The sequence below is a fragment of the Pseudocitrobacter sp. CD920760 genome (assembly GCF_057782505.1).
Map to the genome: position 1 here is coordinate 2,459,894 of NZ_CM173490.1, position 57,671 is coordinate 2,517,564.

Genomic DNA, 57,671 nt, shown 5'->3' on the forward strand with positions numbered 1-57,671 from the left:
TTCAACAAATTCGCCGCACTCGTCAAAGAAGAAACAGCGATCAAAATCGCCGTCCCAGGCGACGCCAAAATCGGCGTGATGTGCAATGACCGCCTGACGGGTGGCCTGACGATTCTCTGCCAGCATCGGGTTAGGAATACCCGCCGGGAAGGTGCCATCGGGTTGATGGTGAATGCGGATAAACTCGACGTTGATGCCGCGCGATTTCAACCCGGCGTCCAGCGCATCGAGCGCCGGACCAGCAGTACCGTGCCCGGCATTCACCACAATGCGTAACGGACGAACCGGCGCATGGTGCATAAATCGCAGCAGGCAGGCGACCCACGCCGGACGATTATCATAATGAATCACCTGGCCGCGATGGACGGTGGGGGGAAATTGGTTCCGTTCGGCCAGCGCTTTCACTTCCAGCAATCCATTATCATTGCTGACCGGGCGAGCCTCTTCGCGCACCAGCTTCATGCCGTTGTAGTTGGCCGGGTTATGGCTGGCAGTGACCTGAATACCGCCATCAGCACGCAGTTCGCGGGTGGCGAAGTAAATCTCTTCGGTGCCGCTCAGGCCAATATCAATCACATCGACGCCGCTGGCGATGAGCCCGTCGATCAGCGCGCTTTTCAGCGTTTCAGAACTCAGGCGGATATCGGCACCGACAACCACCCGGCGCGGATGCAACCACGCCGCCCAGGCGCGGCCGATGCGAAAGGCGATCTCCGGGGTAAGGTTGACGCCCACTTCGCCACGAATGTCATAGGCTTTATAACAAGTTAGTTCGTCCATAATCTACTCTTCGGTTTATCTAAAATCTCAGGCCGATTCCCGGATAACGAGCTGCCTTGGCAGTTCATGGTGGGTGACGGGCCCGGTGCTCAAAAGCAGTTCTACGGCGATTTCGCCTTTGCGTTCCGCGTTCTGCGCGATGGTGGTTAGCCCTACGCCATTCACCTCAACCGCCAGGTTATCGAAGCCGGTGACGGCGACCTGTTCAGGCACCGCCAGACCGGCGCGTTGACAATAGCGAATCGCGCCGACGGCAAAGCGGTCAGAAAGGCATATCAGGACGGTGATGTCGGGATGGGCGGTGAGGAGCGCCTGTGCAGCGGTTTCACCGTGCTCTTCATCGTGGCGAGTTTCGTAGAGCCAGCAGCGCTCAACATTTACGTTATTAGCAAGAAAAGCGTCGCGACAGGCGTTGACGCGGGTCAGCATCAGGATGTTATCGCCAGTGATTGGCTCGCGAAGCGAGCGCATTCCGAGGACATTGGCCTGTGACGCGAAGGCGATAATGCCAAAGCGACGATGACCTTTGCCCAACAGATAGTGGGCGATGTCGTGCATCGCTCCCGCGTTGTCGATGGAAACGCTGCTGTAGCCCGGAAACTGGAAATCCAGCGTGACCACGCGCTGGCCGCGAGCCAGGATCTGCTGGATCACATCCGCGCTGTTATGTGTGGCATTGAGTATGTAGCCATCGACCAACGCGGTGAGCGGGGCGGTTCCGGTCTGCTGCGGTTTACGCAGGGGAATTAGCGCCAGGTTGACGTCCTGCGCTTCACAGCGCGAGGCTATCCCGCGCATCAGCGCAATATCATGGGGATCGATAAACACATAGCTCATTGAGTCATTAAAAATGACGCCAATGGTATTGGCATTCCCGGTACGCAGGGCGCGCGCCAGTTTGTCCGGCCCCTGAAAACCGATTTCACTGGCATAACGTAAAATATGTTCGCGTAATTCTGGCGACAATTTTTCCGGGTTATTCCAGGCATTAGACACGGTGGTGTGTGAGACGCCTAATGTTGCCGCCAGGGATTTAATCGTAATACGCGGCGTGGCTGTATTATTACTTGAATTTATTTTCATTTAATAATTCATATTTGTTATTTATGTATTCTTGGTGTCTATGTATTTGTCTTTTTTTTAAGATCTACAGGCGCAGAGTTTAACGTTAAACAAAAATCGTTTTGTGATTTGTTTAACGTTAAACAGAAAAACAGAGTGCTAATTTACACGCCATCAAATATCAGCTTTCAACAATTTAATTGCCCTTTCTATGGAAGAGGAGAGATAAAGTGAAGACCGCAATGATTGCTAAATTAACGGCGTCAGCGTTACTGATGCTTTCACTGTCTGGCTGCGGGCCAGATGAAAAACCAGCGGATGAAACGGCGAAAGCGCCAATTAAAATGTGGGTTGCGCCGAATGAGAATGAAGAAGCGTTCTGGAATGTGATGGTAAAAGAGTGGAATAAAGATCCCGCTCATACGCCCGTTGAATTTACAACTATTCCTGCGGCAAATAGTTCTGAAGAAGCCATAATGAATGCATTGGCTTCAGGAACGGAACCCGATTTATCCAGCAATATTTTTATCGGTTTCGCCAGCCAGCTCGATGAAATTGGCCAAACCGAAGATCTGTCAAAAATGCCGGGTTACGATGAGCTTATTAAAAATCGTCAAATGACGAATATTCTTCCGGCATGGAAACTGAACGGCAAACAGACAGTGTTGCCGATTTATGTTAACCCCATTGTCTGGTGGTGGCGCGGCGATTTGCTCAAGCAATACGGTTTTGATCATGTGCCTACGCGCTACGATGAACTCTATCAGCTGGCGGAAAAACGCGCGCAGGATAACAATGGCTACACCATCCAGCTCACCGCAGGGAAAAACTGGTGGGAGCGTTGGTTCGACCTTATCCCACTGTACTACGCGCAGAGCGGTGGCCAATCTTATATCGTTGATAATAAAACCCAGTTTAACGATCCGTCAGGGCTGGCTGTACTGACATTTATGGGGAAAGTCTTCAACAGCAAATGGAGCAGTTACGACTTCACTTCAGCGGACGATCCGCTGGCAAGTGGGCAGGTACTGGCTTCCGCACGTGGCCCGTGGGATCTCGCGCGTTACCGTAAGCAGTACCCGGAAGTGCTGAAATCTATTCAGATTGGCCCGATGCTGACGGAAAACGGTACCGCTCATCCGCACACTTTTGGTGACAGTAAAGGGATGGTTATCTTCAATTCCAGTAAGCACAAAGCCGAAGCCTGGGCATTTATGCAATGGGTGTTCAGCAATGCCGAACACGACCGTACCTGGCTTGAGCTGACCGGGATGCCGCCAGCGCGCGCTGACCTGCTCAGCAACCCAACCTTTGTCAGCTACTTTGATAAAAACCCGCTGGAAAAGGAAATTGCCTCCTGGGTTGATGTTGCGCTGCCGCCGGTTGCTACCACGCAAACTACCGAAATTCAGCGCAGCATGACGCAAATGCTGGAAGAGGTGATTTTCAATAACACCGATCCTGTTAAAGCGCTGGAAAAATCAACCCAGGAAATTAACACCCTGCTGGCTAAATAAGGGGAAATAATGGCTGGATATGATTCCCGCACCGGAGGCCTTTTGGCCTCCACCTGGGTCGGTTATTCGCTTTTATTCTGGTTTTATCCACTGGCATGGCTGGCGGTGTTAAGCGTGACGCAGTGGCAATTTATCGGTACGCCGAAATTCACTGGCCTGCAAAATTTAATGGGCGTGATGCAGGATAAATTATTCTGGCAATCCATGTGGAACGTGTGCCGTTTTCTGATGTGGTATTTGCCGATAGTTTTTATTTCATCAATGCTATTTGCGGCAGGTCTGAAGAAAATTAAGTATGGTAAATCGTTTATTGCTCTCAGCTTTCTTTTGGCCAATATTTCATCGGGCGTGGCATACTCGATCGTATTTTCAAAACTGTTTAGCGAATACGGCCCGGTGAACCAATTCTTACGTGAATGGTTGGGCGTCTCTGTGCCGTGGTTTACTAACCCGGACTGCGCCATGTTATCGATTGCGCTGATTGTGACCTGGAAATTTGTCGGCTATTACGGGCTTATTCTTTATTCCGGCATGTTGGCTATCCCGAAGGATATTTACAGCGCAGCATTGCTGGATAAAACCGGAAAATTCAAACAGAGCTGGGCAATCACCTTACCGATGATGAACGCGCAAATCGTGATGGTGGTGGTGCTGGCGATGACCGTGGCTTTCGCCATCTTTACCGAACCGTACCTGATTACCGGCGGCGGCCCGCTTAACAGCACTACCAGCCCGATGGTGGTGATGTATGAAGTGGCGTTCCAGAAGATGAAGCCCACCTGGGCGGCGACCATGTCGATTATTGTGGCGGCGTGCAGCTTCCTGGCGATCTGGATCTTCCGCAAACTGTACGAAAAAAATATCGAGATTGTGTGAATGAAAAAGCTCACTCCCATGAGTCTTATAATCCACGCGCTGATGTTTCTGTTGGCGCTCACCTGGCTCTATCCGTTTATCTGGATGGTCATCTCGTCGCTGAAACCGACGGCGGAAATCTATACCACTGGTTTGTTCTCCGGTCATTTAACGCTGGAGAACTACACCTTTTTGTTTGATAACAGCAATCGCGCCGACAAACCGTTTTTACGTACGCTGTGCAACTCACTGTTTGTCTCGATCACCATTACCGCCTGCGTGACAATCACTTCCATGCTGGTGGGGTATGCGGTGGCGAAAACGGAGTTTCGTGGCAAAAATGCATTTCGTAACCTGTTGATTGTGCAAATGGTCTTCCCGGTATTCATGTTCATTATTCCGCAGTTTGTACTGATGCGGGAACTGGGGCTTATCAACAGCTACAGCGCGATGATTCTGCCGTATGCCATGAGCGCGTGGGGGATTTTCATGGTGTCGCAAAGCTTTAAGGGCACGCCAAACGATTATCTCTATGCGGCACGTCTCGATCACGCCAGCCTGTGGGGGATCCTGCGTCACGTCATGATGCCGCTGAATAAATCCATTCTGGCGATCGTCGCATTGTTCACCTTTTCCAGCTCGTGGGACAACTTCCTGTGGCCGCTTATCGTGATGCGCGAAGTGGACAAAATGCCGTTCTCCGTGCTGCTGGCGACCTTTAGTAAATCGTATGGCGTATACCTCGGCCCGGTACTTGCCGGTTCAGTGGTGCAAATGCTGCCGATCGTCATTCTGTTTATTGTGTTCCGCAAATACTTCCTTGAAGGGATGTCGTTATCACTCAAATAAGGCGCGCTATGGACAGTAAACCGTGGTGGCAGGCGACAACCTGCTATCAAATTTATCTGCCGTCGTTCTGCGATGGCAATAACGACGGGCTGGGCGATTTCCCCGGCCTTATCTCAAAACTTGATTACCTTCAGTCGCTTGGGATAGGTGCGGTATGGATTACGCCGTTTTATCCGTCACCGCTGGTGGATAACGGCTACGACATCAGCGACTACTGCGCGGTGGATGAACGTTTTGGCGATATGGATGGTTTTCGCCAGTTGGTGGCTGGCTGCCATGCGCGCGGTATTCGCGTCATTATCGATCTGGTGGTAAACCACGTTTCGTCTGAGCATCCCTGGTTTAAGGATGCATGGAATAACCCGGCCAGCCGCTATCGCGATTACTTTATTTTTCGCGACCAGCCCAATAACTGGCAGTCGTTTTTCTCGGGTAGCGCGTGGGCCGCAGAGCCCGATACCGGGCAGTACTATTACCATAAATTTGCCCCGCAGCAGGTTGACCTGAACTGGGCGAATCCGCAGGTGGAACGAGAAATTCATCGCGTCATTGATTTCTGGATTGCGCAGGGCGTCGATGGGTTTCGCTTCGATGTGATTAACTTCCTCACCACCGATGGCGTGCTGGCCGATAACCCGCAAGAAGAGGGCGAGCAGAAGCACGAACACGATATCAACCAACCGGGCATTATTGCGACTCTGGAACGGCTTTGCCGTTATGTTCGTCAGCGTGGGGATTTTTTCCTGATTGGCGAGATTGGCAGCGACGACCTGGCCGTACTGAAGCGTTATCAAAGCCCTACGCTTATGGATGTAGTGTTTAACTTCAACATTGGTAGCCAGAAAACCTTCAATGTCACCCAACTCTACCAGGCATTGAACGCCACGCTTGAACAGCAGACCGGCCTGCCCACGCTGTTTTTCTCCAGCCATGACATGTCACGCATGATCAGCCGCTTTGGCGAAAACGAACGGGATACCGCGCGGGCGCTGGCGGTGCTGGCCCTACAACTGACCGTCAGTGGCGTACCGTTTATTTTTCAGGGCGAAGAGCTGGGGCTGACGGACTATCGACCGCAAACCGCAGAACAACTGTTTGATATCCAGGGTATCACGCATTATCAAACTGCGCTGGCGGCAGGGAACTCGCCTGACGCTGCGCTGGCTCTGGCGATGGATCACTCGCGCGATGGCTCTCGAGCGCCTATCCCCTGGCGGGATGCGCCCAATGGGGGTTTCTCAACGGTCGCGCCATGGATGCCTGTCACCGCTGATTTCGGTGCGCTGAATGCGCAGGCGCAGCAAGCGGATGCGTCATCACTCTGGCATCAATACCAACAACTGATTGCACTTCGACGCTGTACCGAGGCGTTAAACCACGGCCAGCAAGGCCCGTTAACATTAAGCAACGCGTGCATCTCGTTTTCACGTCGCAGCGCCAGCGAACAGGTGTGGGTCGCGATTAATTTTGGCGATCCGCAGCCCAACCCGTGGCACACCCTCGCGGCCGACGTTCTCTATGGTGATGACGCCCCCGAGATTGCGAAGAATCGCTGTTTAATTAAAAGGAGAGTTTATGAACAGGCACAGTAATAACCCGCTGATCACCCCGGCAGACATCGTGCCTTCTCTGCCTGGCAGGAAGGTGGAATGCGTGTTCAATACCGGTGTGACCGAGTATGGCAATGAAATCATTCTGCTGCTGCGCGTAGCGGAAAGCGTGATTAGCCGCGATCCCAATCTGATCATCGTGCCGCTGCTGGAGAAAACGGACGCGGGCTGGGTGGAATCGACCACGTCGTTTGATAGACGCGATGATCGCTATGATTTCAGCGATCCGCGCACCATTGTTCTGAAGGACGACCCTGCACAGGTCTGGCTGACGTCGATGTCGCATCTACGTCTGGCACGAAGCACGGATGACGTGAACTTCACCATCGACGATCATCCTTTTATTATCCCCGACACCCAATATGAAGAATTCGGTTGCGAAGACGCGCGTATCACCAAAATCGACGACACCTGGTACATCAACTATTCCGCCGTTTCCTCGCTTGGGATCTCCACTGCGCTGGCGATAACGCGCGATTTTCTCTCTGTTGAGAAGAAAGGGCTGATCCTGTGCCCGGATAACCGCGACGTCTGTTTCTTCCCGGAAAAAGTGAATGGCCGCTATATGGCGTTGACGCGCCCGGCACCGTGTCACTTTGGCCACCCGGAAATCTGGATTTGCGAATCGCCGGATATGCTGCACTGGGGTAACCATCGTCACCTGCTTGGCCGTTCCGGCGATGAGTGGGATGCGCGCAAATCCGGCGGCGGTGCGCCGCTGATTAAAACCGAGCGCGGATGGCTGGAGATTTACCACGGCGTCGATGCCGATCAGCGTTACTGCCTCGGCGCGTTGCTGCTCGATCTGAACGATCCCACCATCATTCTGGCGAAATCACCTGTGCCATTGTTAGAGCCCGCCGCACCGTATGAACTGGAAGGTTTCTTTGGCAACGTCGTGTTCACCTGCGGGGCGCTGATTCGAAATGATGTACTGCACGTCTGGTACGGTGCAGCGGATGAGTACACCGCGCTGGCGACATGGCGGCTGGATACCCTGTGGCGTCACCTGAGGCTGGTGTGATGGTCGTCCGCGTCAGCGAACTCTATCAGCGCTATCTTGCGCAACGTATGCCGCGTAAGTGTGGAAAAATACGTTTTCACGGCGTGAAAGGCGTGGACGTTTATAATTCGTCCGCGCCATTTCGCGATGCGGATCGGAGGCTTATTGCCGCGCGTGTGGAAGCACGGGCGAGCGAAATGTCGCAGGTCTGTTTTTTTGAGTGGGATGGGCTTAACGATGCGTTGCTGGTGGAGGATGCGCCGCGTTTCGCGCTTCAGGACCCCTTCGTTTGCTGGATAGATAACCAGCGCGTTGTCGGTGGCGTAGAGGTCGAATTTGATGCGCATAACCAACCTGTACGCTGGCGCACCCAGTTTTGGGCGGGGCCATCGATTTTCCATATGCGTCTGATGACAAAGGGCCCGTGGGGAATGAAGGATATTCGGCTTGTCTCTTTGCCTGACGCACGTGTGCTGGTATTTACCCGGCCCCAGGGCGCGATTGGCGGGCGCGGGATGATTGGCTGGACGATCGTTGATACGCTTAAAGATCTCAATGCGTCATCGATAGACAAAGCCACTTTATTACATCACGTTGAAAGTATGGACTGGTGTGGCGTAAACGCAGCGCAGTTACTGCCTGACGGGCGTGTTGAGGTGCTGGCGCATGTAGCGCATTTTGATTCGGAGTTGAACCGCCACTACTATGCGGCGCGGTTTATCTTTGATTATCACAGTGGGCAAAGTTCGACAATCGAGATCGTTGCGTGTCGCGATGATTTTCTGCCGGGTGAGAGCAAGCGCGACGATTTGCGTGATGTGGTGTTCCCTGCGGGATGGTTACAGATGCCGGAGGGAAGGCTGCTTTTCTGCGGAACAAGCGACTGCGAAGTGCAGTGGCTGGCGTGCTGAACTGCCGTCTGCTCTCACGTAGGCCCGATAAGCGTAGCGCATCGGGCATTGTGCAAGACTGCCGGATGCGGCTATGCCTTATCCGGCCTACAAGCGTTATATTCGTTTGCCGGGCAAGCGCCACCCGGCAAACCTCGTGCACTTACGCCAGGGCGTTCGGGCAATCTGTGCCTTTGTCGATCTGACGCAGGTTTTCCAGCGTCGTTTCGGAAATGCTGGTCAGCGCTTCGGCGGTCAGGAAAGCCTGGTGCCCGGTAAACAGCACGTTATGACAGGCCGACAGGCGACGGAACACGTCATCCTGAATCACGTCGTTAGACTTATCTTCAAAGAACAGATCGCGTTCGTTCTCGTACACGTCCATCCCCAGCGAGCCAATCTTCTGATTTTTCAGCGCATCAATTGCGGCCTGAGAATCAATCAGCGCACCACGGCTGGTATTGACGATCATCACACCGTCTTTCATCTGGGCAAACGCCTCGGCGTTCAGCAGGTGATAGTTTTCCGGCGTCAGCGGGCAGTGCAGGGAGATAACGTCTGACTGAGAAAACAGCGTCTGCAGGTCGACATATTCAACGCCCAGTTCCAGCGCAGCAGCGCTTGGATACGGATCGAACGCCAGCAGACGCATACCGAAACCTTTCAGTATACGCAGCGCGGCAATGCCGATTTTCCCGGTACCAATCACCCCGGCGGTTTTACCGTACATGGTGAAACCGGTCAGACCTTCCAGCGAGAAGTTGGCATCACGGGTACGTTGATACGCGCGATGAATACGGCGGTTCAGCGTCATCATCATGCCAATGGCGTGTTCGGCGACGGCTTCCGGCGAATAGGCCGGAACACGCACTACGCGCAGGCCAAGCTCTTTAGCCGCATCGAGATCGACGTTGTTAAAGCCCGCACAGCGCAGGGCGATGTACTTGACGCCATTTTTCTTCAACTCTTCCAGCACCGGGCGGCTGCCGTCATCATTGACGAAAATACACACCGCTTCGCAGCCGTGAGCTGTTTTGGCGGTTTTTTCCGTTAACAGAAAGTCGAAAAATTCAAGCTCAAAGCCATAAGCCTCATTCACATTTTGCAGATACTTTTTGTCGTACTGCTTTGTGCTATAAACGGCGATTTTCATAAGACTTTTCTCCGGTGATTTTTGAGCCAGATTAGCATGGCTAAAATTATCTTACAATTTATAAAAAATAGTTGATAACCAGTCTGATAGAGACGATCCTGAAGGTCAGTATAAGACCTTTATTCTTTTCCGTATCAGATAATAATCTCCTGTTCGGGTTCGATTTACCTGTGATAGAAGCGCTATCCTCTATATGTGGCTAAAGGGGTAAGTTTCAACTTAAATGCTTCCGTTTCGCCAGCGCAGGCTACGCTATTAATGCACGTAAGCTTTATCTATCAGGTCTGGCATGACACAATATTGGCCATTCACGGCTTTTACGCTTGATAAATCTGGATATTAATTAACCCATGAAGGGTAAATACAAAGCCGCTTTAGCGCTACTTCTGCTTATTATTCTCCTGCCGTTGACGCTGGCGATGACGCTGGGTTACTGGGTGCCGACGCTCGTCGGGATCTGGCTGCCGGCCGGAACCCGCATCGCTTTTGAACAAAGCCCCAAAATTACGCGTAGCGGATTACAAATCCCTGACCTGAGATATTTCGCCGGTGAATGTGCCCTGGCGCGTCTGGAGAATGTTTCGCTGTCTCACCCCAGCCGCTGGCAACTGCATGCCGGTAGCGTCAATATTGATTCCGCCTGTTTCAGCAAACTTCCTCAATCGGATGCGGTACCGGGTGCGCCGCGCACGCTGGCAGAGTGGCAGTCGATGCTACCGAATACCTGGCTTACCATTGATAATCTGCGTTTTGCACCCTGGGAAAAGTGGCAGGGTAAGCTTGCGCTTTCACTGACGGCGAAGCGTCAGGAGATTCATTATGACGGGCCCGACGCGAAACTCAGCGCACGCCTTGAAGGGCAATCCCTGACGGTCAGCCAGTTTGAAGCGCTGGTGATGGATAATGAACCGCCGCTGAAGCTGGTGGGGAAATTTACCATGCCGCTGGTACCGGACGGTTTGCCGGTGCAGGGGCATGTTGAATCGACATTCCAGTTGCCGCAAATTTCCCCGCTGGTGGATGCGGAACTGGACTGGAACGGCAATCAGGGGCAACTGCTGGCGATGGCGCGGGGTGAGCCGGACCCCTTGCTCGATCTTCCCTGGACGCTCACCGAACAGCAGCTCACGCTTAGCGATGGTCGCTGGAGCTGGCCTTTCCAGGAAGGCATTCCGCTCAGCGGGCGCGTGGGTCTGAAAGTTGATGACTGGCAGAAAGGGCTGGAGCAAATGCAAATCGCCGGCCGCCTGAACGTGCTGACTTCAGGCGATGCGGGTAAAGGTAACGCCGTGCTGACGATTGGCCCCGGCAAACTCAGCATGGAAAACAGCGATATGCCGTTGCAGTTGACGGGTGAGGCCAAACAGGGAGATTTAATTCTCTATGCGGTGCTGCCTGCGCATCTGAAAGGTATGCTCACTGACCCCTCGCTGACTTTCCTGCCCGGCGCGCTGTTGCGTTCGCGGGGACGAATTATTGATTCTTTGAATATCGATGATATTCGCTGGCCGCTGGCAGGCGTTAAAGTCGCGCGTCAGGGGGTGGATGGTCGCCTGCAGGCGATTTTAAAAGCCCACGAAGATGCTGCAGGCGATTTTGTTCTGCACCTTGATGGGAAAGCCGATAACTTTTTGCCGGATAAAGGGACCTGGGAATGGCGCTACTGGGGCGATGGTCACTTTACGCCGATGCAGGCACGCTGGGACGTGAAGGGCACCGGCGCATGGCGCGACAGCGCGATCGTGCTCAACACGCTCTCTACCGGATTTGATAAATTGCAGTACGGCACCATGACGATGGCGAAACCTCGTCTGGTGCTGGAGGAACCCATCCACTGGGAGCGTGATGAACAGCATCCTTCCTTCAATGGTGCGCTCTCGCTCGATGCTGAAGAAACCACCTTTACCGGCGGCAGCGTTTTGCCACCTTCAACGTTCAAATTTAGCGTTGACGGGCGCGACCCGACTTTCTTCCTGTTCAAAGGTAACCTGCGCGCGCAGGCGATTGGCCCGATACAGCTCAGTGGCCGTTGGGATGGCGAGCGTCTGCGCGGCCAGGCGTGGTGGCCGAAACAGTCGCTAACCGTCTTCCAGCCACTCGTTCCGCCGGGCCTCAAAATGGCGCTGCGCGATGGCGAGCTTTATGCGCAGGTGGCGTTTTCCGCTGCCGCCGGGCAAGGTTTTGAAGCGGGCGGACACGGTGTGCTGAAGGGCGGTAGCGCCTGGATGCCAGATAACCAGGTCAACGGGGTCGATTTTGTGCTGCCGTTCCGCTTCAAAGAGGGCGTCTGGGATTTAGGCACGCGTCACCCCGTCTCACTGCGTATCGCCGAAATCGTCAACCAGGTCACGGCGAAAAACGTCACCGCCGATTTACAAGGCACCTGGCCGTACAGCGAAGCATCGCCGCTTCAGTTAAGCAACGTCAGCGTCGATATTCTGGGCGGCAAGCTCACCATGCAACAGCTTCGCATGCCGCAGCATGACCCGGCGCTGCTGCGCCTGCAAAATATCTCGACCAGCGAGTTGATTAGCGCGGTGAATACCAAACAGTTCGCCATGTCTGGTGCGATGAACGGCGCGCTGCCGCTGTGGCTGAATAACGACAAATGGATAATCAAAGACGGCTGGCTGAATAACCCCGGCCCGATGACGCTGCGCGTGGATAAAGACATGGCGGATGCGATTGTCGAGGATAATATCGCTGCCGGGGCCGCCATTAACTGGCTGCGCTATATGGAAATTTCCCGTTCGTGGACGAAAATCAATTTAGATAACCTCGGGATGCTGACCCTGGATGCGAGAATCAGCGGCACCAGTCGTGTCGATGGCAAAAGTAATACGGTGCATTTAAATTACACGCATCAGGAAAATGTTTTTGATTTGTGGCGAAGCCTGCGCTTTGGCGACAATCTTCAGTCATGGCTTGAGCAACACGCGACGCTTCCGGTGTCGCGGTGTGACGGCGGCAAGGAATGTAAGGAGCAATAATGAAAATCACCATCGCCATGCTGGGCTTGCTGGCAACCACGCTGCTGTCGGGCTGCACGCCACGCATTGAAGTGGCCGCGCCAAAAGAGCCTATCACCATCAATATGAACGTGAAAATTGAGCATGAGATCCACATTAAAGTCGATAAAGACGTGGAAAATCTGCTGAAATCACGCAGCGATTTGTTCTGAGGTCAGGATGATGAAAAAACGCATATGGGCGCTGCTGGCGCTGGGGCTTTTTAGCGTACAAGCGATGGCGCTGACGTTGAATGAAGCCCGTCAACAGGGGCGCGTGGGCGAGACGCAAAGCGGCTATATCGCGGCCTTAAAGCAGGATAAAGAGACGATGGCGCTGGTGCAGAACATCAACCAGGCGCGTAGCCAGAGCTATCAGCAACTGGCAGAAACGAACAATATTCCGGTCGATGACGTGGCGAAACTGGCGGGCAAAAAGCTTATCGCCAAAGCGCAGCCCGGTGAGTATGTTCAGGGGCTGAACGGCAAGTGGGTCCGCAAATAATCAGCGGCTCTTACGGCGGTACTCGCCTGGCGTCAGGCCAAAACGCTGTTTAAAGGCCGTTGAAAAATGGCTCTGGTCGGTGAATCCCCAGTTAAAACCAATCCCGGCCAGTTTCTCATCTTCCCCTGCGTGACGAATCGCCTCGGCACAAAAATCGAGGCGACGGTTGCGAATATACTGCGCGACGACCAGCCCCTTATCGGCAAACATGCGGTACAGGCTGCGCACCGACATTCCCGTCTCCCCGGCGAGCCACTCCGGGCGTAGCGTCTCTTCACGAATATTATCGTCAATCAACGTGACCACCTTTTGAAACTGACGCTCGCGGCGCGGCGGGGTGGATTCACGCTGATGCAGCACCGGGCGCAGCAGGCACACCATCGCCTGCAATGCGGCTTCGCTTTCACTCTCGGACATCGCAGTATTGTTCATGCTCTCCTGCAACAGGCTATGGCTCAGCTGCACCATTGGCAGGTTAGAGGGCAGGCGCTCCGCGCAGCCGATCTTCTGGTGCGGAAAATGCTGCTCCAGCAAGGTGCGCGGCAGCAGAAGCGAAATTTGTCGCGAATCCTGTTCCCAGTACAGTGAACACGGGCGAGAGGCATCAATCAGAGAGATATCACCCGCACCAATCACTACCTGACGCGCGTCCTGCTCCATCATCGCCTGGCCACTCAACTGAAACACCGTATAAAACCAGGCGTCATCACCCCCTTTGATTTCCTGCGAGGTGCGAAACAGCGTTGCGCCACGGGTGGTGACGGTACTGAGTTTTAACCCTTTGGCATAACTGGTTTCCAGCTCGCCGACAAAATCGTCCGCCAACGGATTCCCGGCAAAATTGCCGCATACCTGATTAATCTGGGTCAGCCACTGCTCAAAATCACGATTTACAACGGGGGTCATGGCTCTGTATCGCTCTGTTAAATGTTTTATCAGTGTTGCATTTATGTTGCACTAAACGAAGCTAATGACGCTGACTATAGGAAAGAAGTCTCACAAGTTATAGGGGGGAAGCCGACTATTGTCGCTATTTGCGGAGCCTGTCACAGCAGACAAAGCGAATGTCACGGGGAAAAAAGCGCCATTGTCACAGAGTGAGTAGACTGAAATCACGATGGGTAAGTAATAAGGAAAATCTATGTCAGAGGCAAACGTAGCGGTACTTAATAACGTACAACAATTTCTCGACCGCCAGCACGGTCTCTGGATCGATGGCCAACAGGTGCCGTCACAGAGCGATAAAAGGCTGACGATTTTTAACCCGGCGAGCGGGCAGGCAATCTCCTCGACCGCCGATGCCAGCGTGGCAGATGTTGACCTGGCGGTCATGTCGGCGTGGAAAGCGTTTGTGTCGCGCGTTTGGGCGGGGCGTTTGCCGGCAGAGCGTGAACGCATCCTGCTGCGTTTTGCCGATCTGGTCGAGCAGCATAGCGAAGAGCTGGCGCAACTGGAGACGCTGGAGCAGGGCAAATCCATCGCTATTTCCCGCGCTTTTGAAGTGGGTTGTACCCTGAACTGGATGCGCTATACCGCCGGGCTGACGACGAAGATCGCCGGTAAAACGCTGGATCTTTCCATTCCATTGCCGCAAGGTGCGCGCTATCAGGCGTGGACGCGTAAAGAGCCCGTGGGCGTGGTTGCGGGCGTGGTACCGTGGAACTTTCCGCTGATGATTGGTATGTGGAAAGTGATGCCCGCGCTGGCAGCAGGTTGCTCCATCGTCATTAAGCCGTCCGAAACCACGCCACTCACCATGTTGCGCGTAGCGGAACTGGCGGTAGAAGCAGGCGTCCCGGAAGGCGTATTTAACGTGGTGACCGGTTCCGGCGCGGTGTGCGGCGCGGCGCTGACGTCGCATCCCCACGTGGCGAAAGTGAGCTTCACTGGATCGACCGCGACGGGTAAGCAGATCGCGCGTACCGCCGCCGATCGTCTTACCCGCGTGACGCTGGAACTGGGCGGTAAAAACCCGGCGATTGTGCTGAAAGATGCGAACCCGGAGTGGGTGATTGAAGGCCTGATGACCGGGAGCTTCCTCAACCAGGGCCAGGTGTGCGCCGCCAGCTCGCGCATTTATATCGAAGCGCCGCTGTTCGACACGCTGGTTAGCGGTTTTGAGCAGGCGGTGAAGTCGTTGCAGGTGGGGCCGGGGATGTCGCCATCAGCGCACATCAACCCGCTGGTTTCGCGCCTGCATTGCGATAAAGTGCTCTCTTTCCTTGATGATGCTCAGGCGCATAATGCCGAACTGATTCGCGGCGCAAACGGCCCGGCGGGCGATGGTTACTATGTTGCGCCGACGTTGGTGGTTAACCCGGACGCGAAGCTACGTTTAACCCGTGAAGAAGTCTTTGGCCCGGTGGTAAACCTGGTACGCGTCGCCGATGGCGAAGAAGCGCTGCGCCTGGCGAATGACACCGAATATGGCCTGACCGCCAGCGTCTGGACGCAGACTCTGTCACAGGCACTGGAATACGGCGACCGCTTAGAAGCTGGCACAGTATGGGTCAACAGCCACACCTTAATCGATGCCAACCTGCCGTTTGGCGGGATGAAGCAGTCCGGCACCGGGCGCGACTTCGGGCCAGACTGGCTGGATGGCTGGTGTGAAACGAAATCGGTGTGTGTGCGGTATTAAGTTTATCCTTCATTAAAGGCGATAACAGTGTTTAGCCTTTCCACTTTCAACAGGAAAGAGGGCAGGCTAAGCATCCCCTCATTATAAATCTCCTCGCACATCCGACCTCTTCTCTTTTCGATATAATTTCATGCTGGTAATATAAATCGTGCAGTGCCTTAATAATTGATTCTTGTTATAAAGAAACATATTTAATTTGTCACGATTATAGTCGTGATTGGTGCCTTATATCTATACAGGGAATTATGTGATGAACATCTCAAAGGATGCAGGGAAAATAGTTGGTGTTTTCGGTTGGGCGAAATTTAGATTTATAGGATGTATAGTTTGTGCAGTAATATTCATTGGTGTTGCTATTCTTTGTTTTTCTTTAATGAACATCCCCACTTCAAGAGAAGCTGCGCACGGTGGGGCTTATTTTGATACGACGGGTTGGCCTGTATCACCCTTTATCTTATTTATGAGCGTCGGTGGTGGGTTGTTGATTCTGGCAGCGATTACTTTGCTTGTTGCCAGGTCGGTTAAAGCAAAATATACCTTCACCGTGTATGAAGGGGGCATAGCCAGTCGATGTGGCGGGAAAGAGACCTATATCCCCTTTAGAGATATTGAGGATGTCTATCTTTTCTCTGTTGGTCGTGGAAATTACTCGGGTGAATTAAATTCACTGGCTTACCGTAAGTCCAGACAAAATGACTGGATTATCATTTCGCTGTTAAATACCGATTCGGAAAAGCTGATTTCCTTGTTCCGGCAGCTTCATGCTGAGCAAAGAAGCAGAGCGTTGCAGGAAAAAATCGAGCGGGGACAAAAGGTGAGGTTTGACTATGTTAGCGCGAAGAATGTGTGGTTAAAGCGGGCATTCGCATTACGAATTGCAGATTATTTAAAAATAGATGCATCCTTAAAGCCTCTTTATCTGACGAAAGAGGGTATTGTTATTGATGAGAAAAACATCGTCATCAATAAGACGGATTGCATAACGAATGACAGCTGGGTAGAAAATCTGTATGTGCTTGATAGTCATGGTAGCAAGAAATTCTCAATGATGTTTCCAACGATAATTTCTGGTGATGCGTTTATTACGACTTTAAATAATATAATTGAATCGAAAGATTAATGCTCGATGTAGGCCGGATAGCGAGGGGGTTATCCGGCTGTATATGACAACCTGGCGTATCAATTGTAGGTTAATCGCGTTCCACCTTGTTGTATATTTTCGTTTCCTGTTCCGTGGACTTAACAAACATTGGCTCCGGGCAATCACGGCCAAAGTGTGCCGCCCAGTCAAAGGCCTTTCCGTTTTTCACATAGCGCCTGTAGATTTCACCGCCGGTTTCAGGATCAAGATAGCGAACCCAGCTCGCCGCGTTGCACAGCACGGCGGCCCATGCCTGTGTTTTAGGATGCAGTAAATCAGCGGCCTGACCTGCCATGTCTGCCGCCAGCCAGCGGTAATGGAGAAAGTTGTTATCTTTAGACGGAAGGGCATTTTCCCAGCGCTGGTATTCTTTATCACTTATCCAGTCGCCTTCTGTGAAATAGCGATAGGGTGAGGAATACTGACCACTGGTGATAGCATAGTCGGGATACATTTCATAGGCGACCAGTTCAATACCGTTATAACGCAAGAGCCTGGCGGCTTCATATTGCGCCTGGGCGCGCTCGCGGCTACTGATGTTTTTTTGCTTCGCTTTCACCATTAAATCAGCCAGTTTTTGCGCCGCTTCCCGATAGTTGGGGATATCAAAATAAGCCACCGCCTGCTGATACTTGCCGTTACGTATTAGCCTTCTCGCCAGCAGGGCACGAAGTTTTACGTCGCTCGGAATACGCGTTGGATAAACGTAATAACCTCCTTCTTCATGAAATGCAGCAAGATCAAAGGGTTTCAACGGCTGCTGTGGCGCAGGCACGTTTTTATCCACAAAGGCTTTCAGTTCAGGCAGGGTTAATACGCTTTCTGCCACATCGGCTAAATCAGCCCAGTAGGTATCTTTGCCTTTATAAAACAGCGCCATTGCCTGCAAATAATCATCACGTTTCAGCGCCAGAATGGCCTGTTCGCTGGCAATACGACACGACGGGACGATAATCTCATTCCCATGGTAGTAATCGCTTTCCGTCATCGGATTCCCCCAGGTTTCATCCTCAGGGAAGAATTTCGCCGCGAGAGAGTAATAGCGAGTGGCCCGTGGTATATCCCCGGCACGGAGCGCCATTTTGGCATTTAACCATTCGCGTAGACCGCTTTCCGGGGCGTCTTCTAATAGAGACTGCGTCAATGCATAATCGCCGTTGCGATAGGCCAGCGCCGCCAGACGATCGCTCCAGGCGAAACCTTTAACCCGGTGCTTAAGTAGCAGGTTAATGAGTTTATCTCGTTGCACGGCACAGCCACGATTACTGTCTTCGTCGGCGCACCCTTCCTGGTTATAAGCCCCGTCGTGGCGAACAAAAATCTCTGCAATAATCAATTTTTGCACCAGCGGATCGCCGATGATTTTTTCCAGCAGGGAAAAATTACTCTGTTTTGTCAGGTAGCGTGAAATGCTACGCAGCGAGTCTTTACCTGAATAAGAACCTTGCGCTGCCTGCTGAGCGTAGAATTTGATAGCGCTGGGTAAATCGGCTTTATTTAAGCTATAAAAGCCCAGTTGCCCCAGACTCGCAATTGAGAGTTCTTCGGGATCGGGCTCCCCATTACGCACTTCATCAATGACTTGCTGGTAAAGTTTAATACTTTTCCAGGATTCATCACTCATATAAACCATTGTATCGTATTGAAGTTCATAGTTAGCTCCCTCACCAGAGTCAAACACGTCACGCGCCATCGTATACAAGGCCTTCAACCGCCATTTGCCTTGCTCCGGCCTGGGAAGCGCCAGCAATTGATGAAACCAGGGGCTGTCATAGACGCCGTGATAAAAATCGCGTGCGCCCAGATAGTAGAGTCGTTCCGCGATGGGTAACGGGGTTTGAAGTTTGACTTCAATTTCCAGTTTGCGTTTTTTACGCGCGAAATCTTCATAACGTGCATCCTGATCCGTGTCGTAATAATCGCCATACTCATCCCAATTGACGGGGTCCATATCCACTTTTTGCGATAACGGCAATTTGGGATCGCGCTCAACCAGATGTCGAGCTTCAAAGATAAAACTGCCATTCGGCATTTCGAATAACGCATAGTTTCTGTAACCCAACAAATAATTTGGTGAAAAGGGGCCACACGCACGGCTTTGCATGCTGAGAACCAGCGTTCCTGCTAACAGCATTCCGAGCGTCATGCGGTTGTGTTTACTGTGTAACATCGAAATTTCCCTGTAATATTGTTGCGCAGAGCGCCCATCCCAGCGGGCTACTTTCTCCGGCGCGGAGCTGCTGCGAACTGATACGCGTAAACCGCAGTGCATCCTGAGTCAATTCTGAACGGTAGTGATTTGCGCCATCGGTAAATTCGCACTCCACATTTTGCAGGGCAACCTGTTGGGGCAGTGGTGCATCAATTTGACCGCTATTTTTAATCGCCAGATCGAAAAGTTTTGCATCCTGAGTCGGCGTGATGATTACCGACCAGCGAGGTGCCAGAGGTTGATGATGAATCACGGCTTCCAGCGTGGTCATCGACCAGGCGCGACGATCGCCTGCGAGGGGTAATCGGAACCAGACGATCCCCTGTAATCCCTTCGGCGGGTTGTCTTCCAGTTGCTGGATAAAATCGGCTAACGTTTGCGGTGCAACGCTCAGTTCCTGCATCTCTTCAGCATACGACAGGGGCACTTCACTCTCGACGCGGTTGTCTCGTGCTAACGCAGAACCGTAGGCCGGTAGGGCAACGAAAAACGGATGCCTTGTCTTACCTGCGTATTCGCGAAGCCAACGCTGCGCCAGCGGCGAGTCAAACAAGCCTTTGTAGGGCGATTGCACGTTGTGGACCTGCAGGACGGAGGTGTCCGCAGTATGCAACAGTGTTGGCAACAAGGGCGATTCCAGCCAGGTGGGGAGGGCTGTAATGCTAAGCGTTAACTTTTCTGGCAATGATTTACGCAGCGTATGTACAAATTGCTGATAGGCCGCCAGTTTTGCCGTTGGCGCATCGTAATCAATTTCAATGCCGGTTAACGGGATCCCGGCCTTTGTCCACGCATCAATCGTGCGCTGAACCTGCTTAATAATAAGCGGTTGGTTAAGGCGTGTGAGTTGACCATCCAGCCGCACAACCAGCCACACCGGCCGCCCATCTTGCTTTAACAGTGCGGTATTCACCGCGATAGAACGAATTCCTTCCTGCGGATGAATCTGTAAACCCAGTACGCGCAGGGCTGAAAACAGCGAGTGGCTCTGTTTCAGCGCTTTTTGGTGCTGGGGTGTCCAGATGCGTTGCCAGATATAGACTTGCTGATCGAGATGTATCAGTTTCGGCGAAGCGAGAAGGGCATGCAGACAGTAACCGGCTATAAGCATGACGGGCAGAGTAAGGGCGGCAATCCATTGGCGTAGTGACATGTTAGTGCAGTGTGTTGATAGAACTCGCTGGAAGGATACCTCTGGCAATGTGGGTGGCGAAATGGCTTTATGGAGGGAGACGGTAATTCGGAATTGTGCCTGCCAGTATTATTAATATTAGTGATAATTTGAGGTGTCATTATATTTTAAGGTTATTATGGTTATTAAATTGAAATAATTAAAGGATAGAGTGCGTCTGTGTGATGGTCTGCTTTTGATTATGGTTGTGATATGGTGCGAGTTGTGCAGATAGTTTATGTATCAGGGGGGTAGGTGTGGTGAATAAGTTATTGGAATAAAGCTTGTATAATTTCTTTGGAAACAATGGCGGAAATAGGCGCAGCAGTCTGAATTGATAGGGTGTGGTATGAAAATTTATTATACTAATTATTTTTTTGCTGGGGTTGTATTCATTTCTGAATCAAATTAGTTTGTCAATACACCGAGGTATCGATAACTGGAGTGAGTTAAAGATTTATGCGCGCGAAAAAGGCATGAGGAGTACAACAAACAAAATACTTGAATCAAATATGGCAATAAAATATCAAATACACAACTCACTGATAAAAAGAATTTATTCCTCAGTAATAAAGTCGAATTATGTCACTGATGTTGAATGGATTGTTTTAAACGAATTGCTTAATAATATAAATGCACTCCTGGATGCAGATTTTCCAGATAAAAATAAACAAATAGAGTTAAGGGTAAGTCTGTGTAATTTCATGTTCAAAATAAGATATAGGCTAAAGCTTAATAAGACGATATTATGTTTAGCTGACAGGGTTCAGCATTTTCACGAAAACGAGCGCTGTGTTCATTATACTATAAATCAGATAGTGGCGAATGTTAATTATTATATGAGTTGTAATGTTTCCGATTCAATATGGCAGTGTGTTGAGTAATAAATTTTATTAATAACAAATGAAATGGGCAAGAGTGCCATTGATACATTCTTGCATAGGAATTGTTGAGATTCCCGAAAGAAAATATCAAATAATTTGGTATAATAGATGAATACAGAACACTTAATTGACTTATTGGATGATGTATGTAGTTATCATTCTGCACATAATAACTATATTACATTTAAAAAAATTACTAATATTATGGATAAATTATTATCGCTACTTGAACCTTTTAGTCTTGATGAAGGCGAAGCTAGGGATGAAGGCAGTATCTGCCGGAAAGAGGGGAACGAGAAAAATTAACAGAAATACATAATAGGCTATCTAAAAAGTGGATTAAGTTATACGACCTTCAAGATCAAAAAAGTTTAAGAAGATTGGATGTACTATTGGTTTTCTTGAGTCCATATGACTATGGTGATGATGAAAATGAATGATGCTGGTATATCAGATGATAAGATTTATAGTTATATTTTAAGGGAAACTGATTTTATATTGAGTGACTTAATTAGTGAAATAGTAAGGCATGGTTATTCACTTGCCAGATTTGATATGGTTATTAACATTCTTAATAAAATGTTAAATCTACTAAAACCATTTAATGCCAATGAAATTAAAATAATAGACAAGGTAAGGAAAGCAAGAAGTAAAAAAAATGAGAAAGAAATAATAACAATACACAATGATTTAGTTCAAGAAATAAATACCTTACTAAAACCTGGGAATTATTCACAACTATTAAGACTAAAATTATTGTTGATTTTAGCGACTCCATATGAAATGTATGAAAATGATTGTGAAAAGATAATGCATAATTTTTTTAATTATATGATGGAGGCAGGGGTGCCATATGGGTTAGTTTATACCAATCTTCGTCAAGAATCTGTTCAAAATCAGATTTGGTGATCATAAACAAAAATGCCCCAGAGAGCCGTTTGGAAACCGACGACAAACACCAAAACACCAAAACACCAAAACACCAAAATGCCGGATGCGCTACGCTTATCCGGCCTACGGGATTTGTGCAATCGATTGAATTTGCGATATTTTGTAGGCCGGATAAGGCGTTTACGCCGCATCCGGCATCAACAAAGCGCACCGTGTCAGCAATCAGGAACGGCGCAAAGCGCCGTTCCTGCTACTCACCCCATCACTTCTCTTTCTTAGCCCCCAGCGTCGGGGTTTCATCAAAGAAGTTCCACGGTTTCAGCAGCGTATGCACCCACTCCGTTGGCATAATCGGCCACTCTTCGGCGCGGGCGACGTGCGTGGTGCCGGTCGTCATCCACACTACCGTATCGGTGTTGTCCAGCGACTCATTGTCTTTGGTGTACTGACCGAGCCCGGTATCGTGCGTTGAACGGTTCGGGTATTTTCCTTCCGGGAAGCGCTCGTCCGGATGATAACGCGTCACCCACAGCTGTTTATCCATAAAGCTCAGGCGGTGGTAAATCCACTCATCCGGGGCGAACTGCGCGCCTTTTGCGACCGGATGCGTGCCGCCCGCGTACGGGATAATCTGATAGGAAACCGGGTTACCCATGCGGTTTTCTTTGTTCGGGTTGCTCAGCAGACGAATGGTACCCGGGTCAAATTTCTGCGCCGCATCCTTCTCATTGCTGATGGCGTACTCGTTGATCTGCATAGTACTGGTACGCGGGCCGCCCGCGGTATTCGGTTTCACTACCGGGTCCATCGCCACCAGGCTATTGTTCTCACCATCAACGTCGAGGTCGAGGCGGAAGTTGTAGATATGTTGGTGGGTGGTGCCGACAATATTATGGTCGATCAGCGTACCGTAACGGGTATCGTCTTTCGCGCTTGGGTCGTGCATGGTTTTGGCTTTTACGCCTTTCACTGCTTCAATACCGGTTGCGCCCGCATCGATACCGATGGTGCCATTTTCGTGGAAGATCCAGTCGAAAATGTAGTCGTAGTTACCTACGGTGCTTATCCAGCGCACAACCAGCTCACGACGCTGGGTGCTGACGTTCGGCTGGCCCATCTCCTGGTGCTTATACTCCGGCCCGGCATAGCGTTCGAATACGGCAATCGCGCGCGGGATCTCGGTTGGCGTGCCAGTGTAGTCGGCGATGGTCTCGTTCAGCAGCACGGCGTTAGACGGCGCATCTTTACCGCGCGCGATAGGTGAGGTAAGAGTACCCATGCCGTAGTCACCGGAATCCAGGTACGCTTTGAAGTACCAGCCGATATCCGGGTCGCCGTAAGGCACGATCATCCCGCCCAGCGATCCTTCGTACATCACTTTACGTTTGGTGCCGTTGTCGTTAAAGGTCACCGTGGAAATCATCGGCCCGACGCGGGAGTTCATGCTCAGGTGGAAATCCCAGTTACGCCAGTGGATCATATCGCCGGTGATGGTGTAGTTTTTACCTTCCGGTTCAATGATATCCAGCGGTTTCACCGAAGGGGCGACGCGGTCACGGCCATCGTAGGCGCGCGCGGCCATCGGTACCGGGATCACCGGGCCTTCTTCCAGCTTCACAATTTTTTTCTGTTCCAGGTCAACAACCGCGACCAGGTTTTCAATCGGATGCGCCCAGTAGTTGCCATCGCCCACGTCCAGGTAACTGATGACTTTCAGCAGGCGCGCATCCTGTTTCAGGCCGTCTTTACCGTCAAAATAGCCCACGGTGAGCGGGGTGGTGATCACTTTTTTCGGGTCGTTGATGCCGCGTTTTTTCAGCGCTTCCGCGTATTCAGTGCTGGCGTTAATGATGTTCTGCACGCTGACGAAGTCGTCAATCAGCACCATACCGTGCGCATCTTTGATGGGTTGCCAGGAGAGGATCTTTTTGTTTTGCAGATCGACGACGCCTTCGATGATGTGCTTACCATCCAGCATGATGACATCCGCTTTACGCGGCTCGGTCACAGCTTTGCCATCCAGCGCAAATGCCCACACGGCGGCTTTCTCAGGCGAACGCAGCGAGATCTCGGTAAAGCGGGTATTCGGTTTGAAATCTGGTGAGGCTTTGACGACCTCTACGGCTTGCTTGATTTCGTCTGCACTCAGGGCGTTAAGCGGGTGCGGGGCTTTCTCAACCTGGAAGGTTTGATCAAGACCAGACTGGAAAACATCGTTGATGAACGTTTCAGAAACCCAGGCTTTGTTGTCTTTCATCACCACTGGCACTTGCAGATTCAGCGGCTGGCCGTTGACGATCGCGGTTTTAGCGCCCGGTTTTACTTTAACGTAAGCGCCATCTTTAATCAGCGTGAAAACTTGTGCGTAGTCATCCCATTGCACATCGGCCCCAAAATCAGCCAGTGTTTTATCCATCGGCACCATGTGGGCTTCACCGCCGTGGGCGAAAACCGGCGATTGCCAGGCGCAAAACAGGGCTACGGCCAGAGCCAGTGCCGTCTTGCGGGGAGAAAGAATAGAGGAGCTTCCCATTTTAAACCTCGTCTTGTTGTTGTGTTTCTCGCTCGCTACCGCTCTCTGCGGGCGGTTTTTAACGCTTTCACCCTATCAGCCCTGCGGTAAAGTCGTTTGCCTGCACCTGCCAGGTTGTTTGGCAGTTTTGCCAGATATAAAAAATGCCTCCGGGGAGGCATGAGTGCATGTGGTTCGCCGGATGCGCGATGCTTATCCGGCCTACGGACGGTTTAGGCTGGATAAGGCGAAGCCGCCATCCGGCGTGGCATCAGGCCGCAAAATCCCCGCTCTGCCGCGCTACCAGCGTGAGAATGGAATACAGCGCAACCGCCTGCTGATGCTGGTTGTAAATCTCAACCGACCACTCCACCACGCCGGTGGGGGTCTCTTCCGCCGTTTTCTGGCGTTTGATGGTTTTACGCTTACAGGTCAGACGAACCTGAATGGTGTCGCCCGGTTTGACCGGCTCGATGAAGCGCAGGTTTTCCATACCGTAGTTGGCGATAACTGGCCCGACGCCTGGGTCAACGAACAGGCCCGCAGCGGCGGAAATCAGGAAGTAACCGTGGGCCACGCGCTCGCCAAACAGCGATTCGGCGGCAGCGAGTTTGTCCATATGCGCGTAGAAGTGGTCACCGCTCAGACAGGCGAAATTCACGACATCCGCTTCGGTGACTGTGCGACGATGGGTCAGCAGGCTGTCGCCGGGCTGGATCTCTTCGAAGTATTTACGGAATGGATGGACGCGATCTTCCACCACTGCCGCGCCGCGTACCCACTGTTTTCCAATGGCGGCGAGCATGGTCGGGCTGCCCTGAATAGCGGTACGCTGCATGTAGTGTTTTACCGAGCGTAATCCGCCCAGCTCTTCACCACCGCCCGCACGGCCTGGGCCGCCGTGTACCAGCTGCGGCAGAGGGGAACCGTGTCCGGTCGATTCTTTCGAGGACTCTTCGTTCAGTACCTGAATACGCCCGTGCGCGCGTGCCGCGCCGAGAATAAACTCGCGCGCTAATGCGCCATCGGCGGTCACCAGCGTGCCTGCCAGACTACCTTCACCCGCTCGTGCCAGCGCCAGCGCGTGGTCGCGGTTCTGATACGGCATCAGGGTCGCAACCGGGCCAAAGGCTTCAATGGCATGCGCGGCTTTGATCTCATCCGGCTGCGGGCAAAGCAGTAACGTTGGCGGGAAAAATGCCCCGGCGGCTTTGTCGTCCGCTTTGCCACCCAGCAGAATCTGGCATCCCGCGGCAACCAGCAAATCTACTTTCTCCTGCACATCCTGACGCTGATCGATATTGACCAGCGCCCCCATCTTCACGCCTTCCTGCGCCGGGTCGCCAACAACGATTTTTCCCAGACGCGCAATCAGCGCTTCACTGACAGCATTGATTTGCTGCTGCGGTACGATGATACGGCGAATGGCGGTACATTTTTGCCCGGCTTTGGCCGTCATCTCGCGCACGATTTCGCGGATGAAGAGGGCGAATTCCGGTTGCTCTGGCGTAACGTCATCGCCCAGTACGCAGCAGTTCAGAGAGTCGGCTTCCATGGTGAAGGGAATCGACTTCGCTACGATGTTGGGATGCACGCGCAGCTGTTGCCCGGTGGCGGCGGAGCCGGTGAAAGTGACCACGTCCTGGCTGTCGAGCTTTTCGAGCAGATCACCCGCGCCACCGCAAATGACGCTTAACGCGCCGTCAGGCACCAGGCCGCTGTCGATAATCGATTTCACCATCGCCTGAGTTAGCTGGGCGCTGGCGGTGGCCGGTTTGATAATCGCCGCCATTCCGGCAAGCCAGGTCGGCGCCAGTTTTTCCAGCATGCCCCAGCAGGGGAAGTTAAAGGCGTTAATGTGTACCGCTACACCTGATTTTGAAGTCAACACATGGCGCGCGGCAAATCCACCCGCTTTCGAAAGCGGGATCAGCTCATCTTCCGGCCACAGTGTGTCATCCGGCAGTTCGCGATTGCCCAGACCTGCGTAGGTAAACAGCGTGCCGATGCCCCCTTCGATATCCACCCAACTGTCTGCGCGTGTCGCGCCGGTCTGTGCCGACAGCGCATAGAAATGTTCTTTTTCCGCTAACAGGTGTTTAGCCACCGCTTTCAACATGGCGGCACGCTCAATAAAGGTCATTGCCTGGAGCGCGCTGCTGCCTTGCTCAATGGCATAACGGCGGGCCTGCGCCATATCCAGTCCTTCGCTTGAGACTTCCCACAGCGCGTCGCCGCTGATGGCATGGTGAATGGTACGGGCGCGCCCCTGGCCGGTTTGCCATGCGCCGGATAAGAAGCTGGCTAACTGCTGCATCGCTATTCTCCAAATGTTACGTGATTTCGTTATACATAGTTAAATTGTGAATCATAAATCGCAAGCTGATTTTTAATGATTTTTTAACATTGTGATCGCTGCGTACTTTGCATAATGATTTAAATCATTGTTTATAAGCGTTTTGTTCAATTGCTTTGCGAGAGCTGTCACATAATGCACAAACAAAATTTGTGGTTTTATTTAACTAATGTGTAACTTCTAAGAAAGAAAGTGATTCACATATATTCATCGTGTGAATGTTTTTGGAATCATAAAAGGTGATGACGTGACAGAAGAACAACGCTTTAACCAGCGCATCGCGCAGGAAACGGCCATCGAACCGCAGGACTGGATGCCGGACGCCTACCGTAAAACGCTGATCCGCCAGATTGGCCAGCATGCCCACTCCGAAATTGTCGGCATGCTGCCGGAAGGTAACTGGATCACCCGTGCACCGACGCTGCGTCGTAAAGCCATTCTGCTGGCGAAAGTACAGGACGAAGCGGGGCACGGCCTCTATCTCTACAGCGCAGCGGAAACCCTCGGCTGTGCGCGTGAAGACATCTACCAGAAGATGCTCGATGGACGCATGAAGTACTCCTCCATTTTTAACTATCCCACCCTGAGCTGGGCTGATATCGGCGTCATTGGCTGGCTGGTCGACGGCGCAGCGATTGTTAACCAGGTGGCGCTGTGCCGTACCTCTTACGGCCCGTATGCCCGTGCGATGGTGAAAATCTGTAAAGAAGAGAGCTTCCATCAGCGTCAGGGTTATGAAGCCTGCATGGCGCTGGCGCAGGGTAGCGAATCTCAGCGTCAGATGTTGCAGGACGCGATCAACCGTTTCTGGTGGCCGGCGCTGATGATGTTCGGGCCGAACGACGACAACTCACCGAACAGTGCCCAGAGCCTGGAGTGGCGCATCAAGCTGTTTACCAATGATGAACTGCGTCAGCGCTTTGTTGATAACACCGTCCCGCAGGTTGAAATGCTGGGGATGAAGGTACCTGACGCGGATCTGCATTTTGATGAAGAGAGCGGGCACTACCAGTTTGGTGAAATCGACTGGAACGAGTTTAACGAAGTGATCCATGGCCGCGGCGTATGCAATCACGAACGCCTGGCAGCAAAACGCAAAGCCTGGGAAGAGGGCGCGTGGGTGCGGGAAGCCGCGCTGGCGCATGCGCAAAAACAACAAACCCGCAACGCGGCATAAGGAGAAGCACGATGAGCAATGTTTACTGGCCGTTATATGAAGTTTTTGTTCGCAGCAAACAGGGGTTATCCCACCGTCATGTTGGCAGCCTGCACGCCGCCGATGATGCAATGGCGCTGGAAAACGCGCGCGATGCGTACACCCGCCGCAGCGAAGGCTGTTCCATCTGGGTGGTGAAGGCGAGCGAGATCGTTGCCTCTCAGCCGGAAGAGCGCGGTGAGTTTTTCGACCCGTCGGAAAGCAAGGTCTACCGCCACCCGACGTTTTACACCATCCCTGATGGCATCGAGCACATGTGAGGTTGGTGATGACTAAAAATTCCGTCGCGATTTATGCCCAGCGTTTGGGCGACAACGGCCTGGTGCTCTCGCAGCGTCTCGGCGCCTGGTGCGGCCATGCGCCGGAGCTGGAGATTGACCTGGCGCTGGCGAACATTGGCCTCGATTTACTCGGTCAGGCGCGCAACTTCCTGAGCTACGCCGCCGAATGCTACGGCAGCGGCGATGAAGACACGCTGGCCTATGGCCGCGAAGAACGCCAGTTCAGCAACCTGCTGCTGGTGGAACAACCGAACGGCAACTTCGCCGATACCATCGCCCGTCAGTTTCTGATGGACGCCTGGCACGTCGCGCTTTACAGCCGCCTGGTGCAGAGCCGCGATGCGCAAATTGCCGCTATCGCCGCCAAATCGATTAAAGAAGTGCGCTATCACCTCCGATTCAGCCGCGGCTGGCTGGTGCGCATGGGTGACGGTACGCCGGAGTCCGCGCAGAAAATGCAGCAGGCGCTGAACAACGTCTGGCGCTTTACCCGCGAACTGTTCGAAGTGGATGCCGTTGAGCAGGAACTGATTGAGCAGGGCATTGCCGTTGATGTGCGCGAACTGAAAGACGAGTGGGAGACCACCGTACGCGGCGCGCTTGCCGATGCCTGCCTGCAACTGCCGGAAGAAGCGGCTTTCCGTACCGGCGGGAAACAGGGTCTGCATACGGAACATCTGGGGCCGATGCTGGCGGAAATGCAGTATCTGCAACGTATCTACCCCGCACTTCAGTGGTAACCAGGAGGTCATAGTGCAACGAATTGCCGCGATAGCACCCTCGAAAGTGCATGAGATCTGGCGCTTACTGAGCGAGATCCCCGACCCGGAAGTGCCGGTGTTAACCATCACCGATTTAGGCATGGTGCGCAGCGTCGCGCCGCAGGGTGACGGTTGGGTGATTGGCTTTACGCCGACCTATTCCGGCTGCCCGGCCACGGAGCATCTGCTGGGCGCTATCCGCGACGTGATGACCGAACACGGCTTCACGCCGGTCAATATCGTGCTGCAACTCGACCCTGCCTGGACCACCGACTGGATGAACGCCGATGCCCGCGAACGCTTACGTCAGTATGGCATTAGCCCGCCGCAGGCCCACGCCTGCCACGCATCGGTTCCTGAGGATGTGACCTGCCCACGCTGCGGCAGCACGCATACCTCGCTTATCAGCGAATTTGGTTCGACGGCCTGCAAAGCCTTGTACCGCTGCGATAGTTGCCGCGAACCCTTCGACTATTTCAAATGTATTTGAGGTTGCCATGACGACGTTTCATTCGCTTACGGTGGCAAAAGTGGAACCGGAAACCCGCGATGCGGTGACCATTACTTTTGCCGTACCCGACACGTTACGGGAGGCTTACGCTTTCCGTCCTGGTCAGCACCTGACGCTGAAAACCCGCATTGGTGGTGAAGAACTGCGCCGCTGCTACTCCATCTGCCGTACCGGCACGCCGGGGCAGATTAGCGTTGCGGTAAAAGCCATCGAAGGCGGGCGTTTTTCCCGCTTTGCCCAGAGTGATATTAAGCAAGGCATGGCGTTTGAGGTGATGGTGCCGCAGGGCCACTTCGGCTATCAACCGCAGGCTGAGCGTACCGCACGCTACCTGGCGATTGCCGCCGGTTCTGGCATCACGCCAATGCTGGCGATTATCGAAGCTACGCTGACCACCGAAGCCAATAGCCAGTTCACACTGATTTACGGCAACCGCAGCAGCCAGAGCATGATGTTCCGCCAGGCGCTGGCAGACCTGAAAGATAAATACCCGCAACGTTTACAGCTGATCAACCTCTTTAGCCAGGAGACGGTCGAAAGCGAATTGCTGTCCGGTCATATCAACAGTGAAAAACTGCATGCACTGGCGCGCAATCTGGTGCAGTTCGATCAGCTTGATGAAGCGTTTATCTGCGGCCCGGCGGCGATGATGGACGACGCGGAAATCGCGCTGCGCGCATTAGGCATGCCGGAGAAAGCGATTCACCTGGAGCGCTTTAACACACCGGGCAGCACCATTAAGCGCGTCTCTACCGTACAGGCTGAAGGCCGCAGCGTGACGATTCGTCACGATGGGCGTGACCGTCAGATCTCCCTGAATGCAGAGGATGACAGCATTCTTGACGCTGCGCTGCGTCAGGGCGCTGACCTGCCGTATGCCTGCAAAGGCGGCGTCTGCGCCACCTGTAAATGCAAGGTGTTGCGCGGTGAAGTGGAGATGGCAACCAACTACAGCCTTGAACCCGATGAAGTGGCGGCGGGCTATGTGCTGAGCTGCCAGGCGCTGCCGAAAGGCGATGGCGTAATTGTCGATTTTGACGCGAAGGGGATGGCATGAGCGAACTGATCGTTGCACGCCACGAGCGCGTGCTGTTACTGACGCTGAATCGCCCGCAGGCGCGCAATGCCCTGAACAATGCCTTGCTGGAGCAAATCGCCAGCGAACTGGAAAAGGCCGCGCGCGATGCGGAAATTTCTGCCTGCGTCATCTTCGGCAATGACCGTTTCTTCGCAGCTGGCGCAGATCTAAACGAGATGGCGGCCAACGATATGCCCGCCACGCTCAACGATATTCGCCCGCGTCTATGGGCGCGAATCGATGCGTTTAATAAGCCGCTGATTGCCGCCGTTAACGGCTATGCGCTGGGCGCAGGCTGCGAACTCGTGCTGCTGTGCGACACGGTGGTCGCGGGCGATAACGCCCGTTTCGGCCTGCCGGAAATCACCCTCGGCATTATGCCGGGCGCAGGCGGCACCCAGCGTTTAATTCGCAGCGTCGGGAAGGCGCTTGCCAGCCGTATGGTGCTGACGGGTGAAGCGATTGACGTTCATCAGGCGCAGCAGGCCGGGCTGGTGAGCGACGTCTACCCGGCGGGTTTAACCCTCGAATACGCTCTGAAGCTGGCAAAAACCATCGCCCGTCACTCTCCGTTAGCGTTACAGGCGGCAAAACAGGCGCTGCGTCAGTCGCAGGAAGTGGGGCTGCATGCGGGTCTGCAACAGGAACGCCAGCTGTTTACGCTGCTGAGCGCAACCGAAGATCGTCAGGAAGGCATTAATGCCTTCCTGCAAAAACGCCAACCAGAATTTAAAGGACGTTAATCGTGGATGCTTTTATTTTGAGTCATGTTGAGCAGGGCGTAATGACCATAACGCTTAATCGCCCGGAACGTCTCAACAGCTTTAATGATGTGATGCATCAGCAACTGGCCGAATGCCTGAAGCAGGCGGAACGCGACGACACTATCCGCTGTCTGCTGATTACCGGCGCGGGACGCGGCTTTTGCGCGGGGCAGGATCTGAACGATCGTAACGTCGATCCCAACGGTCCGGCACCGGATCTGGGGATGTCCGTTGAACGTTTTTATAACCCGCTGGTGCGCCGTCTGGCAAAGCTGCCGAAACCGGTGATTGCTGCGGTGAACGGTGTCGCGGCAGGTGCAGGCGCAACGCTGGCGCTGGGCTGCGATATGGTGATTGCCGCGCGTTCAGCCAATTTTGTGATGGCGTTCAGTAAGCTGGGGCTGGTGCCTGATTGCGGCGGCACCTGGCTGCTGCCGCGCACTGCCGGTCGTGCACGCGCCATGGGGCTGGCGTTGCTGGGCGACAAAATGAGCGCCGAGCAGGCGCAACAGTGGGGCATGATCTGGCAGGTGGTGGATGACGCAGAACTGGCAGATACCAGCCTGACGCTGGCACGCCATTTAGCCACCCAGCCGACCTACGGTTTAGGGCTTATTAAGCAAGCGCTGCTGGCATCTGAAACTCACACGCTGGATCAACAGCTGGATATGGAGCGCGATTTCCAGCGTATGGCCGGACGCAGCGATGACTATCGCGAAGGCGTCAGCGCGTTTCTGGCCAAACGGCCACCACAGTTCAGCGGGAAATAAGCCATGAGCCATGAAATCAAAACGGTTGCGGTGATCGGCAGCGGCACGATGGGCGCAGGTATCGCCGAAGTGGCCGCGGCTGCAGGGCACGACGTGCTGTTGTTTGATATCAATCAGGATGCGCTCACCCGCGCCATTGATGGCATCCGTCAGCGTCTGACCTCTCGCGTGTCGCGCGGTAAGCTGAGCGTGGAAGCGTGCGAAAGAACGCTGAAAAAAATCTATGCGGTGGCGGATATCGCTTCGCTGGCGCCGGCTAACCTGGTGATTGAAGCAGCCTCTGAACGGCTGGAGGTGAAGAAAGCGCTCTTCAGCCAACTGGCAGAAATCTGCCCGCCGCAAACGCTGCTGACCAGCAACACCTCGTCGATTTCGATTACTGCAATTGCCGCGGATGTGCGTTTCCCGGAGCGCGTGGCGGGGCTGCACTTCTTTAACCCGGCGCCGGTGATGAAGTTGGTGGAAGTGGTGAGTGGGCTGGCGACGTCGCAGGAAGTGGCTGACACCCTGTGTAACTGCGTGGCCGCGTGGGGCAAAAAGCCGGTACGCTGCCGCTCAACGCCGGGCTTTATCGTCAACCGCATTGCGCGTCCATTCTACGCCGAAGCCTGGCGTGCGCTGGAAGAACAGGTTGCGGCACCAGAAGTCATTGATGCGGCGCTGCGTGAAGGCGGTGGCTTCCCGATGGGCCCGCTGGCGCTGACCGACATGATTGGTCATGACGTGAACTTTGCGGTCACCAGTTCAGTATTTAATGCCTTCTGGCAGGACCGCCGCTTCTTACCGTCGCTGCTGCAACAGGAACTGGTGCTGGGCGGCCGATTTGGCAAGAAGAGCGGGCAAGGTGTGTATCGCTGGCCGGTTGAAGCCGTCTCTGACCCGTATCTGGCAGCGGTTTCAGCCGTCTCAGGTGAGATTACAGAAAATGGTGACAGTGTCACAATTGACGATCTTCTGCTGATTGAAACGCAAGGTGAAACCGCGCTGGCGCTGGCAATGCGCCATCAGCGCCCGGTTGTGGTGTTTGACCGTATCGAGGGTGATGTGGTGGTGCTGGCTGCCGCGCAAATCAATGCGCAGGCCGATACCGATAAAGCCGTGTACTACTTCCAGCAGCAGGGCAAAAAAGTGCTGAAAATTGCCGATTATCCGGGGCTGTTGGTGTGGCGTACGGTGGCGATGCTGGCGAACGAAGCGCTGGATGCGGTGCAGAAACACGTTGCCAGTGAACAGGATATCGATACGGCGATGCGCCTTGGCGTGAACTACCCGAAAGGGCCGTTGCAGTGGGGCGCAGAGCTGGGTTGGCAGAACGTGTTGCGCGTACTGGAAAACCTGCAAGCCCACTACGGTGAAGAGCGTTATCGCCCGAGTTCCTTACTGCGCCAGCGCGCGCTACTGGAGAGCCATCATGAGTAACGCCTGGCGTAATGCCCACGCGATGTATGAGCGCGACACCTGCGCACAGGCCCTGGGTATCGACATTATCGAAATGGACGAAGGTTTTGCGGTGCTCACTATGACCGTCGCGCCGCACATGCTGAACGGTCACCAGACCTGCCACGGCGGGCAGTTGTTTTCACTGGCGGATACCGCTTTCGCTTACGCCTGTAACAGCCAGGGGCTGGCGGCAGTAGCTTCCGGCTGCTCGATAGATTTCCTGCGACCAGGCTTTGCGGGCGACAAACTTACCGCCACCGCCCGGGTAAAACATCAGGGTAAACAGACTGGCGTCTATGACATTGAAATTGTGAACCAACAACAAAAAACGGTAGCCCTGTTTCGCGGTAAGTCCCACCGCATCGGCGGCACAGTAACAGGAGAAGCCTGATGCGTGATGCATTTATTTGTGACGGAATCCGTACCCCAATTGGCCGCTATGCGGGCGCGCTGTCGGGCGTTCGCGCCGACGACCTCGCCGCCGTGCCGCTGCGTGAACTGCTGGCGCGTAACCCAAAGCTCGACCCAACGCGTATTGATGATGTGATCCTCGGTTGTGCTAACCAGGCCGGGGAAGATAACCGCGATGTGGCGCGTATGGCGCTGCTGCTGGCGGGCTATCCGCAGGATGTTTCCGGTACCACCATTAACCGCCTTTGCGGCTCTGGCCTGGATGCGATTGGCTTTGCGGCCCGCGCGATTAAAGCCGGTGATGCCGACCTGCTGGTGGCGGGTGGCGTGGAGTCGATGTCGCGTGCGCCGTTTGTGATGGGCAAGGCCAGCGCGCCTTTCCAGCGCCAGTGCGAGATGTTTGATACCACCATCGGCTGGCGTTTTGTGAACCCGCTCATGCAGCAGCAATTTGGTACTGACAGCATGCCGGAAACGGCGGAGAATGTAGCTGAATTGTTAAATATCAGCCGCGCCGATCAGGATGCTTTTGCTTATCGCAGCCAACAGCGTGCCGCGAAAGCCCAGCGTGATGGCGTGTTTGCTGAAGAGATTGTCGCGGTACGCGTGCCTGGCAAAAAGGGCACCTTTACTGAGGTGCTGGATGACGAACATCTGCGCCCGGAAACCACGCTGGAACAGCTGGGCAAACTGAAAGCGCCGTTCCGCGCGAATGGCGTGATCACGGCGGGTAACGCCTCGGGCGTGAACGATGGCGCGGCGGCCCTGATCATCGCCAGCGAGCAGCAGGCCCTCGCGCAGGGGCTGACGCCGCGCGCGCGTATCGTTGCCATGGCGACCGCAGGCGTGGAACCGCGCCTGATGGGATTAGGCCCGGTACCTGCCGTGCGTAAAGTGCTGGAGCGTGCGGGTTTAAGTATCACTGATATGGATGTTATCGAACTGAACGAGGCCTTCGCTGCACAGGCGCTGGGCGTGCTCAGACAGTTAGGGCTGCCGGATGAAGCGCCGCATATTAACCCGAACGGAGGCGCCATCGCCTTAGGCCATCCGTTAGGTATGAGCGGCGCGAGACTGGCACTTTCCGCCAGCCTCGAGCTGCAGCGCCGTCAGGGCCGCTATGCCCTGTGTACGATGTGTGTTGGTGTGGGTCAGGGCATTGCCATGATCCTGGAGCGTGTGTGAGCTAATTTTTACCTGCGAGTACCCTATAATGACAACAAATACAAAGCTGGACCCAATCGAAAAAGCATCGCTGGACGAACTGCAGGCACTGCAAACGCAACGCCTGAAGTGGACCCTGAAACACGCCTACGAAAATGTGCCGATGTATCGCCGCAAATTCGATGAAGCGGGCGTTCACCCGGATGACTTCAAAGAACTGAAAGACATCGAAAAATTCCCGTGCACCACCAAGCAGGATCTGCGTGATAACTATCCGTTCGGCATGTTTGCCGTACCGATGGAACAAGTGGTGCGCGTGCATGCCTCTTCCGGCACGACCGGTAAACCGACCGTGGTCGGTTACACTCAGAATGACATCAATACCTGGGCCGATATTGTGGCGCGTTCGCTGCGTGCAGCAGGCGGCACGCCGAAAGATAAAATCCACGTCGCTTATGGTTATGGCTTGTTCACCGGCGGGCTGGGCGCGCACTACGGCGCGGAACGTCTGGGGGCAACGGTTATCCCGATGTCCGGTGGCCAGACTGAGAAGCAGGCGCAACTTATCCGCGATTTCCAGCCGGATATGATTATGGTCACGCCGTCTTACTGTCTGAACCTGATTGAAGAGCTGGAACGCCAGATGGGCGGTGATGCGACGCAATGTTCCCTGCGCGTCGGCGTATTTGGCGCGGAGCCGTGGACGATGGCGATGCGTAAAGAGATTGAACGTCGTCTGGGTATTACCGCACTGGATATCTATGGTTTGTCAGAAGTCATGGGCCCTGGCGTGGCGATGGAGTGTATCGAAACCGCCGATGGCCCGACCATCTGGGAAGATCACTTCTATCCGGAAATTGTTAACCCGAACGATGGCACTGTGCTGAATGACGGTGAACATGGCGAACTGCTGTTCACTACGTTGACCAAAGAAGCGCTGCCGGTGATCCGCTATCGCACCCGCGACCTGACGCGTCTGCTGCCGGGCACCGCCCGCACCATGCGTCGTATGGATCGCATCAGCGGACGCAGCGACGATATGCTGATTATTCGCGGTGTGAATGTCTTCCCGTCTCAGTTGGAAGAAGAGATTGTGAAGTTTGAACATCTTTCGCCGCATTACCAGCTGGAAGTTAACCGTCGCGGTCATCTTGATTCGCTGTCGATTCAGGTAGAGCTGAAAGAGAGTAGCTTGTACCTGAGCCACGAACAACGCTGCCAGGTGTGTCACCAGTTGCGTCACCGCATTAAATCGATGGTCGGGATTTCCACCGATGTGACGATCGTTAACTGCGGCGCGATCCCGCGCTCTGAAGGCAAAGCGTGCAGAGTGTTTGATTTGCGCAAGATTGCCAGCGTGTGACATTGCCGGATGACGGCGCGCTGCGCCTTATCCGGCCTACAGGGGATGGTAGGCCGGGCAAGGCGTAGCCGCCCCCGGCAAAACAGGCGCAGAAGTTATATAACGTCGCATATTTTGTAGGCCGGGCAAGGCGTAGCCGCCCCCGGCAAAACTACGATTCATACCTATGCTATGATTCATAAATCAAAACAATAACAACAGGATGAATCAGATGAGTAAAATCGATACCTTCATTCAGCAGGCCGTGTCATCGGTGCCCATTAGCGGCACGTCGCTGATCGCCTCGCTGTATGGTGATTCCCTGTTGCATCGCGGCGGTACTGTCTGGCTGGGTAGCCTGGCGGCGATGCTCGAAGGCCTGGGATTTGGGGAACGTTTTGTCCGTACCGCGCTGTTTCGCCTCAACAAAGAGGGCTGGCTGGATGTAGAACGCATCGGCCGCCGCAGCTTTTATCGCCTGAGTGATAAAGGCCAGCGCTTAACTCGCAGGGCGGAAAATAAAATTTATCGTGCGGAAACGCCGGCCTGGGATGGCACCTGGCTGTTGTTACTCTCAGAAGGTCTGGATCGCGCAACACTTTCAGACGTCAAAAAACAGCTTATCTGGCAAGGGTTTGGCACGCTAGCGCCCAGTCTGATGGCCTCGCCGTCACAAAAGCTGGCCGATGTGCAATCGCTGCTGCATGAAGCGGGTGTGGCGGAAAACGTTATCTGCTTTGAAGCACATTCTCCACTGGCGTTGTCGCGTGCGGCGTTAAGTGCCCGCGTGGAAGAGTGCTGGCAACTGACCGAGCAGAATGCCATGTACGACACATTTATCCAGCTGTTCCGTCCATTGCTGCCGTTATTGCGCGAAGTGGATGCAGATGAACTTACGCCGGAACGTTGCTTCCAGATCCAACTGCTGCTGATTCACTTTTATCGTCGCGTGGTGCTGAAAGATCCGCTGCTGCCGGAAGAACTGCTCCCGGCGCACTGGCTCGGGGGCTCTGCGCGTCAACTCTGTATCAACATTTATCAACGTGTGGCTCCTGCCGCGCTGACCTTCGTCAGCGAAAAAGGCGAAACCCCGGTGGGCGAACTGCCTGCGCCGGGCACGCTGTTCTATCAACGATTTGGCGGGTTGCCGGTGAGTGAAGGGAGGTCTTATGCCAGTATATCAGATTGACGGCTTAACCCCGGTGGTGCCGGACGAGAGCTATGTGCATCCTACCGCCGTATTAATTGGCGACGTCATCCTGGGCAAAGGCGTGTATGTTGGGCCAAATGCCAGCCTGCGCGGCGACTTTGGTCGCATTGTCATTAAAGATGGTGCGAACATTCAGGACAACTGTGTGATGCATGGTTTTCCGGAGCAAGACACCGTTGTGGAAGAGGACGGACATATTGGTCACAGTGCGATCCTGCATGGCTGCGTGATACGCCGTAACGCGCTCGTTGGGATGAATGCTGTGGTGATGGACGGCGCGGTGATCGGCGAAAACAGTATTGTCGGCGCGGCAGCGTTTGTGAAAGCCAAAGCGGAAATGCCTGCGAATTACCTTATTATCGGCAGCCCGGCGAAAGCCATCCGCGAACTCAGCGAGCAGGAGATGGCGTGGAAGAAGCAGGGGACGCGGGAATATCAGGTTCTGGTGGAACGCTGCAAAAAGACGATGCATCAGGTTGAACCGTTACGGGCGGTGGAGGAAGGACGAAAACGACTGACCTTCGACGAAAGCTTACGACCGAAATCAGCCCGTTAACCCGCGTAGAAAAATTATTGGTTTGTTTTGTCTACGGGCAATGTACCCGTAGCCCCGGTAAGCGCAGCGCCACCGGGCAATAATGCGTGTGCCGGATGAGACGTTGTACTCATCCGGCATTTTTTTACACATTCGCATTTATTACACATTTCCTCCCCGCGCGTTCATTTCTATACTGTGGGCTCTTAATCTGCCTTAAACAGGACAGGGTGTTATGAGCAACAACAGTGGTACGTTTACTCTTGGTTCAAAATCGGTAAAACGACTGGGTTATGGCGCGATGCAGCTGGCAGGCCCCGGTGTCTTCGGGCCGCCAAAAGATCGCCATGTTGCTATTACGGTATTGCGTGAAGCGCTGACGCTGGGTGTGAATCATATCGACACCAGTGACTTTTATGGCCCACACGTGACAAACCAGATTATCCGTGAAGCCCTGCATCCGTATCCGGATGATCTGACGATTGTCACCAAAATTGGCGCGCGTCGCGGGAACGATGCTTCATGGCTTCCGGCGTTTTCGCCTGAAGAACTCAAGCAGGCAGTACACGATAACCTGCGTAACCTCGGCCTGGACGTGCTGGATGTGGTTAACCTGCGCGTGATGCTCGGCGACGGTCACGGCCCGGCAGAAGGGTCGATTGAAGCTAACTTTACCGTACTGGCCGAATTGCAACAGCAGGGGCTGGTGAAGCATATCGGCCTGAGCAACGTCACGCCGACGCAGGTCGCACAAGCGCGTAAAATTACGGAAATCGTCTGCGTGCAGAACGAATACAACATCGCACACCGTGCCGACGACGCGTTGATCGATGCGCTGGCGCGTGACGGTATCGCCTACGTGCCGTTCTTCCCGCTCGGTGGTTTTACGCCGCTGCAATCTTCAACGCTTTCGGATGTTGCTGCAAGCCTTGGCGCGACGCCGATGCAGGTGGCGCTGGCGTGGTTATTGCAACGTTCGCCGAATATCCTGTTGATTCCAGGTACTTCTTCAGTGGGGCATTTGCGGGAGAATATGGCGGCGGGAGAATTAGTGCTATCTGATGACGTGCTGGCAACGCTGAACAGCATTGCGAAAAATGCGGGTTAAATAACAAGGCCTCCCGATTTCGCGGGAGGCCTCTTAAATCTTACGCTGCAACCACGGCGTCAATTGCCGCTTTTGCATCTGCCTGTGCTTTGGCCGCCATTTCCGGGCCATACGCGATGCCTTCCGCAAAGACGAATTTCACATCGGTCAGGCCGATAAAGCCCAGGAAGGTAGACAGGTACGGAGTCACCTGGTCAGTCGGGGTATCTTTATGGATGCCGCCACGGCTGGTGATCACTACGGTTTTCTTACCGGTAACCAGGCCCTCAGGACCTTTCTCGGTGTAACGGAAGGTCACGCCAGCACGAGCAACCAGGTCAAAATAGTTTTTCAGCTGAGTAGAGATGTTGAAGTTGTACATCGGGGCTGCAATCACGATAACGTCGTGGGCTTTCAGTTCAGCAATCAGCTCGTCAGACAGCGCCAGTGCTTCCTGTTGACGCGGAGTCAGCGGGGAATCGCTTGGACGCAGTGCGCCAACCAGTTCGCCATCCAGTACCGGCACCGGGTTAGCGGCCAGGTCACGAACGGTGATTTCGTCCGCGCTGTGTTTTTCACGCCACTGCTCAACAAAATAGTCGGACAGCTGATTAGACTGGGAGTAGCCTGCCAGGATGCTGGATTTCAGAACCAATACTTTGCTCATGGGTGTTTCCTTTATACTTTGAGTGACGGGCCTTGCCCGGTTGCTTGCAGACACTTTATTCACAATCCTGCCACAGGGATAGCGCAATATATCGAATCCTCTGTTCGATTTTTTTGAACAACTGACTTTGCTCTCTATATCGCACGCCGGGAAAACCGTTCGGTATCAGGCCATGTGTGGTATTCTGGAGGGAACGTATGACGAGAACATTTCCGGCACACAGATGCCCGATAACGCTATGACAGAACAACAAAAACTCACCTTCGCGACGCTGAATCAGCAGCTCGACGCATTAATGCTGCGCGATAAACAGCGCTTTGCCCGTCGCCTGCACGGTGTGAAGAAGGTTAAAAATCCTGATGCACAACAGGCCATTTACCAGGAAATGGCGAAAGAGATTGAACAGGCAGCAGGTAAAGTCCTGCTGCGCGAAGCCGCACGCCCGGACATTACCTATCCGGATAACCTGCCGGTTAGCCAGAAGAAACAGGACATTCTTGAGGCGGTGCGCGATAACCAGGTGGTGATTGTCGCCGGGGAAACGGGGTCCGGGAAAACCACCCAGTTACCGAAGATTTGTATGGAGCTGGGTCGTGGCATCAAAGGGCTGATTGGCCATACCCAGCCGCGTCGTCTGGCGGCGCGTACCGTGGCGAACCGTATTGCGGAAGAGCTGAAAACGGAGCCGGGTGGTTGCATCGGTTATAAAGTTCGTTTTAGCGATCACGTCAGCGACAACACCATGGTTAAGCTGATGACCGACGGTATTCTGCTGGCGGAAATCCAGCAGGATCGCCTGTTGATGCAGTACGACACCATCATTATTGATGAAGCGCACGAACGCAGTCTGAACATCGACTTTTTGCTCGGTTACCTGAAAGAGCTGCTGCCGCGTCGCCCCGATCTCAAAATTATCATCACTTCCGCGACCATCGACCCGGAACGCTTCTCGCGCCACTTTAACAATGCGCCGATTATCGAAGTTTCAGGGCGTACCTATCCGGTGGAAGTGCGCTATCGCCCGATTGTCGAAGAGGCGGATGACACCGAGCGCGACCAGTTACAAGCCATTTTTGACGCCGTGGATGAACTGGGGCGGGAAAGTGCGGGCGACATCCTGATCTTTATGAGCGGCGAGCGTGAAATTCGCGATACCGCCGATGCGCTCAGCAAGCGGGATCTGCGCCATACGGAGATCCTGCCGTTGTATGCGCGACTCTCCAACAGTGAACAGAATCGCGTCTTCCAGTCGCATAGCGGGCGTCGCATTGTTCTGGCGACCAACGTCGCCGAAACCTCGCTGACCGTGCCGGGCATAAAATACGTTATTGACCCGGGTACCGCGCGTATCAGCCGCTACAGCTTCCGCACTAAAGTGCAACGACTGCCGATTGAGCCGGTGTCCCAGGCATCTGCAAACCAGCGTAAAGGCCGCTGTGGGCGTGTCTCGGAAGGGATCTGTATTCGACTCTATTCGGAAGATGATTTCCTGTCGCGCCCGGAATTTACCGATCCGGAAATTCTGCGTACCAACCTGGCATCGGTTATTTTACAGATGACCGCGCTGGGGCTCGGAGATATTGCCGCCTTCCCGTTTGTTGAAGCACCGGATAAACGTAATATTCAGGATGGCGTGCGTCTGCTCGAAGAGCTGGGCGCAATCACCACGGACGAACAGCAAACCGCCTATAAACTGACCCCTCTGGGGCGCCAGCTGTCGCAACTGCCGGTTGACCCGCGTCTGGCTCGTATGGTGCTGGAAGCGCAAAAACACGGCTGCGTGCGCGAGGCAATGATAATTACCTCGGCCTTGTCTATTCAGGATCCGCGCGAACGCCCGATGGACAAACAGCAAGCCTCGGACGAAAAACATCGCCGTTTCCACGACAAAGAATCTGACTTCCTCGCCTTTGTGAACCTGTGGAATTACCTCGGCGAGCAGCAAAAAGCGCTGTCATCGAACGCTTTCCGCCGCCAGTGCCGCATGGATTTCCTCAACTATTTGCGCGTACGCGAATGGCAGGATATTTACACCCAGCTGCGCCAGGTGGTGAAAGAACTGGGTATTCCGGTCAACAGCGAACCGGCGGAATATCGCGAAATCCATATCGCGCTGCTTACCGGCCTGCTTTCCCATATCGGCATGAAAGACGCCGATAAACAGGAATTTACTGGTGCACGTAATGCGCGCTTTTCTATTTTCCCGGGTTCCGGTTTATTCAAAAAACCGCCCAAATGGACCATGGTTGCCGAGCTGGTGGAAACCAGCCGCCTGTGGGGCCGTATCGCTGCGCGCATCGACCCGGAATGGGTGGAGCCGGTTGCCCAGCATCTGATCAAACGTTCCTACAGTGAACCGCACTGGGAGCGGGCACAGGGTGCGGTGATGGCGACCGAAAAAGTCACCGTTTACGGGCTGCCGATTGTCGCCGCGCGTAAGGTGAACTACAGCCAGATTGACCCGGCGCTGTGTCGTGAGCTCTTTATTCGCCACGCCTTGGTGGAAGGTGACTGGCAGACGCGTCATGCATTCTTCCGCGATAACCTGAAACTGCGCAGTGAAATTGAAGAACTTGAGCACAAATCGCGTCGTCGCGACATTCTGGTTGATGACGAAACGCTGTTTGAGTTTTACGACCAGCGCATCAGCCACGACGTCATCTCCGCCCGACATTTTGATAACTGGTGGAAAAAGGCCAGCCGCGAAACGCCGGATTTGCTCAACTTTGAAAAGAGCATGCTGATTAAAGAGGGGGCGGAGAAGGTCAGTAAGCTGGACTACCCGAACTTCTGGCATCAGGGCAATCTCAAGCTACGCCTGAGCTATCAGTTTGAACCGGGGACGGATGCGGACGGTGTTACCGTTCATATTCCTCTACCGTTGCTTAACCAGGTGGAGGAGAGCGGTTTTGAGTGGCAGATCCCAGGCCTGCGTCGTGAACTGATTATCGCGCTTATAAAATCGCTGCCGAAACCGGTGCGCCGTAACTTTGTGCCCGCGCCAAATTACGCTGAAGCGTTCTTAGGTCGTGCCACGCCGCTGGAGCTGCCGCTGCTCGATAGCCTGGAGCGCGAACTGCGCCGTATGACCGGAGTCACCGTTGACCGCGACGCCTGGCAGTGGGATCAGGTACCCGATCACCTGAAAATCTCTTTCCGGGTGGTGGATGACAAAAACAAGAAACTTCAGGAAGGGCGTTCCCTTCAGGCGCTGAAAGACACGCTTAAAGGGAAAGTTCAGGAAACGCTTTCCGCCGTTGCCGATGATGGTATCGAGCAAAGCGGCTTGCATATCTGGAGCTTCGGTAACCTGCCGGATCACTACGAACAGAAACGCGGCAACTACAAAGTGAAGGCCTGGCCTGCGCTGGTAGATGAGCGTGAAAGCGTGGCGATTAAGCTTTTTGATAACCCGCAGGAACAGCAGCAGGCGATGTGGCGTGGTTTGCGCCGCCTGCTGCTGCTGAACATTCCGTCGCCAATTAAGTATCTGCACGAGAAATTGCCGAACAAAGCCAAACTGGGGCTCTACTTTAACCCATACGGTAAAGTGCTGGATCTCATTGATGACTGCATCTCCTGTGGTGTTGATAAGCTTATCTATGAGGCGGGCGGCCCGGTATGGACCGAGGAAGGGTTCACGAAGCTGCATGATAAAGTGCGAGCAGAACTGAACGAAACCGTCGTCGAAATCGCCAAACAGGTCGAGCAGATCCTCACGGCGGTATTCAATATCAACAAACGCCTGAAAGGGCGCGTGGATATGACCATGGCGCTGGGGCTGTCGGATATCAAAGCGCAGATGGGCGGGCTGGTTTATCGCGGGTTTGTCACCGGCAACGGTTTCAAACGCCTGGGCGACACGCTGCGCTATTTGCACGCGATTGAGAAACGACTGGAAAAACTGGCCATCGACCCGCACCGTGACCGTGCGCAAATGCTGAAGGTGGAAAGCGTACAGCAGGCATGGCAGCAGTGGTTGAATAAACTGCCGCCGGCGCGTCGGGATGACGATGATGTACAGGAAATCCGCTGGATGATTGAAGAGCTGCGCGTCAGTTTCTTTGCTCAGCAGTTGGGTACACCGTATCCCATTTCCGATAAACGCGTGTTGCAGGCGATGGAGCAGATTAGCGCGTAACGTTTTTCTGTTCAGTAAACGCTCTTAGAAGCCCGGTTAGCGCATGCTGCCGGGCTTCTTTATGGATTCTGAAAAGCGGTGGCAGATGTACTCTGTATAGGCGCGCAGGAGTAATCTGTGCGCGTGCAGATCGGCGATCAGGGTGGGGCGGTAGCGTTTATTAAATATTCTGAGAGAATATGGATAAACATGTTATTGCGTTGGTTTTTAAGACGATAATATATTTGTTAAGTGAGCTGGTGGTATATATGGGAAGTGTTTTTGATACTATTTATGATATAGATTGGCATGATGGGGTTCTGATAGAAACTAAAACAGAGTTTAAGAATGTAGGTGTGATTTTTACTTTAATTGTGTCTGTTTATCTAAGGTCAGGTGAAAATATAAGAAGTAGAAATAATATGGTTTTTGAATTCAATGATGTGACTGATTTATCTTTTGTTTTTGATTCAAAAGAATTAATTAGCAATGCTATTGCTGGAAACATCAATGATGTTACGATGAAAAAACTTGGTAAAAAACAAAAAATATATTTCCATTTCTTTGGAGGGTATTTGGCTTTCTCATTTGACGGATTGTCTATAATTGATCAAGGCATGCCGAATGAAAATTAAAATACTCATGCTCTCATTTCTTCCATTCGCATCGTTGGCGTATGATTCTTGTACAAACATTCAAGTATCAGATCAAGTTTATTATTGTGCTAAAGAAGCATTTACTAACCACGATGCTGAAATGAATAAAACCTATAAGGCACTTCTGGCCGATATCAAGAACAGATATGCAGCTGAACCAGGGACAGGTGCCGAAATTATTGAGAAAATAAAGATCTCGCAAAGAGCGTGGGTTCATTTTCGAGATGCCAATTGTCCTGTTTATATCTTGGATGTTGAAACTGGCTCACAAGCGTATGAAACATCGATATATGATTGTGAGAGTGAGATGACGATTAAGAGAACAGATGAGTTAAAGGCAATATTGAAAAGTCTATAGTCTATTGCAATAGAGGTAAAATGAGTCAATATTTGATAAATATCACACCAGAAAAGATGTCTTTTAACAGCATATTATTACTCGAGTTTAAGTACGTAAATAGCAAATTAGAAATAATTCTGGCTGTGGATGAAGAACGACTGTGCTGCAAAGTTTCTTTTGATTGGGTTCATTCCCTGCGCATGACTGATGAAGGGGATTTACTGAAAACTCTTGGTGAAGGTCTTTTTCAGGGGCTAGGCATCTTTATCGTTAAAAATTCATCTTATTATGAGTGGTTTAATACTCAAAGTTGTGGTATCCATGAGCACGAAGAAATTAAACATTATTGTCTGGTTACTGCTAATGAGGTGGTCGAGGTGTTAGCCAGTATTGAGCCAGAGGTGATTGTGGTTGAAAAAAATCAGTAGCTTGAATGTCATTCTAAAACTATCTTTCCTTTCCGTGTTGTTATATTTCTCCTGTCTGACCTACACTGAATTGTTTACAGAGGGAGCTTATCGCCGAACAGACACACTGGAATATTTCTTCTTAACTCGGCCAGAAATCAAGAATGCGCCAATAATTTCAGAAGACTACAGCTACTCATATCATGATGTTTTGGACAAAGATGAATATATCGAGAATGGAATAACGTATTGTAAGATTCGCCAGTTTACAGAAGCCTATCTTACATTAGTCAAATATGCGGATGATCTCGGTATTCCGTCAACTGATTTTTATCCTGAAGAAACTCAGCCCAAGAAATTCTTTCTTACGACAGAGAGCAGAGTCAGTGGCGGCAGATGCTTATCTTTAACGCTGTATATCCGAAAGTAACTGTACCGGGAGAATGGAGGCTCTGATACCACGAACGGAATTTCCCCCTCCAGAAACAAAGAGGGGGAAGGGTCTGGTCGTTACAACCCCGACGTCTGCACATTCACCGCATCAATTCGACGGCTACGGCTGGCAAAGAAGATGGCAATCAGCGAGATGGTAACCGTTGCGCCCAAATACCATGCAACCGGAACCCAATCACCGTCATATTTCGCCAGCAGGCCCGTTGCAATAAGCGGGGCGGTGCCGCCCGCCAGCGCGGCGCCAATCTGATAACCCAGCGTAATGCCGGTGTAGCGAACGTTAGCGCTAAAAATTTCTGAACACAGTGTGCCCAGAACGGCGGTGATCGGTGCCCAGAGAATACCGAACATCACGACGGTCGCCAGCATAATCGCCCAGGTGGTGCCGGTGTCGAGCAGCATGAACCACGGTACGATAAACAGCCCCAGCAGCGCGACGCTCACTGCGTACATGCGTTTGCGGCCAATTTTATCGGACAACAACCCCATCAGCGGAATCATTACCGTCGCAACCAGTGCGCCGAGCGTGACGGCCTCCAGCACTTGTGATTTCTGGTAGGCGAGGGTGGTCGTGGCATAACTCACAATGAAGGTTGAGAAGATATAGAACGGCGCGGTTTCGACAACTTTCAGACCTGCCGCAATCAACACTTCACGCCAGTGATGCGTCAGCGTGTCGCGCAGCGGCGCTTTCGCCACCTGACCGGACTGCTTCACCTTCTTAAACTCTGGCGTCTCATCGATATCCTTACGGATCCACAGCCCCAGCAATACCAGCACTGCACTCATCAGGAACGGAATGCGCCAGCCCCATGAGAGAAACTGCTCCTCGCTAAACAGCGTCATCAGCGACACGATAAAGGTTGCCATCAGCATACCAATGGTCACGCCCGCTTGCGGAATGCTGCCGAAAAATCCTTTACGTTTTTCTGGTGCATATTCATAGGCCAGCAGCAACGCGCCGCCCCATTCACCGCCAATTCCCATTCCCTGAATAATACGCATCAGAATCAAAAGAATGGGCGCCCAGATGCCAATCTGGTCGTAGGTCGGCAGCAGACCAATCATGACGGTTGCACCGCCCATCAGCGAGAGTGTCAGCACCAGCGTTCTTTTACGGCCAATACGATCGCCAATGTGGGCAAAGAGTACGCCGCCAATCGGACGAATAAAGAAAGTCAGCGAGAAAGAAAGGTAAGAGAGGATGAGCCCAATAACCGGGTCGACCATTGGGAAGAAGATTTTATTGAACACCAGCGCCGCGGCGGTGCCGTACAGAAAATAATCAAACCATTCAATGGAGCTGCCGGTCAAACTGGCAATCAAGACCCGTTTGTTTTTTTTCAGGATCGTACTGCTGCTTTCTTGCGTCGTCATGAAGGAAAACTCCCGCCACATTAAGTTAGAATCAGGTGCCACCTGATGCCTCAAAGGTGCAACCTGCAATGTGTTAAAAAGGTTGCTTGTTTGTTAAGCAACTTAGAGGTGGGTGCTATTTTTAGCAAGGGTGAGCAGGATATTTATACACAAAAAGCAGGCATTTTGATGATTGAATCATTTGTAAAATGAATGATTGATGGTTTGATGTTCTTTACTATGGTGCGATGTTAGTGATTTATTCAGGTGCAACCGCATCGTTTTTAGATATTTCTGGTTATTTCAAGAATGTTACAAAAATGCAGGCCAGGTAAAATTAACGCTTTCGGAGTGATCTACTGTCATGAAGGTTCAGACACGTTATCCTGTGCTAACAAACTCACAGAGAGGGAGGATTATGCTAACGACATTGCCACAATTACCCGATAGCACACTTACGGCTGCCAATTTGCTGGGGAGCTGGCTTGCGCAAAATGATTTTGCCTCCCGACCTCAAGCAGACGATTTTGACGTGGTGGTGCTGGCGGGGAACGCCGTTATTCCTGTCATCGATGCGGCCTGTCAGCTGGCGGCGGATGAGGAAAAAACGCTATTGATCAGCGGCGGTATCGGCCATTCAACGACCTTTCTTTATGCCGCGATAGCCCAGCATCCGCATTATAACACCTTGCGTACCACCGGGTTATCTGAAGCGGCAATCCTTGCGGAGATTGCACATCAATTCTGGAAAATCCCGCGCGAGAATATTCTGGTTGAGGATGCATCGACGAACTGCGGTGAAAACGCGCGTTTTACCCGGCGCATGTTAGATACCCAGGGGATTGCCGTTAAAAAAGGTATCGTCGTGCAGGACCCAACCATGCAGCGTCGTACGATGGCGACGTTTGAACATGTCTGGCGGGACGCGGAAAATGCGCCGCACTGGCGTAGTTATCCCGGATGTCAGCCGGAGCTCTTCAACAGTGAAAACGGCGTAGCGTTTAAAGGGGATGACACCGGATTGTGGCCGGTGGAGCGATATCTCTCATTAATAATCGGTGAATTGCCACGCATACGTGATGATGCACAGGGGTACGGGCCGCGCGGTAAAAACTTTATTGCTCACGTGGATATTCCGCTGGCGGTTGAGCAGGCCTGGCAGCAGTTAACGCAAGACGCCACGCTGCGGGAAATGTCGGCCATGCGGGCATTGCGCTAAGAGGCCGCGAATGACGCCCGGAAAGGAACGTTTCCGGGCGTTGTCTTTTTACAGTTTGGCGTATTTTTCCAGTACGCGAATCAACTGAGTCACAAACCCGTATTCGTTATCGTACCAGGCGACCGTTTTGACCAGTTGCAGATCGCCTGCTTCTGTCACCTCGGTTTGCGTGGCGTCGAAAACGGAACCAAAGTGCGTACCGATAATATCGGTCGATACGATGTCATCGTTGGTGTAGCCAAACGACTCATTATTTTCTGTCGCTTTTTTCAGCGCGGCATTCACGTCATCGACGGTGACTTTTTTACCCAAAATCGAAACCAGTTCGGTCACAGAACCGGTTTTCGTCGGCACACGCTGGGCATGGCCTTTCAGTTTACCGACAAGGGCAGGGATAACCAGTCCGATCGCTTTTGCCGCCCCCGTCGTATGCGGGATAATATTTTCCGCTGCGGCACGAGAAGCGCGCAGATCTTTGCCGCGAGGCCCGTCAACCAGCGCCTGAGTCCCGGTATAGGCATGGATAGTGGTCATGGTGCCCACTTTGATCTCGAATGCATCATGCAATGCTTTTGCCATTGGCGCCAGACAGTTGGTGGTGCAGGAAGCGACAGAAATAATCGTGTCGCTGGCGTTGAGCGTGTCATCATTCACGTTGTAAACCAGCGTTTTGATGTCACCCGCCGGAGCAGATATCAGTACTTTTTTTGCCCCCGCATCGATATGCGCCTGCGATTTTTCAGCTGAGGTATAGAAACCCGTACATTCGACGACGATTTCTGCGCCTTCCGTTTTCCACGGGATGTTCTTCGCCTCTTTTTCCGCAAAGACTTTAATCGTTTTACCGTTAACAATCAGCGCGTTGTCGCTGAAATCAACGCTCCACGGGAACGGCCCGTAGTTGGAATCGTACTTCAGCAAATATGCCAGTACTTTTGGCGACGTAAGATCGTTAATTGCGACAACTTCATTGCTGCTCGAAGTTTCCAGCAGACGACGCAGGACCAGTCGACCAATACGCCCAAATCCGTTAATGCCAATTTTACTCATGATGTTCTCCATCAGTTCGGGGTGATACGGTTTTTTTACTTATCCAGGCTTAGTTCAGCATTAGCGGATGGGCAACCCGATTTTGTCTGTAACGCATCAATGAGGTGAATAGAACCAAAGTAACTGCTGAAAAGTTAATGAATTTTTAAGTAAAAACGGCTATTTTGCTTTTTTGTTAATTACTTATCAGGGGTCGCTATGCGCGATAAATACTCAGGCCTGCAAATAGGCATTCACTGGCTGGTCTTCTTACTGGTTATTATTGCTTACTGTGCGATGGAATTCCGTGGCTTCTTTCCGCGTAGCGCGCGTCCGGTTATCAACATGGTGCACGTCTCCTGTGGCATCTCCATTCTGGTGCTGATGGCGGCGCGTTTGCTGATTCGCCTGAAACGCCCGGCGCCGCCGATTGTACCGAAACCTAAGCCAATGATGACGGGCATGGCGCATCTGGGGCATCTGGCGATTTACCTGCTGTTTATTGCATTGCCGATTATTGGTCTGGTGATGATGTATAACCGGGGAAATCCGTGGTTTGCTTTTGGGATAACCATGCCGCATGCGGCGGAATCGAATTTCGATATTGTCGATACGATGAAGGATTATCACATTCTGCTGGCAAATATTGGTTACTGGCTGATTGGACTTCATGCCCTGGCCGCGCTGGCGCATCATTATGTCTGGAAAGACAATACGCTGCTGCGCATGATGCCGCGTAAACGGGGTTAATCATAAGTAAACTGAATAGTCCTTTATTGGCCATGTGGCGTGCGTTACCATACCGCCACGATGGTTAATATTGTGTAAGGAAGAGCAGGGTGTTCGCAGATTTTGGCGTACTAAATTACTGGACGTATGTGGTCGGGGCGATTTTTATCATTCTGGTGCCGGGGCCAAATACCTTCTTTGTCCTGAAAACAGGCGTGGCACACGGTATTCGTGGCGGCTACATGGCAGCGCTGGCGGTCTTTATCGGCGATGCGGTGCTGATGTTCCTCTCTTATGCGGGCGTGGCGACGCTCATTAAAACCACTCCGGTTCTGTTTAATCTGGTGCGCTATCTGGGGGCGATTTATCTGCTCTATCTGGGCGGGAAAATGCTCTACAGTACGCTGAAGCGTAAAGCCGGAGAACCAGAAGCGCACGCCGAGCCGGGTCATGCAATTTTCAAACGCGCGCTGACGCTGAGCTTAACCAATCCCAAAGCGATTTTGTTTTATGTCTCGTTCTTCGTGCAGTTTATTGACGTGAAATCGGCTACGCCGGGGCTGGCATTCTTTATCCTGGCGCTGACGCTTGAGCTGGTGAGCTTTACCTATTTAAGCTTCCTGATCGTGTCGGGCTCGCTGGTGACGCGGTATGTGAAAACCCGTAAGAAGCTGGCGAAGATTGGCAATAGCCTGATTGGGCTGGTGTTTGTGGGTTTCGCGGCGCGACTGGCGACGCTGCAGTCTTAAGTCACTTTTTGCCGGATGCACCTGTATCCGGCACCCCTCTAAAGCAATCATTCCTTTCTTACGAGTCCATTTCCAGACTGCTGAGTTTCACCGTGAAGGTGTAAAATCGCGGCGGGTGCTTGAGGCTATCTGTCTCAGGCAAACACCAAAAGGCAGATAGAGAAAAGCCCCGGAAACATTGAGCGTCTTGCAGGACGCTTAACACTTACCGAGGCCACAATCTATGCCCAACAGCATTAGATTAGCCTCTTACAGACCTACGGGTCAAGGAGAAGCAGGCTATGAAATGGCAACGTTCAGGCTTAATTGCCCTGGTTATCATCTGTATCACCGTGATTTTAGCGGTGTTGGCGATGCGGCGGGACCTCTGCGAGGTCCACTTCCGGACAAACCAGACGGAGGTTACTGTTTCTACAGTGTGCGACTCTAAATAGTAAGAGACAAGGCGGGGAGCGATCCCCGCCAATCTCAATGGTTGGCTGGCGTCCTCAATGCACCCCATGACACATTCATTTGGTGATTGTTTTACATTCACATTATATCGATGATAGTATACCCCCCTATACTAATGGAGGGCGTATGCCGCATTCCCCTGACGATAAAAAACGGGCGCTGACCCGGGTACGCCGCATTAAAGGGCAGGTTGATGCTCTTGAACGCGCGCTGGAATCCGGCGAGCCGTGCCTGACTATTCTGCAACAGATCGCGTCAATTCGCGGGGCCGCCAATGGCCTGATGGGCGAACTGGTTGAAATGCACCTTAAAGACGAGCTGGTAAGCGGCGAAACGACGCCCGATCAGCGCGCCGTGCGCATGGCTGAAGTCGGTCATCTGCTACGATCTTATCTAAAATAAAACATCATAAAGGAAGAGACCGCTATGAAATCACGTGCAGCTGTCGCGTTTGGCCCAGGTCAACCGCTGAAAATTGTTGAAATCGATGTCGCGCCGCCGAAAAAAGGCGAAGTACTGGTAAAAATCACCCATACCGGGGTTTGCCATACCGATGCATTTACCTTATCCGGCGATGATCCGGAAGGCGTATTCCCGGCGGTGCTGGGGCATGAAGGCGGCGGCATCGTTGTTGAAGTGGGCGAAGGCGTCACCAGCCTGAAACCGGGCGACCACGTTATTCCGCTTTATACTGCCGAATGCGGAGAGTGTAAGTTCTGTAAGTCTGGCAAAACTAACCTTTGTCAGGCCGTTCGCGCCACCCAGGGGAAAGGGTTGATGCCGGATGGCACCACCCGTTTCTCCTATAACGGTGAACCGATTTTCCATTACATGGGCACCAGTACTTTCAGCGAATACACCGTGTGTGCCGAGATCTCACTGGCGAAAGTGAACCCGCAGGCACCGCTAGACAAAGTTTGTCTGCTGGGTTGCGGCGTCACTACCGGTATCGGCGCGGTGCATAACACCGCAAAAGTAAAAGAGGGCGATACCGTTGCGATCTTCGGTCTGGGCGGCATCGGCCTGGCGGCGATTCAGGGGGCGGTACAGGCGAAAGCGGGACGCATTCTGGCCATTGATACCAACCCGGAGAAATTCAAGCTGGCGAAAGAGATGGGTGCGACCGATTTCATTAACCCGAAGGATTACGATAAACCGGTTCAGGATGTCATTGTCGAAATGACCGACGGTGGCGTTGATTTTAGCTTCGAATGTATCGGAAACGTCGACGTCATGCGATCCGCGCTGGAATGCTGCCATAAAGGTTGGGGTGAAAGCGTCATCATCGGCGTTGCGGGTGCAGGTCAGGAGATCAAAACCCGACCGTTCCAGCTGGTGACCGGCCGCGTATGGCGTGGTTCTGCCTTTGGCGGCGTGAAAGGCCGTTCCCAGCTGCCGGGTATGGTTGAAGACGCCATGGCGGGCAAAATTCAGCTTGATCCGTTCATTACGCACCGTCTGCCGCTGGAGCAAATCAACGAAGCGTTTGATCTGATGCACGAAGGGAAATCCATTCGTACAGTTATTCATTTCGGCGACGCGTAATCCCAGGCGTCCTCTCCCGTCGGGGAGGACGTTTTTTACGCCAAATTGTGACCCACCTTGCGCTTTTAGCCATAATCAAATCCTCTGACTTGCCGATGACAATCTTACGGGCGTGTTTGTACGCCGCTTACCTGAAGAGAGTCGATTGGCATGGACAAGACTAAAACACAACACCAGACCCAAAAACTCAGTTTCCTGCACCATATTCGTTTAGTTCCGCTTTTCTCCGCTATTCTCGGCGGCATCATTCTGCTGTTTGCCCTAAGCTCCGGGCTGGCGGGGTATTTCCTGTTGCAGGCGGAACAGGATCAAAAAGATGTCACCGAAGAATTGCAGGTGCGGATGGGCTTATCAAACAGCTCTAACCATCTGCGCACGACGCGTATTGAGCTAATCCACGCCGGTGCGGCGAGCCGGATTGCTGAAATGAATGAGATGAAACGCAATATTGCGACGGCGGAATCCCGCATGCAGCAGTCGCAGGTGGCGTTTACTCAATATCGTGAGCGTCGGGTGAAAACGTCAGCAGATAGTGCACTGGATAAAGAGCTCACCGCTCGCTATACCGCCTATATTGATGGCCTGAAGCCGATGCTGAAATACGCTAAAAATGGCATGTTTGAAGCGATCATTAATCATGAAAACGAACAGGCAAAACCGCTGGACGATCGCTATAACGCGGTGCTGCTGAAAGTGATTCAGATTCGTACCGACAGAGCCAACCACCTTACTGAGCTATTGCTTGAGCGTACCCGCCTTGGGCTGATGTTTATGGCGGCGGCCTTTGTGCTGGCGCTGGTGCTGACAATAATGACCTTCGTGGTGTTGCGCCGTATTGTGATTAAACCCTTGCAACACGCCGGGCAGCGTATCGCGCAAATCGCCAGCGGCGATCTCACCCAGCCGGATGAATCCGTCGGGCGCAGCGAAATCGGCCAACTCAGCTTTAACCTGCAAAAAATGCAGCATGCGCTGGTGCAAACGGTGGGCACGGTACGCCAGGGGGCAGAGGAAATCTATCGTGGGACCAGCGAAATCTCGGTGGGGAATACGGATCTCTCTGCACGGACCGAACAACAGGCGGCTGCTATTGAACAGACCGCCGCCAGCATGGAAGAGCTCACCGCAACAGTAAAACAAAACGCCGATAACGCCCATCACGCCAGCAAACTGGCGGAAGATGCCTCCGGGAAAGCAACCCGTGGTGGGCAACTGGTCACGGGCGTGGTCGCGACAATGGGCAATATTTCTACCAGTTCGAAGAAGATCTCCGAAATTACCGCAGTAATTAATAGTATTGCCTTCCAGACCAATATCCTGGCTCTTAACGCGGCGGTAGAAGCGGCGCGTGCCGGTGAGCAGGGGCGTGGGTTCGCGGTGGTTGCCAGCGAAGTGCGCACGCTCGCCAGTCGCAGCGCGCAGGCGGCAAAGGAGATTGAAGGGCTGATTTCTGAATCTGTCACCCTGATTGAGCGCGGTTCGGATGAAGTGGTGAACGCCGGGGCAACGATGACGGAAATTGTTGATGCGGTGAAACGCGTGACGGACATTATGCTGGAAATCGCGGCGGCGTCTGATGAACAGAGTCGCGGGATTTTGCAGGTCAGCCAGGCGATTACCGAGATGGATAACGTCACTCAGCAGAATGCCTCGCTGGTGGAGGAAGCATCGGCAGCGGCGGCCTCGCTGGAGGCGCAGGCAGCACGATTAACCGAAGCGGTAGGGACGTTTCGTATTCCTTCGCGCCGCGGAGTGAAGAAAGAAAACGTCCCGGCTACTGCGCCGACGTTAGCCGTGGCAGGCGGCGATAGCTGGGAATCGTTTTAGGTTAAAAGGTCGGGTGAGAAATCACCCGACACGGAGAGTTACTTTTGTGCGTCCGGCAGGGCGTATGCAATGATGTAATCACCACGGTCCGGGGACTGACGTGCGCCGCCTGCGTTGATGATGATGTACTGTTTGCCGGTTTTCGGCGACACATAAGTCATCGGGCCAGACTGGCTGCCCACCGGCAGTCGGTCTTTCCAGACTTCTTTCCCGGTTGCTGTATCAAAGGCGCGCAGATAGAAATCCTGCGTACCGGCGAAGAACAGCAGACCGGATTGCGTGGTCATAGACGCACCCAGCGTCGGCATCCCGATAGGGATCGGCATATGCATGCGGATACCCAACGGCCCGGTGTCTTCCACCGTACCAACCGGCACCTGCCAGACGATTTTACCTGATTTCAGATCGACCGCTGACATCGTACCAAACGGCGGTTTCTGACACGGAATGCCCAGCGGCGACAGGAAGCGCTCGCGCATTGCACCATACGGTGTGCCTTCCATCGGGACAATCCCCATTTCGATACCGCTGGCATCTTTCGCCACTTTCGCGCGCGGTACCATATAGTTCGCCAGACCGAGGCGCATATCGTTAACGAACATCAGGCTGTTGTTCGGGTCAACGGAGACGCTGCCCCAGTTCATGCCGCCCAGCGAACCAGGGTATTGCAGTGAACGATCTTCGCCTGGAGGGGTGAAAATGCCCTGATGGCGCATCTCTTTAAACTGAATACGGCACAGCAGCAAATCGATTGGCGTTGCGCCCCACATATCCGATTCTTTCAGCGTTTCGTTGCCAATCATCGGCATACCGACGGAATACGGCTGAGTAGGGGAATAACGTTCGCCTTTAACATCACCTGCCGGAACCGGACGTTCTTCGACTTTCGCCACCGGCTCGCCGGTTTCGCGGTTCAGCATGAAGATCATGCCCTGCTTGCTGGTTTGTACCAGTACCGGTGTGGTGCCGCCTTTGCCGTCAGGCAAATCGGTCAGCAATGGCTGAGAAGGCAGGTCGAAATCCCACAGATCGTGGTGCGTGGTCTGATAATGCCAGCGCACTTTCCCGGTGGTCGCATCAACGGCAACAATAGACGAGCTGTATTTATCATCCAGCGCCGTACGTTCACCCGCCCAGAAATCGGGTGTCGCATTACCGGTCGGTAAGTAGACCAGATTCAGTTTGGCGTCATATGACATCGCGGACCACACGTTTGGCGTGCCGCGCGTGTAGGTCTGGCCTTCCGGCGGCAGCCCGGTAATATTCGGGTTACCCGGATCCCACGCCCACGCCAGTTTACCGGTGTGCACGTCATAAGCACGCACCACGCCCGGCGGTTCATCGGTGGAGAAGTTATCGGCAACGCGACCGCCCAGCACCACCACATTCCCGGCTACCAACGGTGTTGAGGTCTGCTGATAATAACCGGGCTTGATTTCGCCCATCCCGACGCTCAGATCAACCACGCCGTTATCACCAAAGTCGGCGCACGGTTTACCGGTATCAGCATTGATTGCGATAAGGCGCGCGTCGGTGGTTGGCAGGAACAGACGACGCGGGCAGGCAGCAGGCGCGCTGTTATTTTCCGCAGCGGCGACGCTTTGCGCCTCTTCGTAATAGCCTAACCCTCGGCAACGCTGCCAGTTTGGTGCCGTGGCTTTCGAATCATAACGCCACTTCTCTTTACCGCTGTCGACATCCAGCGCCAGCACTTTACTGTACGGCGTACAGACGAACAGCGTGTCGCCTACCTGTAGTGGGGTATTCTGATCTTCAGCGCCGGAACCATTACTGACCGGAATATCTCCGGTATGCGCGACCCACGCCACCTGCAGCTTATCGACGTTCTGCTTGTTGATTTGATCCAGTGCAGCAAAGCGGTCGCCGTGAGTGGTATTCCCCCAGTGTGTCCAGTTCTTCTGCTGCTCGCCCGCGGTCACCGGTTTCACCGGAACCTCTTCATCTGCGCTCACCAGGGTATGGGTTTTGAACATGCCGCCCATGCTGGCCAGCAATACCACGGCGATGACAGCCGCCAGGCCAAAGGCCGGGCCCTTCTTCGCGTGCGGCGATACGGACAGGAACGGCCAGATAATGGCGCAAAGGAATGCCAGCACCCCAAAGGTGAACAGGCGTGAAAAGAGTGGCCAGAAATCCCAGCCTGCATCGCTGACAGACCAAATCAGCGCAATAATAAACGCCAGTGCATACAGTACTATCCCGCTGCGGCGATTACGTGCGATCAGCGCGGCAGCGACAATCATCACCAGTCCCATCAGCGCGAAGAACCAGGTTCCCCCCACGGTAGCGAGTTTAATGCCCAGCGCGCCCACGGCCAGACCGATGATAAACATCAGTCCGGCGAGAAGCCATTTAAGGACCCGGGGGAGTCCTTTGAGTGAAATGCCCGTTGCCATACTGTTCTCCTGATGACAGCCAAACCCGGATGAGTGAACCAAATGAATCACACATAAAGGGGGTGTTGTTTTAAATGAAAGAGAGTTGCTTGTTA

General features: G+C 53.2%; 51 protein-coding genes (1 of these 51 cut by a window edge). 39 read left to right on the top strand and 12 right to left on the bottom strand.

Annotated features, from left to right (window positions below; all coding sequences use genetic code 11):
• Positions 1 to 780: the 5' portion of a phosphohexomutase domain-containing protein gene (locus tag AC1MKH_RS11620; protein WP_276221496.1), read on the bottom strand. It extends 609 nt beyond the left edge of the window; 780 of the gene's 1,389 nt are visible here — the first part of the coding sequence; the start codon lies at positions 778 to 780; its stop codon lies beyond the left edge, outside the window.
• Positions 781 to 807: 27 nt separating this feature from the next.
• Positions 808 to 1,863, bottom strand: a complete 1,056-nt coding sequence (locus AC1MKH_RS11625; protein WP_276221494.1) for a LacI family DNA-binding transcriptional regulator — start codon at positions 1,861 to 1,863, stop codon at positions 808 to 810.
• Positions 1,864 to 2,084: 221 nt separating this feature from the next.
• Here AC1MKH_RS11625 and AC1MKH_RS11630 point away from each other — a divergent pair, with 221 nt between their 5' ends.
• From AC1MKH_RS11630 to AC1MKH_RS11655, 6 genes are read left to right on the top strand one after another with little or no spacing between them, the layout of a single operon-like run.
• Positions 2,085 to 3,359, top strand: coding sequence for an ABC transporter substrate-binding protein (locus AC1MKH_RS11630; protein WP_276221560.1), 1,275 nt, complete (start codon positions 2,085 to 2,087; stop codon positions 3,357 to 3,359).
• Between the two features lie 9 nt (positions 3,360 to 3,368).
• Positions 3,369 to 4,235: a carbohydrate ABC transporter permease gene (locus tag AC1MKH_RS11635; RefSeq protein ID WP_276221492.1), complete on the top strand. Its 867-nt coding sequence runs from the start codon at positions 3,369 to 3,371 to the stop codon at positions 4,233 to 4,235.
• Positions 4,236 to 5,063, top strand: a complete 828-nt coding sequence (locus AC1MKH_RS11640) for a carbohydrate ABC transporter permease (RefSeq protein WP_276221490.1) — start codon at positions 4,236 to 4,238, stop codon at positions 5,061 to 5,063. It begins immediately after the preceding gene.
• Positions 5,064 to 5,071: 8 nt separating this feature from the next.
• Complete coding sequence (locus AC1MKH_RS11645; protein ID WP_276221488.1) at positions 5,072 to 6,655, top strand: alpha-glucosidase; 1,584 nt, start codon at positions 5,072 to 5,074, stop codon at positions 6,653 to 6,655.
• Positions 6,639 to 7,697 (top strand): glycoside hydrolase family 130 protein, encoded by a 1,059-nt coding sequence (locus AC1MKH_RS11650; protein ID WP_276221486.1) that lies wholly within the window; start codon positions 6,639 to 6,641, stop codon positions 7,695 to 7,697. The genes AC1MKH_RS11645 and AC1MKH_RS11650 overlap by 17 nt, the downstream gene beginning before the upstream one ends.
• Positions 7,673 to 8,587, top strand: a complete 915-nt coding sequence (locus AC1MKH_RS11655) for a DUF1861 family protein (protein WP_276221483.1) — start codon at positions 7,673 to 7,675, stop codon at positions 8,585 to 8,587. Before AC1MKH_RS11650 ends, AC1MKH_RS11655 begins: the two co-directional genes overlap by 25 nt.
• 142 nt (positions 8,588 to 8,729) lie before the next feature.
• Here AC1MKH_RS11655 and AC1MKH_RS11660 read toward each other — a convergent pair whose 3' ends face one another.
• Positions 8,730 to 9,719 (bottom strand): 2-hydroxyacid dehydrogenase, encoded by a 990-nt coding sequence (locus AC1MKH_RS11660; RefSeq protein ID WP_276221481.1) that lies wholly within the window; start codon positions 9,717 to 9,719, stop codon positions 8,730 to 8,732.
• Positions 9,720 to 10,069: 350 nt separating this feature from the next.
• On the opposite strand from AC1MKH_RS11660, the gene AC1MKH_RS11665 reads away from it, so the two are divergent.
• From AC1MKH_RS11665 to AC1MKH_RS11675, 3 genes are read left to right on the top strand one after another with little or no spacing between them, the layout of a single operon-like run.
• Positions 10,070 to 12,709 carry a YdbH family protein gene (locus AC1MKH_RS11665; RefSeq protein ID WP_276221479.1) on the top strand — a complete coding sequence of 880 codons (2,640 nt, stop codon included), beginning with the start codon at positions 10,070 to 10,072 and terminating at the stop codon, positions 12,707 to 12,709.
• On the top strand, positions 12,709 to 12,900 hold the full coding sequence (locus tag AC1MKH_RS11670) for a YnbE family lipoprotein (protein ID WP_015964564.1): 192 nt from the start codon (positions 12,709 to 12,711) through the stop codon (positions 12,898 to 12,900). The genes AC1MKH_RS11665 and AC1MKH_RS11670 overlap by 1 nt, the downstream gene beginning before the upstream one ends.
• 10 nt (positions 12,901 to 12,910) lie before the next feature.
• The gene (locus tag AC1MKH_RS11675; protein ID WP_442961931.1) at positions 12,911 to 13,231 is read left to right on the top strand and encodes a YdbL family probable chaperone protein; all 321 of its coding nucleotides are present in this window, start codon (positions 12,911 to 12,913) and stop codon (positions 13,229 to 13,231) included.
• Here AC1MKH_RS11675 and feaR read toward each other — a convergent pair whose 3' ends face one another.
• A complete protein-coding gene (feaR, locus tag AC1MKH_RS11680; protein ID WP_276221474.1) occupies positions 13,232 to 14,137 on the bottom strand; it encodes a transcriptional regulator FeaR in 906 nt (301 codons plus the stop codon).
• 235 nt (positions 14,138 to 14,372) lie between these two features.
• Here feaR and AC1MKH_RS11685 point away from each other — a divergent pair, with 235 nt between their 5' ends.
• Both AC1MKH_RS11685 and AC1MKH_RS11690 read left to right on the top strand, forming a co-directional pair.
• Positions 14,373 to 15,872, top strand: a complete 1,500-nt coding sequence (locus tag AC1MKH_RS11685; RefSeq protein ID WP_276221472.1) for an aldehyde dehydrogenase family protein — start codon at positions 14,373 to 14,375, stop codon at positions 15,870 to 15,872.
• Between the two features lie 250 nt (positions 15,873 to 16,122).
• On the top strand, positions 16,123 to 16,992 hold the full coding sequence (locus tag AC1MKH_RS11690; protein ID WP_276221470.1) for a hypothetical protein: 870 nt from the start codon (positions 16,123 to 16,125) through the stop codon (positions 16,990 to 16,992).
• Between the two features lie 70 nt (positions 16,993 to 17,062).
• Here the strand turns inward: AC1MKH_RS11690 and AC1MKH_RS11695 are convergent, their stop codons facing one another.
• Both AC1MKH_RS11695 and AC1MKH_RS11700 read right to left on the bottom strand, forming a co-directional pair.
• Positions 17,063 to 19,183 (bottom strand): hypothetical protein, encoded by a 2,121-nt coding sequence (locus AC1MKH_RS11695; protein ID WP_276221468.1) that lies wholly within the window; start codon positions 19,181 to 19,183, stop codon positions 17,063 to 17,065.
• Positions 19,170 to 20,378: a DUF3142 domain-containing protein gene (locus AC1MKH_RS11700; protein WP_276221466.1), complete on the bottom strand. Its 1,209-nt coding sequence runs from the start codon at positions 20,376 to 20,378 to the stop codon at positions 19,170 to 19,172. Before AC1MKH_RS11700 ends, AC1MKH_RS11695 begins: the two co-directional genes overlap by 14 nt.
• 1,010 nt (positions 20,379 to 21,388) lie before the next feature.
• Between AC1MKH_RS11700 and AC1MKH_RS11705 the strand changes: the two genes are divergently transcribed.
• Both AC1MKH_RS11705 and AC1MKH_RS11710 read left to right on the top strand, forming a co-directional pair.
• Positions 21,389 to 21,586: a hypothetical protein gene (locus AC1MKH_RS11705; RefSeq protein ID WP_276221464.1), complete on the top strand. Its 198-nt coding sequence runs from the start codon at positions 21,389 to 21,391 to the stop codon at positions 21,584 to 21,586.
• A 105-nt stretch (positions 21,587 to 21,691) separates the two neighbouring features.
• Positions 21,692 to 22,189, top strand: a complete 498-nt coding sequence (locus AC1MKH_RS11710; protein ID WP_276221462.1) for a hypothetical protein — start codon at positions 21,692 to 21,694, stop codon at positions 22,187 to 22,189.
• A 244-nt stretch (positions 22,190 to 22,433) separates the two neighbouring features.
• Here AC1MKH_RS11710 and tynA read toward each other — a convergent pair whose 3' ends face one another.
• Positions 22,434 to 24,704 (bottom strand): primary-amine oxidase, encoded by a 2,271-nt coding sequence (gene tynA / locus AC1MKH_RS11715; RefSeq protein ID WP_276221460.1) that lies wholly within the window; start codon positions 24,702 to 24,704, stop codon positions 22,434 to 22,436.
• Positions 24,705 to 24,954: 250 nt separating this feature from the next.
• The gene (gene paaZ, locus AC1MKH_RS11720) at positions 24,955 to 27,000 is read right to left on the bottom strand and encodes a phenylacetic acid degradation bifunctional protein PaaZ (protein WP_276221457.1); all 2,046 of its coding nucleotides are present in this window, start codon (positions 26,998 to 27,000) and stop codon (positions 24,955 to 24,957) included.
• 286 nt (positions 27,001 to 27,286) lie between these two features.
• Between paaZ and paaA the strand changes: the two genes are divergently transcribed.
• The 14 genes from paaA to AC1MKH_RS11790 all read left to right on the top strand — a co-directional run bounded on the left by paaA (position 27,287) and on the right by AC1MKH_RS11790 (position 39,630).
• The gene (paaA, locus tag AC1MKH_RS11725; RefSeq protein ID WP_276221455.1) at positions 27,287 to 28,216 is read left to right on the top strand and encodes a 1,2-phenylacetyl-CoA epoxidase subunit PaaA; all 930 of its coding nucleotides are present in this window, start codon (positions 27,287 to 27,289) and stop codon (positions 28,214 to 28,216) included.
• An 11-nt stretch (positions 28,217 to 28,227) separates the two neighbouring features.
• Entirely contained in the window at positions 28,228 to 28,515 is a 288-nt protein-coding gene (paaB, locus tag AC1MKH_RS11730; RefSeq protein WP_276221454.1) for a 1,2-phenylacetyl-CoA epoxidase subunit PaaB, read from the top strand.
• Positions 28,516 to 28,523: 8 nt separating this feature from the next.
• The gene (gene paaC, locus AC1MKH_RS11735; RefSeq protein ID WP_276221452.1) at positions 28,524 to 29,276 is read left to right on the top strand and encodes a 1,2-phenylacetyl-CoA epoxidase subunit PaaC; all 753 of its coding nucleotides are present in this window, start codon (positions 28,524 to 28,526) and stop codon (positions 29,274 to 29,276) included.
• A gap of 13 nt (positions 29,277 to 29,289) precedes the next feature.
• Positions 29,290 to 29,787 carry a 1,2-phenylacetyl-CoA epoxidase subunit PaaD gene (gene paaD, locus AC1MKH_RS11740; protein WP_276221450.1) on the top strand — a complete coding sequence of 166 codons (498 nt, stop codon included), beginning with the start codon at positions 29,290 to 29,292 and terminating at the stop codon, positions 29,785 to 29,787.
• A 7-nt stretch (positions 29,788 to 29,794) separates the two neighbouring features.
• Positions 29,795 to 30,865, top strand: coding sequence for a 1,2-phenylacetyl-CoA epoxidase subunit PaaE (gene paaE, locus AC1MKH_RS11745; protein WP_276221448.1), 1,071 nt, complete (start codon positions 29,795 to 29,797; stop codon positions 30,863 to 30,865).
• Complete coding sequence (paaF, locus tag AC1MKH_RS11750; protein WP_276221446.1) at positions 30,862 to 31,629, top strand: 2,3-dehydroadipyl-CoA hydratase PaaF; 768 nt, start codon at positions 30,862 to 30,864, stop codon at positions 31,627 to 31,629. Before paaE ends, paaF begins: the two co-directional genes overlap by 4 nt.
• A 2-nt stretch (positions 31,630 to 31,631) precedes the next feature.
• A complete protein-coding gene (paaG, locus tag AC1MKH_RS11755) occupies positions 31,632 to 32,420 on the top strand; it encodes a 2-(1,2-epoxy-1,2-dihydrophenyl)acetyl-CoA isomerase PaaG (RefSeq protein ID WP_015964551.1) in 789 nt (262 codons plus the stop codon).
• A gap of 3 nt (positions 32,421 to 32,423) precedes the next feature.
• Positions 32,424 to 33,839, top strand: a complete 1,416-nt coding sequence (locus AC1MKH_RS11760; RefSeq protein ID WP_276221443.1) for a 3-hydroxyacyl-CoA dehydrogenase — start codon at positions 32,424 to 32,426, stop codon at positions 33,837 to 33,839.
• Complete coding sequence (paaI, locus tag AC1MKH_RS11765; protein ID WP_442961930.1) at positions 33,832 to 34,251, top strand: hydroxyphenylacetyl-CoA thioesterase PaaI; 420 nt, start codon at positions 33,832 to 33,834, stop codon at positions 34,249 to 34,251. The genes AC1MKH_RS11760 and paaI overlap by 8 nt, the downstream gene beginning before the upstream one ends.
• A complete protein-coding gene (gene pcaF, locus AC1MKH_RS11770; protein ID WP_276221441.1) occupies positions 34,251 to 35,456 on the top strand; it encodes a 3-oxoadipyl-CoA thiolase in 1,206 nt (401 codons plus the stop codon). Before paaI ends, pcaF begins: the two co-directional genes overlap by 1 nt.
• Before the next feature lie 28 nt (positions 35,457 to 35,484).
• Complete coding sequence (gene paaK / locus AC1MKH_RS11775) at positions 35,485 to 36,798, top strand: phenylacetate--CoA ligase PaaK (protein WP_015964547.1); 1,314 nt, start codon at positions 35,485 to 35,487, stop codon at positions 36,796 to 36,798.
• A gap of 202 nt (positions 36,799 to 37,000) precedes the next feature.
• Positions 37,001 to 37,966 (top strand): phenylacetic acid degradation operon negative regulatory protein PaaX, encoded by a 966-nt coding sequence (paaX, locus tag AC1MKH_RS11780; protein WP_276221438.1) that lies wholly within the window; start codon positions 37,001 to 37,003, stop codon positions 37,964 to 37,966.
• Positions 37,947 to 38,543 carry a phenylacetic acid degradation protein PaaY gene (paaY, locus tag AC1MKH_RS11785; RefSeq protein WP_276221436.1) on the top strand — a complete coding sequence of 199 codons (597 nt, stop codon included), beginning with the start codon at positions 37,947 to 37,949 and terminating at the stop codon, positions 38,541 to 38,543. The genes paaX and paaY overlap by 20 nt, the downstream gene beginning before the upstream one ends.
• Positions 38,544 to 38,757: 214 nt before the next feature.
• Entirely contained in the window at positions 38,758 to 39,630 is an 873-nt protein-coding gene (locus AC1MKH_RS11790) for an aldo/keto reductase family oxidoreductase (protein ID WP_276221434.1), read from the top strand.
• A 40-nt stretch (positions 39,631 to 39,670) separates the two neighbouring features.
• Here the strand turns inward: AC1MKH_RS11790 and azoR are convergent, their stop codons facing one another.
• Positions 39,671 to 40,276 (bottom strand): FMN-dependent NADH-azoreductase, encoded by a 606-nt coding sequence (azoR, locus tag AC1MKH_RS11795; protein WP_108474155.1) that lies wholly within the window; start codon positions 40,274 to 40,276, stop codon positions 39,671 to 39,673.
• Positions 40,277 to 40,514: 238 nt separating this feature from the next.
• On the opposite strand from azoR, the gene hrpA reads away from it, so the two are divergent.
• The 5 genes from hrpA to AC1MKH_RS11820 all read left to right on the top strand — a co-directional run bounded on the left by hrpA (position 40,515) and on the right by AC1MKH_RS11820 (position 46,229).
• Positions 40,515 to 44,417 carry an ATP-dependent RNA helicase HrpA gene (gene hrpA / locus AC1MKH_RS11800; RefSeq protein ID WP_327621881.1) on the top strand — a complete coding sequence of 1,301 codons (3,903 nt, stop codon included), beginning with the start codon at positions 40,515 to 40,517 and terminating at the stop codon, positions 44,415 to 44,417.
• Between the two features lie 248 nt (positions 44,418 to 44,665).
• Entirely contained in the window at positions 44,666 to 45,031 is a 366-nt protein-coding gene (locus AC1MKH_RS11805) for a hypothetical protein (RefSeq protein WP_276221429.1), read from the top strand.
• Entirely contained in the window at positions 45,021 to 45,410 is a 390-nt protein-coding gene (locus AC1MKH_RS11810; RefSeq protein ID WP_276221428.1) for a lysozyme inhibitor LprI family protein, read from the top strand. Before AC1MKH_RS11805 ends, AC1MKH_RS11810 begins: the two co-directional genes overlap by 11 nt.
• A gap of 20 nt (positions 45,411 to 45,430) precedes the next feature.
• Positions 45,431 to 45,820, top strand: a complete 390-nt coding sequence (locus AC1MKH_RS11815; RefSeq protein ID WP_276221426.1) for a hypothetical protein — start codon at positions 45,431 to 45,433, stop codon at positions 45,818 to 45,820.
• The gene (locus tag AC1MKH_RS11820; protein ID WP_276221424.1) at positions 45,804 to 46,229 is read left to right on the top strand and encodes a hypothetical protein; all 426 of its coding nucleotides are present in this window, start codon (positions 45,804 to 45,806) and stop codon (positions 46,227 to 46,229) included. The genes AC1MKH_RS11815 and AC1MKH_RS11820 overlap by 17 nt, the downstream gene beginning before the upstream one ends.
• Before the next feature lie 80 nt (positions 46,230 to 46,309).
• Here AC1MKH_RS11820 and AC1MKH_RS11825 read toward each other — a convergent pair whose 3' ends face one another.
• Positions 46,310 to 47,629, bottom strand: a complete 1,320-nt coding sequence (locus AC1MKH_RS11825) for an MFS transporter (RefSeq protein WP_327621880.1) — start codon at positions 47,627 to 47,629, stop codon at positions 46,310 to 46,312.
• Between the two features lie 397 nt (positions 47,630 to 48,026).
• Here AC1MKH_RS11825 and AC1MKH_RS11830 point away from each other — a divergent pair, with 397 nt between their 5' ends.
• Positions 48,027 to 48,827, top strand: coding sequence for a YdcF family protein (locus AC1MKH_RS11830; protein ID WP_276221422.1), 801 nt, complete (start codon positions 48,027 to 48,029; stop codon positions 48,825 to 48,827).
• A gap of 48 nt (positions 48,828 to 48,875) precedes the next feature.
• Here AC1MKH_RS11830 and gap read toward each other — a convergent pair whose 3' ends face one another.
• Complete coding sequence (gap, locus tag AC1MKH_RS11835) at positions 48,876 to 49,877, bottom strand: type I glyceraldehyde-3-phosphate dehydrogenase (RefSeq protein ID WP_276221420.1); 1,002 nt, start codon at positions 49,875 to 49,877, stop codon at positions 48,876 to 48,878.
• A gap of 198 nt (positions 49,878 to 50,075) precedes the next feature.
• Between gap and cybB the strand changes: the two genes are divergently transcribed.
• The 6 genes from cybB to AC1MKH_RS11865 all read left to right on the top strand — a co-directional run bounded on the left by cybB (position 50,076) and on the right by AC1MKH_RS11865 (position 55,159).
• The gene (cybB, locus tag AC1MKH_RS11840) at positions 50,076 to 50,606 is read left to right on the top strand and encodes a cytochrome b561 (protein WP_327621879.1); all 531 of its coding nucleotides are present in this window, start codon (positions 50,076 to 50,078) and stop codon (positions 50,604 to 50,606) included.
• An 89-nt stretch (positions 50,607 to 50,695) separates the two neighbouring features.
• Positions 50,696 to 51,334, top strand: a complete 639-nt coding sequence (gene leuE, locus AC1MKH_RS11845; protein ID WP_231827351.1) for a leucine efflux protein LeuE — start codon at positions 50,696 to 50,698, stop codon at positions 51,332 to 51,334.
• 281 nt (positions 51,335 to 51,615) lie between these two features.
• Positions 51,616 to 51,768 (top strand): Hok/Gef family protein, encoded by a 153-nt coding sequence (locus tag AC1MKH_RS11850; RefSeq protein ID WP_276221414.1) that lies wholly within the window; start codon positions 51,616 to 51,618, stop codon positions 51,766 to 51,768.
• 145 nt (positions 51,769 to 51,913) lie between these two features.
• Positions 51,914 to 52,189 carry a metal/formaldehyde-sensitive transcriptional repressor gene (locus AC1MKH_RS11855; RefSeq protein ID WP_015964534.1) on the top strand — a complete coding sequence of 92 codons (276 nt, stop codon included), beginning with the start codon at positions 51,914 to 51,916 and terminating at the stop codon, positions 52,187 to 52,189.
• Positions 52,190 to 52,213: 24 nt separating this feature from the next.
• Positions 52,214 to 53,332, top strand: coding sequence for an S-(hydroxymethyl)glutathione dehydrogenase/class III alcohol dehydrogenase (locus AC1MKH_RS11860; protein ID WP_276221411.1), 1,119 nt, complete (start codon positions 52,214 to 52,216; stop codon positions 53,330 to 53,332).
• A 150-nt stretch (positions 53,333 to 53,482) separates the two neighbouring features.
• Positions 53,483 to 55,159, top strand: coding sequence for a methyl-accepting chemotaxis protein (locus AC1MKH_RS11865; protein WP_276221409.1), 1,677 nt, complete (start codon positions 53,483 to 53,485; stop codon positions 55,157 to 55,159).
• Between the two features lie 38 nt (positions 55,160 to 55,197).
• Here the strand turns inward: AC1MKH_RS11865 and AC1MKH_RS11870 are convergent, their stop codons facing one another.
• Positions 55,198 to 57,576, bottom strand: coding sequence for a glucose/quinate/shikimate family membrane-bound PQQ-dependent dehydrogenase (locus tag AC1MKH_RS11870; RefSeq protein WP_276221407.1), 2,379 nt, complete (start codon positions 57,574 to 57,576; stop codon positions 55,198 to 55,200).
• Between the last annotated feature and the right edge of the window lie 95 nt (positions 57,577 to 57,671).

Bases quoted from the DNA above. Each gene is read 5' to 3' on its own strand.
- AC1MKH_RS11625 (WP_276221494.1), bottom strand. From the start codon at position 1,863: ATGAAAATAAATTCAAGTAATAATACAGCCACGCCGCGTATTACGATT.
- AC1MKH_RS11630 (WP_276221560.1), top strand. From the start codon at position 2,085: ATGATTGCTAAATTAACGGCGTCAGCGTTACTGATGCTTTCACTGTCT.
- AC1MKH_RS11635 (WP_276221492.1), top strand. From the start codon at position 3,369: ATGGCTGGATATGATTCCCGCACCGGAGGCCTTTTGGCCTCCACCTGG.
- AC1MKH_RS11640 (WP_276221490.1), top strand. From the start codon at position 4,236: ATGAAAAAGCTCACTCCCATGAGTCTTATAATCCACGCGCTGATGTTT.
- AC1MKH_RS11645 (WP_276221488.1), top strand. From the start codon at position 5,072: ATGGACAGTAAACCGTGGTGGCAGGCGACAACCTGCTATCAAATTTAT.
- AC1MKH_RS11650 (WP_276221486.1), top strand. From the start codon at position 6,639: ATGAACAGGCACAGTAATAACCCGCTGATCACCCCGGCAGACATCGTG.
- AC1MKH_RS11660 (WP_276221481.1), bottom strand. From the start codon at position 9,719: ATGAAAATCGCCGTTTATAGCACAAAGCAGTACGACAAAAAGTATCTG.
- AC1MKH_RS11665 (WP_276221479.1), top strand. From the start codon at position 10,070: ATGAAGGGTAAATACAAAGCCGCTTTAGCGCTACTTCTGCTTATTATT.
- AC1MKH_RS11670 (WP_015964564.1), top strand. From the start codon at position 12,709: ATGAAAATCACCATCGCCATGCTGGGCTTGCTGGCAACCACGCTGCTG.
- AC1MKH_RS11675 (WP_442961931.1), top strand. From the start codon at position 12,911: ATGAAAAAACGCATATGGGCGCTGCTGGCGCTGGGGCTTTTTAGCGTA.
- feaR (WP_276221474.1), bottom strand. From the start codon at position 14,137: ATGACCCCCGTTGTAAATCGTGATTTTGAGCAGTGGCTGACCCAGATT.
- AC1MKH_RS11685 (WP_276221472.1), top strand. From the start codon at position 14,373: ATGTCAGAGGCAAACGTAGCGGTACTTAATAACGTACAACAATTTCTC.
- AC1MKH_RS11690 (WP_276221470.1), top strand. From the start codon at position 16,123: ATGAACATCTCAAAGGATGCAGGGAAAATAGTTGGTGTTTTCGGTTGG.
- AC1MKH_RS11695 (WP_276221468.1), bottom strand. From the start codon at position 19,183: ATGTTACACAGTAAACACAACCGCATGACGCTCGGAATGCTGTTAGCA.
- AC1MKH_RS11700 (WP_276221466.1), bottom strand. From the start codon at position 20,378: ATGTCACTACGCCAATGGATTGCCGCCCTTACTCTGCCCGTCATGCTT.
- AC1MKH_RS11705 (WP_276221464.1), top strand. From the start codon at position 21,389: ATGAATACAGAACACTTAATTGACTTATTGGATGATGTATGTAGTTAT.
- AC1MKH_RS11710 (WP_276221462.1), top strand. From the start codon at position 21,692: ATGACTATGGTGATGATGAAAATGAATGATGCTGGTATATCAGATGAT.
- tynA (WP_276221460.1), bottom strand. From the start codon at position 24,704: ATGGGAAGCTCCTCTATTCTTTCTCCCCGCAAGACGGCACTGGCTCTG.
- paaZ (WP_276221457.1), bottom strand. From the start codon at position 27,000: ATGCAGCAGTTAGCCAGCTTCTTATCCGGCGCATGGCAAACCGGCCAG.
- paaB (WP_276221454.1), top strand. From the start codon at position 28,228: ATGAGCAATGTTTACTGGCCGTTATATGAAGTTTTTGTTCGCAGCAAA.
- paaC (WP_276221452.1), top strand. From the start codon at position 28,524: ATGACTAAAAATTCCGTCGCGATTTATGCCCAGCGTTTGGGCGACAAC.
- paaE (WP_276221448.1), top strand. From the start codon at position 29,795: ATGACGACGTTTCATTCGCTTACGGTGGCAAAAGTGGAACCGGAAACC.
- paaF (WP_276221446.1), top strand. From the start codon at position 30,862: ATGAGCGAACTGATCGTTGCACGCCACGAGCGCGTGCTGTTACTGACG.
- AC1MKH_RS11760 (WP_276221443.1), top strand. From the start codon at position 32,424: ATGAGCCATGAAATCAAAACGGTTGCGGTGATCGGCAGCGGCACGATG.
- paaI (WP_442961930.1), top strand. From the start codon at position 33,832: ATGAGTAACGCCTGGCGTAATGCCCACGCGATGTATGAGCGCGACACC.
- pcaF (WP_276221441.1), top strand. From the start codon at position 34,251: ATGCGTGATGCATTTATTTGTGACGGAATCCGTACCCCAATTGGCCGC.
- paaK (WP_015964547.1), top strand. From the start codon at position 35,485: ATGACAACAAATACAAAGCTGGACCCAATCGAAAAAGCATCGCTGGAC.
- paaX (WP_276221438.1), top strand. From the start codon at position 37,001: ATGAATCAGATGAGTAAAATCGATACCTTCATTCAGCAGGCCGTGTCA.
- paaY (WP_276221436.1), top strand. From the start codon at position 37,947: ATGCCAGTATATCAGATTGACGGCTTAACCCCGGTGGTGCCGGACGAG.
- AC1MKH_RS11790 (WP_276221434.1), top strand. From the start codon at position 38,758: ATGAGCAACAACAGTGGTACGTTTACTCTTGGTTCAAAATCGGTAAAA.
- azoR (WP_108474155.1), bottom strand. From the start codon at position 40,276: ATGAGCAAAGTATTGGTTCTGAAATCCAGCATCCTGGCAGGCTACTCC.
- hrpA (WP_327621881.1), top strand. From the start codon at position 40,515: ATGACAGAACAACAAAAACTCACCTTCGCGACGCTGAATCAGCAGCTC.
- AC1MKH_RS11805 (WP_276221429.1), top strand. From the start codon at position 44,666: ATGGGAAGTGTTTTTGATACTATTTATGATATAGATTGGCATGATGGG.
- AC1MKH_RS11810 (WP_276221428.1), top strand. From the start codon at position 45,021: ATGAAAATTAAAATACTCATGCTCTCATTTCTTCCATTCGCATCGTTG.
- AC1MKH_RS11815 (WP_276221426.1), top strand. From the start codon at position 45,431: ATGAGTCAATATTTGATAAATATCACACCAGAAAAGATGTCTTTTAAC.
- AC1MKH_RS11825 (WP_327621880.1), bottom strand. From the start codon at position 47,629: ATGACGACGCAAGAAAGCAGCAGTACGATCCTGAAAAAAAACAAACGG.
- AC1MKH_RS11830 (WP_276221422.1), top strand. From the start codon at position 48,027: ATGCTAACGACATTGCCACAATTACCCGATAGCACACTTACGGCTGCC.
- gap (WP_276221420.1), bottom strand. From the start codon at position 49,877: ATGAGTAAAATTGGCATTAACGGATTTGGGCGTATTGGTCGACTGGTC.
- cybB (WP_327621879.1), top strand. From the start codon at position 50,076: ATGCGCGATAAATACTCAGGCCTGCAAATAGGCATTCACTGGCTGGTC.
- AC1MKH_RS11850 (WP_276221414.1), top strand. From the start codon at position 51,616: ATGAAATGGCAACGTTCAGGCTTAATTGCCCTGGTTATCATCTGTATC.
- AC1MKH_RS11855 (WP_015964534.1), top strand. From the start codon at position 51,914: ATGCCGCATTCCCCTGACGATAAAAAACGGGCGCTGACCCGGGTACGC.
- AC1MKH_RS11860 (WP_276221411.1), top strand. From the start codon at position 52,214: ATGAAATCACGTGCAGCTGTCGCGTTTGGCCCAGGTCAACCGCTGAAA.
- AC1MKH_RS11865 (WP_276221409.1), top strand. From the start codon at position 53,483: ATGGACAAGACTAAAACACAACACCAGACCCAAAAACTCAGTTTCCTG.
- AC1MKH_RS11870 (WP_276221407.1), bottom strand. From the start codon at position 57,576: ATGGCAACGGGCATTTCACTCAAAGGACTCCCCCGGGTCCTTAAATGG.